Source organism: Streptomyces sp. NPDC030862, assembly GCF_055571835.1.
Map to the genome: position 1 here is coordinate 783586 of NZ_JBVIEN010000001.1, position 52943 is coordinate 836528.

Consider the following 52943-nt stretch of genomic DNA (forward strand, 5'->3'; position numbering starts at 1 on the left):
ATGGAGCGCAGCATCCGGAACACGTCCTCCCACGGCACGTCCCCGTGCCCGGCCGACACGAAGTCCCAGCCGCGCCGCGGGTCCCCCCACGGCAGGTGCGAGCCGAGGCGGCCGTTGCGGCCGTCCAGCCGCCGCCGCGCCTCCTTGCAGTCCACGTGGTAGATCCGGTCCCGGAAGTCGTAGAGGAAGCCGACGGGGTCGATGTCCTGCCAGACGAAGTGGCTGGGGTCGAAGTTCAGTCCGAAGGCCGGGCGCCGGTCCACCGCCTCCAGGGCGCGGTGCGTGGTCCAGTAGTCGTACGCGATCTCGCTCGGGTGGACCTCGTGGGCGAAGCGCACGCCCTCCGCGTCGAAGACGTCCAGGATCGGGTTCCAGCGCGCGGCGAAGTCCTCGTACCCGCGCTCGATCATCCGCTCCGGGACCGGCGGGAACATCGCCACCAGGTGCCAGATCGACGAGCCGGTGAAGCCGATGACGGTCCGTACGCCGAAGGCGGCCGCCGCCCGCGCGGTGTCGGCGATCTCGCGCGCCGCCCGCCGGCGTACGCCCTCGGGGTCGCCGTCGCCCCAGATCCTGGGCGGCACGATGGCCTGGTGGCGCTCGTCGATGGGGTGGTCGCAGACCGCCTGGCCCACCAGGTGGTTGGAGATCGCCCAGCACGTGAGCCCGTACTTGTCGAGCAGGGCCCGCCGCCCGGCCAGGTAGGAGGGGTCGGCGAGGGCCTTGTCGACCTCGAAGTGGTCGCCCCAGCAAGCGAGTTCCAGGCCGTCGTAGCCGAAGTCGCGGGCGAGCCGGCAGACCTCCTCCAGCGGCAGGTCGGCCCACTGGCCGGTGAAGAGGGTGAAGGGACGGGGCACAGCGGACCTCCTACAGCGGTACGGGGGTGTAGACGGCGTTCTTCTCCGCGCTCTCCTCCACGGCCGCCAGCACCCGCTGCACCTGCAGCCCGTCGGCGAAGGACGGGACCGGGCCGGTGCCCGCGGCGATGGCGTGCACCAGGTCGCGCGCCTGGTGCGTGAAGGTGTGCTCGTAGCCGAGGGCGTGGCCCGGCGGCCACCACGCCTCCAGGTACGGGTGGTCCCGCTCGGTGACGAGGATCCGGCGGAATCCGGCCGACTCGGCGGGATCGGCCCCGTCGTAGAAGGAGAGTTCGTTCAGCCGCTCCAGGTCGAAGGCGAGCGAGCCGCGCTCGCCGTTGAGCTCCAGGCGCAGGGCGTTCTTGCGGCCCGCCGCCATCCGGGTCGCCTCGAAGGTGGCCAGCCCCCCGGAGGCCAGGCGCCCGGTGAACACGGCCGCGTCGTCCACCGTGACCGCCCCGCGCCCGGTGCCCCCCGACGCCGAGAGCCCGGCCGACGCCCCGGCGAGCAGGGGCCGCTCCCGTACGAAGGTCTCCGTGAGCGCCGAGACCCCCACCAGCCTCTCCCCCGCCAGGTACTGCGCCAGGTCCACGATGTGGGCGCCCAGGTCGCCGAGTGCGCCCGATCCGGCGTGCTCGCGCCGCAGCCGCCAGGTGAGCGGGAAGTCCGGGTCGACGAGCCAGTCCTGGAGGTACGTCACCCGGATGTGCCGCAGGGCGCCGAGGCGGCCCTCCGCGACGAGCCGCCGCGCGTACGCCAGGGCGGGCACGCGCCGGTAGTTGAAGCCGACCATCGCCACCTGGCCGCGCCCGCGCGCCCGCTCGGCGGCCGCGGCCATGGCCTCGGCCTCGGTGACCGAGTTGGCGAGGGGTTTCTCGCACAGCACGTGCTTGCCCGCCTCCAGCGCGGCGATGGCGATCTCGGCGTGGCTGTCGCCGGGGGTGCAGACGTCCACCACCTGTACGTCGTCGCGCGCGACGAGGTCCCGCCAGTCGGTCTCGGCGGCGGCCCAGCCGTGTCTGTCCGCGGCCGCCCGCACGGCCGCGGCGTCGCGCCCGCAGACCGCGGCGAGGACCGGTCGCAGCGGCAGGTCGAAGACCCGGCCCACGGTGCGCCAGCCCTGGGAGTGGGCGGCGCCCATGAACGCGTACCCGACCATGCCGATGCCGATGGTCCGTTTCCGCTGTGCCTCCGGCGGTGCCTCCTGCTGTGCCATACGGGGTTCCTCCTCGTCGTGTGCGCGGTGGGGGCGGGCGGACCAGGGGTCAGCTGAAGCCCGTGGGCAGGTACTCGTCGACGTTCTCCTTGGTCACCACCGCCGAGTACAGGGTGATCGAGGCGGGGATCTCCAGCTCGGACATGCCGCCGATGCCCTTCTTCTGGCCCAGTGCGCGGGCCAGGTCGATGGCGGACGCGGCCATGGTCGGCGGGTACAGGACGGTCGCCTTGAGCACGCTGTTCCCCGCCTTGATGGCGTCCATCGCCGACTTGGCCCCGGCCCCGCCGACCATCAGGAAGTCGTCGCGGCCCGCCTGCTGTATGGCGCGCAGCGCGCCCACACCCTGGTCGTCGTCGTGGTTCCACAGCGCGTCGAACTTCTGCTGGGCCTGGAGCAGCTGGGCCATCTTGGCCTGGCCGGACTCGACGGTGAACTCGGCGGCCTGCCGCGCCACCTTCCGGATGTTGGGGTAGTTCTTCAGGGCGTCGTCGAAGCCCTGGGTGCGCTGCTTGGTGAGCTCCAGGTTGTCGAGCCCGGCGAGCTCGACGACCGTGGCGTCCGGCTTGTCCTTGAGCTGTTCGCCGATGTACCGGCCGGCGTTGAGGCCCATGCCGTAGTTGTCGCCGCCGATCCAGCAGCGGTACGCCTGCGGGGACGCGAAGATCCGGTCGAGGTTGATCACGGGGATGCCGGCCTTCATGGCCTGGAGGCCCACCTGGGTGAGGGCCTTGCCGTCGGCCGGCAGGATCACCAGCACGTCGACCTTCTTGTTGATCAGGGTCTGGATCTGTCCGATCTGGGTGGCGGTGTCGTTCGACCCTTCGGTGATCTCCAGCGTCACCTCGGAGTACTTCTTCGCCCGCTCCTTGGCGTTGACGTTGATGGCGTTGAGCCAGCCGTGGTCCGCCTGCGGCCCGGCGAAGCCGATGGTGACGGGCTCGCCCGGCTTGTCGTCGGCGGCGGGGGCGTTGTTGGTGGCGGGCGTGGAGTTCTTGGGTTCGTTGCTGGTGCAGGCGGTGAGGAGGGCGCCGGCGGAGACGGCGGCGGTGCCGAACAGCAGCCCTCTGCGGCTGGTTTGTGGCATGGCGGTGGGACCCTTCCGGTAGGGCGGTGTCACACGGGGCGGAGGACGGGGCAAGGGGGGGTGGCGGGGCGTCAGGCCTCGCCGGGGCCGCGCGCGGTGCGGCGCTGGACCAGGACGGCGGCGACGATGATCGCGCCCTTGGCGATCTGCTGGACGTCGCTCTGGAGGTTGTTCAGGGCGAAGATGTTGGTGATCGTGGTGAAGACGAGGACGCCGAGCACGGAGCCGACGATCGTGCCGCGCCCGCCGCTCAGCAGCGTGCCGCCGATGATCGCGGCGGCGATGGCGTCGAGTTCGTACAGGTTGCCGTTGGTGTTCTGGCCGGAGCCGGAGAGGACGATCAGCAGGAAGGCCGCGATGCCGCAGCACAGCCCGGACAGCAGGTAGAGGTAGAGGCGCTGGCGGCGTACGTCGATGCCGGCGAGCCGGGCCGCCTCGGCGTTGCCGCCGACGGCGACCGTGCGCCGCCCGAAGGTGGTCCGGTTGAGCACCAGCCAGCCGATGACGGTGACGGCGGCGAAGACCAGCACCAGCGGCGGCACACCGAGGAGGTACGCGTCCGGGACGCCCAGGTCGAGGACCGACTGGACGGTGACGATCTGGGTCCTGCCGTCGGTGATCTGGAGCGCGAGGCCCCGGGCCGAGGCGAGCATGGCGAGGGTGGCGATGAAGGGCACCATCCCGCCGTACGCGATGAGCAGGCCGTTCACCAGGCCGCAGCCGAGCCCCACGACCACCGCGGTGAAGAGGATGCCGGCGAAGCCGTACTCCTGGGTGGCGACGGTGGTGGCCCAGACGGAGGCGAGGGCGACGATCGCGCCGACCGACAGGTCGATGCCGCCGCTGGTGATGACGAAGGTCATGCCGACGGTGACGACGCCGATGACGGACGCCTGGGTCAGGACCAGCTGGAGGTTGGAGCCGGCGAGGAACTGGTCCGGCCTGGTGATGCCACCGACCGCGACGAGGACGGCGAGGACGCCCAGCAGGGAGAGGTTGCGGACGTCGGCCCGCAGGCCGAGGGACGGTCGGCCACCGGCTTTGCCGACGGGTGGTTCGGCGGTCGTGACGGGCGCGGACTGCGTCATGACGTCGGGCTCCCTTCCAGGACGAGGTCGAGTACGCGGTGCTCGTCGAGCTCCCGGGCCGGTGCGGTGTGGACGACGTGGCCTTCGCGGAGCACCAGCACCCGGTCGGCGAGGCCCAGCACTTCGGGGACCTCGCTGGAGACGAGGAGGACGGCGAGCCCGTCGTCGGCGAGGCGCCGGATGACGGCGTACAGCTCGGCGCGGGCGCCGACGTCGACCCCGCGCGTCGGCTCGTCGAGGAGCAGGATGCGGCAGCCGCGCAGCAGCCAGCGGGCGAGCACGGCTTTCTGCTGGTTGCCGCCGGAGAGGGTGCGGACCGGGGCGTCGGGGTTGTCGGGGCGCAGCGACAGCTCGCGGGTGGCGCGGCGGGCGGCCGCGCGTTCGGCGGTGCGGTCGAGCCAGCCGGCGCGGGCGAAGCGGGGCAGGGAGGAGACGGAGACGTTCCGGGTGACCGACTCCAGCATGAGCAGGCCCTGAGCCTTGCGCTCCTCGGGCGCGAGGCCGAGCCCGGCCCGGACGGCGGCGCGGACGCTGCCGGGGCGCAGCGGCCTGCCGTCGACGAGGACGCGCCCGGCGGTCGGGCGGCGGGCGCCGTAGACGGTCTCCAGGATCTCGGAGCGCCCGGAGCCGACCAGTCCGGCGAGGCCGACGATCTCCCCGGGGCGCAGTTCGAGGTCGACCGGCGCGAACTCGCCCGTACGGGCCAGCCCTTCGACCTTCAGGACGGGCAGCCCGGTGAGGGCGCGGGCTGCGGGGGGCCGCTCGGGGAAGACGTACGCGACGTCGCGGCCGGTCATCATGGCGACGATGTCCCGGGTCGGGGTGTCCTCGGCGGGCAGTCCCCCGGCCACGGCACGCCCGTCCTTGAGGACGGTCACCCGGTCGCCGATGCGCCGGATCTCCTCCAGGCGGTGGGAGATGTAGACGACGGCGACGCCGTCGGCGGTGAGGTCGGCGACGATCCGGAAGAGGTTGGCGGTCTCGTCGGGGTCGAGGGCGGCCGACGGCTCGTCCATCACGATGAGCCGTACGTCGTGGGAGAGGGCGCGGGCCATGGAGACGATCTGCCGCTGGGCGGCGGAGAGTTCGCCGACCGGGCGGGCCGGGTCGATCTCGGGGTGGCCGAGGCGGCGCAGCAGGGCGGCGGTGTCGGCGCGGGCGCTCCTGCCCCGGACGACGCATCCGGCGATGGTCGGCTCGTGGCCGAGGAAGACGTTCTCGGCGACCGACAGGCCCTCGACCAGGTCGAGTTCCTGGTAGATGGTGGCGATGCCGAGGCGCATGGCGGCGATAGGCGACCTGAGGGTGACGGGGGTGCCGCGCCAGGTGATCTCGCCGCCGTCGGGCTGGTGAGCGCCGGCGAGCACCTTGATGAGGGTGGACTTGCCGGCACCGTTCTGGCCGAGCAGGCAGTGGACCTCGCCGGCGCGGACCTCCAGGTCGACGCCGTCGAGGGCCCGGACGCCGGGGAACGCCTTGGTGATGCCGGACATGGTGAGGAGCGGTGGTTCTGGTGTTGCCATGACGAATCCCCTCGGCGGGCGGGTGCGGTGCCGGTGAGCGGACAGGGCGGGGTACCAGGTGCGCGTGGGTCCGTACGTACGAGGTGGTGCGCGTTCCGGCCGGTGGGGCGGTGGCTCAGGCCGGGGAGAACAGGTGGTCGCTGATGAGCCGGGCGGCGCCGATGACTCCGGCGGCCGCGCCGAGCTCGCCCAGCACGATGGGCAGGTTGCCGGTGGCCAGGGGCAGGGAGGTGCGGTAGACCTGGGTGCGGACGCTGGCGAGGAGGGTGTGGCCGAGGCCGGTCACCCCGCCGCCGATCACCACCAGGCCCGGGTTGAAGAAGGAGACGAGCCCGGCGATGACCTGGCCCACGCGGTTGCCGCCCTCCCGGATGAGGGCGAGTGAGGTGGCGTCCCCGGCGGCCGCGGCCGCGGCGACGTCCACGGCGGTGAGCCGTCCCGCCGCCTCCAGGCGCCGGGCGAGCTCCTCGGACTGGCCGGCGCGCGCCGCGTCCTCGGCGTCGCGGGCCAGGGCCGCGCCGCTGAAGTGGGCCTCCAGGCAGCCCCGGTTGCCGCAGGCGCAGGCGCGGCCGTCCGGGACGACCTGGATGTGGCCGATGTCGCCGGCGCTGCCGGTCGTACCGCGGTAGACCTGGCCGCCGACGACGATGCCGCAGCCGATGCCGGTGCCGATCTTGACGCAGAGGAAGTCGCCCACGGAGCGCGCGACGCCCGCGTGCTGCTCCCCCATCGCCATCAGGTTCACGTCGTTGTCGACCATGACCGGGCAGCCGAGTTCCTGGCTGAGCGCCTCGCGGACCGGGAAGCCGTCCCAGCCGGGCATGATCGGCGGCGCGACCGGTACGCCCTCGGGGAAGCGGACCGGTCCGGGCACGCCGATCCCGGCGCCGTCGAAACCCTCGGCGAGGCCGGACGCCCGGAGCTTGGCCGCCATGGCGAGCACCTGCTCGAAGACGGCGACCGGGCCCTCGCGCACGTCCATGGGGTGGTTCAGGTGGCCGAGGACCTCCAGCTCGGCGTTGGTGACGGCCACGTCGACCGAGGTCGCGCCGATGTCGACGCCGAGGAAGCGCAGTTGGGGCGCGAGGCGGATATTGTGCGAGCGCCGTCCGCCGCGCGAGGCGGCGAGGCCGTCGGCGACCACGAGGCCGGTCTCCAGGAGCCGGTCCACCTCGACGGCGAGCTTCGAGCGCGACAGGTCCACCTGGTCGCCCAGCTGGGCGCGGGAGTTGGGGCCGCCGTCACGCAACAGCCGCAGCAGCCGCGCCTGGTGCGCGTTGGCGGGTCGAGCCGTCATCCGTCTCACGCGCCCCTCCCCGCCGTGTGGCCGGCCTCCGTCGGCTTTCGGTGGGGAACGTAGCAGCGCTTTGCCGCAGGGGGAAGAAGTTGCGCGGCAATCCGCGCGAACTTTCTCCACACCGAGGACAAAGCCGCCGCGCAGCCCGGGTCCGGGCCCGCTCAGGGGATCCGGACGACCTGGCCCGCGTACGAGAGGTTCCCGCCGAAGCCGAAGAGCAGCGCGGGCGCCCCGGAGGGCAGGTCGCCGCGCTCGACGAGCTTGGCGAAGGCCATCGGGATGGAGGCGGCCGAGGTGTTGCCGGACTCGGTCACATCGCGGGCGATCACGGCGTTGACCGCGCCGATCTTCCGGGCGACCGGTTCGATGATGCGCAGGTTCGCCTGGTGGAGCACGACCGCGGCGAGCTCCTCGGGCGCGACACCCGCCCGCTCGCACACCCGGCGGGCGATCGGCGGCAGCTGGGTGGTGGCCCACCGGTAGACCGTCTGCCCCTCCTGGGCGAAGCGCGGCGGGGTGCCCTCGATCCGGACGGCGTGACCCATCTCGGGGACCGAGCCCCACAGGACGGGGCCGATTCCGGCGTCCGGCGCCGCCTCGACGACGGCCGCGCCCGCTCCGTCGCCCACCAGGACGCAGGTGGTGCGGTCGGTCCAGTCGGTGACCTCGGTCATCTTGTCGGCGCCGATGACGAGCGCGCGGGTCGCCGAGCCCGCCCGTATGGCGTGGTCGGCGGTGGCGAGGGCGTGGGTGAAGCCCGCGCACACCACATTGAGGTCCATGGTGGCGGGCGAGCCCATACCGAGCCGGGCGGCGACCCGGGCGGCGGTGTTCGGGGAGCGGTCGATCGCCGTGGAGGTGGCGACGAGGACCAGGTCGACGTCGGCGGGGGTGAGCCCGGCGGAGGCGAGCGCCTTGGCGCCGGCGTGCGCGGCCATCTCGTCGACCGGCTCCTCGGGGCCGGCGACGTGCCGGGTGCGGATGCCGACCCGGCTGGTGATCCACTCGTCGCTGGTGTCGACCAGCGCGGTCAGGTCGTGGTTCGTCAGTACCTTGGCGGGCTGGTAGTGCCCGAGCGCGGCGATACGAGTGCCCGTCATGCCCGGGACCCCCTTGGTTGTGCGATGCGTGGCCCCCAGTCTCGCCAGCGACTCGTGAGTAACCGGGCAGCCTTTCCGACAGGAATTACGGCCGCACCTTGGAGATTCCGCAACATCGTTCGGCCAGGGCGGCCGGGGCCGCCGGCCCGGGAGGCCCGCGGGTGCAGGAGAATGAGATCGTCGAGGCCGCGCCAGAACCGAGGCCACCAGAACCACGGACAGAACCGGGGCTGATCAGCAATGGGACGAGTCACCGAGCGCCGCCGCGTCATCCGCATCCGCGACGGGGCCGTCTCGACGCGTCCGGACACCCTGGTCGCCGAGGAGCCGCTGGAGATCCGGCTGAACGGCAAGCCCCTCGCCATCACCATGCGTACGCCGGGTGACGACTTCGCGCTCGCAGCCGGTTTCCTGGTCAGCGAGGGGGTGCTCGGCTCGGCGGCGGACGTGCGCGCCATCGTGTACTGCGCCGGAGCCCAGGACGACGGGACGAACACGTACAACGTGGTGGACGTGCAGCTCGCGCCGGGGGTCCAGGTGCCGGACATCACGCTGGAGCGGAACGTCTACACGACGTCGTCGTGCGGGCTGTGCGGCAAGGCGAGCCTCGACGCCGTCCGCACCACGGCCCGCTTCCCGATCTCCGACACTCCCCCGCTGCGGATCGAGCCCGCGCTGCTGGCGGAGCTGCCCGACCGGCTGCGGGCGGCGCAGCGGGTCTTCGACCGGACGGGCGGGCTGCACGCGGCCGCCCTCTTCTCGGAGACCGGTGAGCTGCTCGACGTACGGGAGGACGTGGGGCGCCACAACGCCGTGGACAAGCTCGTCGGCCGCGCGCTGCGCGAGGACCGGCTGCCGCTGGACCGGGCGGTCCTGCTGGTGTCGGGCCGGGCGTCGTTCGAGCTGGCACAGAAGGCGGTGATGGCCGGGATCCCGGTGCTGGCCGCGGTGTCGGCGCCGTCGTCGCTCGCCGTGGACCTGGCCGCCGAGACGGGCCTGACGCTGGTCGGCTTCCTGCGCGGCCCGAACATGAACGTGTACGCGGGCGAGGAGCGCATCGCCCTCACGACGGAGGCCTCCCGGGGCTGACGGCCGGGACTGACGGCCGGCGCCGGCCCCTAGTTCCGGGGCGGGTCGATCATCTGGAGCGCGAGTGTCTCCGGGGGCGCGGCGAGGCCGGGGCCGCCCGCCGCGACCCAGGCCAGGATGTCGTCCAGGCAGTCGTCGTCCAGCGCCCAGCCCACCCACGCGGCGCGGGCGCCGCGCCGCCGGCCCTCGGTCGAGGGCTGGACGACCACGACGTTGGCCTGGCCGCAGGGACCAAGGCAGTCGCTGGTGCGGACGGCGAGGCGCCCGCCGGACGCGGCCGCGGCCTCGCGCAGCCGCCGCAGCTGGCCCGCGTGGTCGGTGCCGGGGTTCTTGCGGGCGTCACCGCAGCAGCAGCCCCGGCAGACGACGAGGGAACAGGGGCGGGAGGCGCCGGGGCGTATCCAGGTGCGGCCGGAGTGGGGTGCGGGCATGGCCCTCACGGTAGCGGCCTTCGTGATCATCATGCCGCGGCGGGGTGCGCGTGGGCACGCCCGCGGTCGCCGCCCTGGCCCCGGGCGGCCGGCTCGTCGCGTACGCCTCCGGCAGATCGAGGCCCGCGCGAACCGGGGCAAGGTGGTCCTGGTGCCGTGACCGTGGCCCGCGACCCGCGCAGCCCGTGGCCCGCGACCCGCGACCCGCGACCCGCGACCCGCGACCGTACGCGGTCAGCGGCGCGCGGTCTCCGGGGCGGACGGGTGGCGCGCCGGGTCGGGCTGCGCGCCCGGCTCCGGCGCCGGGTCCCCGTGGTCCGCGTACCGCTTGGCGATCGCGGCGCAGACCATCAGCTGCATCTGGTGGAAGAGCATCAGCGGCAGCACCGCCAGCGAGGCGTGCGCGCCGAAGAGCACGCTCGCCATCGGAAGCCCGGCCGCCAGGCTCTTCTTCGAGCCGGCGAACTGGATCGCGATGCGGTCCGCCCTGGCGAAGCCGAGCCGGCCCGCCCCGTACCACGTCAGCGTCAGCATCACGGCGAGGAGCACCGCCTCCACGCCCAGCAGCGCCGCCAGGCGCGGCGGGGTGACCTGGTGCCAGACGCCCTGGACCATGCCCTGGCTGAAGGCCGTGTAGACGACGAGCAGGATCGAGCCCCGGTCGACGTACCCGAGCACCTTCTTGTGGCGGGTCAGGAACCCGGCCACCCAGCGCCGCAGCACCTGCCCCGCCAGGAACGGCACCAGCAGCTGCGCGACGATCCGCAGCAGCGAGTCCGCCGAGAAGCCGCCGCCGCTCGCTCCCAGGAGCACCGCCACCAGCACCGGCGTGAGGACCATCCCGGCGAGCGACGAGAAGGACCCGGCGCAGATCGCGGCGGGCACGTTGCCGCGCGCGATCGAGGTGAACGCGATCGACGACTGGATCGTCGACGGCACCAGGCACAGGAAGAGCAGGCCGCCGTACAGCTCGGGCGTCAGCACGGCGGGCACCAGGCCCCGCGCGGCCAGCCCCAGCAGCGGGAAGACCGCGAACGTCGCCGCCAGCACGGTCGCGTGCAGCCGCCAGTGCCGCAGTCCGTCCAGGGCCTCGCGGGTCGACAGCCGCGCCCCGTAGAGGAAGAACAGCAGGGCCACCGCCCCGGTCGACGCCCCGCCGACGACGTCGGCGGCACCGCCCGAGGCGGGCAGCAGGACCGCCAGGACCACGGTGCCGAGCAGCGCCAGGACGTACGGGTCGATCAGCGGCCTGAGGATGGCGATGGCTCGGCGGCCCACGTACTTCCGGCCCGTGTACTTCCCGTTCATGTACTCCCGTGCTCTCCGATCAGGTCGCGCCCCGCCATCGTCCCCCCGGGCCGGGCGATCGGGAAACCCGCACACCACGCTGACTGTCATCACGTTGCGCGATGAGCGGCGGTAGGCTGGCCGTGTGTACGACCCGGCCCAGCTGCGTACCTTCCTCGCCGTCACGCAGACGCTCAGCTTCACCCAGGCCGCCCGCCGGCTGGGCCTGCGCCAGTCGACGGTCAGCCAGCACGTGCGGCGCCTGGAGGAGGCGACCGGGCGCCGGCTCTTCACCCGGGACACGCACAGCGTGGAACTCACCGAGGACGGCGAGGCCATGCTCGGCTTCGCCCGGACGATCCTGGCGGCGCACGAGCGGGCGTCGGCGTATTTCACCGGCACACGGCTGCGCGGGCGCCTGCGCTTCGGGGTCTCGGAGGACTTCGTGCTGACGCGGCTGCCGGAGGTCCTGGAGGCGTTCCGCCGCGACCACCCCGAGGTGGACCTGGAGCTCACGGTCGGGCTCTCCGGCACGCTGCACGAGAAGCTGGCGGCGGGCCGCCTCGACCTGGTCCTGGCCAAGCGGCGCGGCGGCGACACCCACGGCCGGCTGGTCTGGCACTCCACGCTGACGTGGATCGGTGCGCCCCGGTACCGGCTGGACCCCGGGCGCCCGGTTCCGCTGATCGTCTTCCCGCCGCCGGGCATCACGCGGGCCCGCGCCCTGGAGGCCCTGGAGGCGCACGGCCGCCCCTGGCGTGTCGTCTGTACGAGTACGAGCCTGAGCGGCCTGATCGCCGCGGCCCGCGCGGGGCTGGGCGTGATGGCCCACACCCGTGGCCTGATCCCGCCGGGTCTGGCCCCTCTTCCGTCGTGGGGGGGGCTGCCGGACCTCGGCGACGTGGACTTCGTCCTGCTCACCGGCCATCCGCGGGGCCCGGCCAAGGAGGCGGCGGACGCCCTCGCCTCGGCGATCCTGGCGGGCGGGGACCGGCTGCACGGGCAGAGCGCGGCGTAGTCGGCGGCGGCCGGTTCGGCACCGGCGTACGCGCCCCGGCGTGAGCGGCTCGTACAGATTCCGTGGAGATTCACGCACCGCGACCTGACTGTGGAGTCAGGTCGGGTCCGGGGCGCGTCTGACCTGTAGCGATGCCGGGGTTCCGGTACGCAGAAGCCCTCCCGTCGCACCGGTCCGTGGGGTACCGTCACCCTCCGCTGTGCGGAGCGCCACAAGGAGCAGCCATTGCGCGAGTTCACTGTCCCCCCCATGGTGACGGCTCCCCTGGTCGGCGGGCTCGCCGACGCCGTGTTCGACCACGCCCTGGACGATCCGCACCGCGTCGCGCTCGGCCGCAAGGGCGCCGACGGGCGCTGGGGCGACGTCACCTCGCTGGAGTTCCGCGACGAGGTGCTGGCGCTGGCCAAGGGGCTGATCGCGCACGGCGTACGGTTCGGCGACCGGGTCGCGATCATGTCCCGCACGCGCTACGAGTGGACGCTCTTCGACTTCGCGCTGTGGACGCTCGGCGCGCAGTCCGTGCCGGTCTATCCGACTGCCTCCGCCGAGCAGGTGCACTGGATGCTGCACGACGCCGGGGTGACGGCGTGTGTGGTCGAGCACGAGGACCACGCCATGACCGTGGGTTCGGTGGTCGACCGGCTCCCCCGGCTGCAGCGGCTGTGGCAGCTGGACGCGGGCGCGGTGGCCGAGCTGGTGGCGGCGGGCGCCGGCATCGACGAGGAGGTGGTGCAGCGCCACCGGCGGGCGGTGACGCCCGAGTCGATCGCGACGGTCATCTACACCTCCGGGACGACGGGCCGCCCCAAGGGCTGCGTGCTCACCCACGCCAATTTCATGTTCGAGACCGACACGCTGGTCGACCGGTGGGAGAAGGTGTTCCGCTCCCGGCCGGGCGACGAGGCCTCGACGCTGCTGTTCCTGCCGCTGGCGCACGTCTTCGGGCGGATGGTGGAGGTGGCGGCGGTCCGCAGACGCGTCAAGCTCGGCCACCAGCCGGTGCTGACGGCGAGCGCGCTGCTGCCGGACCTGGCGGCGTTCCGCCCGACGTTCGTCCTGGCCGTGCCGTACGTCTTCGAGAAGGTGTTCCACGCGGCGCGCCGGTCGGCCGAGGCGGCCGGGAAGGCGGCACCGTTCGACAGGGCCGTCGAGGTGGCGGTGCGCTACGCCGAGGCGCTGGAGCACAAGGCCTTCGGCCTGGGCCCCGGTCCGTCTGCGGCCCTGCGCGTACAGCACCAGTTCTTCGAGAAGCTCGTGTACGGCAAGGTCCGCGAGGCCCTCGGAGGCCGGATGCGGCACGCGATGTCGGGCGGCTCGGCCATGTCCCGGCGCCTCGGCCTGTTCTTCGAGGGCGCGGGCGTGACCGTGTACGAGGGGTACGGGCTGACCGAGACCACGTCGGCGGCCACCGCGAACCCTCCCGAGCGCGCCCGGTACGGCACCGTCGGGCAGCCCGTCCCCGGGACGACGGTGCACATCGCCGACGACGGCGAGATCTGGCTGCGCGGCCCGCACGTCTTCTCGGGGTACTTGGGCGACCCCGTCGCCACCGACGCCGTGCTGAAGGACGGCTGGCTGGCCACCGGCGACCTGGGCAGGCTCGACGAGGACGGGTATCTGACCATCACCGGGCGGAAGAAGGAGATCCTGGTGACCTCCGGCGGCAAGAGCGTCTCGCCGGCCGCCCTGGAGCAGCGGGTGGGCGCCCATCCGCTGGTCGCGCAGTGCGTCGTGGTCGGCAACGACCGCCCCTACATCGCGGCGCTGGTCACCCTCGACCGGGAGGCGGTGGAGCACTGGCTCGCCATGCAGAACCGGCCGCCCCTGCCCCCGGCGGAGCTCGTGCGCGACTCGTCGCTGGAGGCGGAGATCCGGCGGGCGGTGGTGGCCGCCAACACGGCGGTGTCGCAGGCCGAGTCGATCCGTACGTTCCGGATACTGGCGCACCCGTTCACCGAGGAGCACGGACTGCTGACGCCGTCGCTGAAGCTGAAGCGCCGGGCGATCGAGACGGCGTACGCGGGCGAGATCGACGCCCTGTACCCCTGAGGGGAGACGGCGGCGCGGGGAATAGGTGTGGGGCGGGTGATCGTTGCACTCGCACGTACCCGGAAAGACCACGACGTGAGGAACGACCACTCGTGAGCAAGGCCCCCTCCATCACGCTCAACAACGGCGTCGCCATGCCGCAGCTCGGCTTCGGCGTCTGGCAGGTCCCGGACGACGAGGCGGCGAAGGCGGTGGGCACGGCCCTCGACGCCGGTTACCGCTCCATCGACACGGCCGCGATCTACGAGAACGAGAAGGGCACCGGCCAGGCCATCGCCGCCTCGGACCTCCCCCGCGAGGAGCTCTTCGTCACGACGAAGCTCTGGAACAGCGAGCAGGGGTACGACGCCGCGCTGCGCGCCTTCGACGCCTCGCTGGGCAGGCTGGGCCTGGAGTACGTCGACCTGTATCTGATCCACTGGCCGCTGCCGTCGAAGGACCTGTACGTCGAGACGTACAAGGCGTTCGAGAAGATCCTCGCGGACGGCCGCGCCCGGGCCATCGGTGTCTCCAACTTCCTCCCGGAGCACCTGGAGCGCCTGATCGGTGAGACGTCGATCGTGCCGGCGGTCAACCAGATCGAGCTGCACCCGCGCCTGCAGCAGGCCGAGAGCCGCGCGTTCCACGCCCGGCACGGCATCGCGACCGAGGCGTGGTCGCCGCTGGGCCAGGGCAAGGGTCTGCTGGACTCCCCCGCGCTGGTGGCGATCGCCCGCAAGTACGACCGCACCCCGGCGCAGGTCGTGCTGCGCTGGCACCTCCAGGCCGGCAACGTGGTGATCCCCAAGTCCGTGACGCCGTCGCGGATCCGGGAGAACATCGACGTCTTCGACTTCACGCTCGACGCCGACGACCTGGCGGCCGTCGCGGCCCTCGACGAGGGGCGCCGACTGGGCCCGGACCCGGCGACGTACGGCGTCTGCTGAACCTGCCCTTCGGGGCGACGGCGGCGCGGTCGCGTGTGCGGCCGCGCCGTTCTCCGTCTTTCAGGTGGTGAGCAGGCGGTTGAAGAACGACCGGTACTGACGCAGCGCCTTGCGCAGTTCCTCGGTGTCCACCTCCTCGCCCCGGTTCCACTGGCCCTCCAGGTCCTTCTTGTGGTCGGCGAAGGTCGAGGCCAGCTGCTGCATGACGTCCGCGACGAGCGCGTCCGCCTTGTGCACGGCCTCGCGCGGGTCGTCGACGAACTGCGTCTGGACGTCCTGCCAGCGTTCGCGGAAGCTCTGCTCGTCGTCCGGGGCCAGCAGCCTCGGCGCATCCTCCTCCTCCGCCTCCGCGTGTGCCGAGGCGGCGGTCGTGCCGGTGGCTCCTTCGGTCTGCTCCGCCGGCGCCGGCTCCGGCGCGGTGCTTTCGCCGGGGAAGGCCGGAACCCCGGTCTCCTCCTCCGGGGGCTGTGGCTGCGGCTGTGCCAGGTCCTCGGTGGACAGACCACTCTCGGTGGGTTCCGGCAGGTCCTCGCGTTGCATCTCTCCTCCCTTCACCTCTGCCCGTGGTCGGACAGCAACTCGTCGAAGAGCGCGCGGTAGTGCACCATGGCTCCGCGCAGCTGCTCGGTCGTCGCCTGGTGCTTCATGCTGAGCTGGTTGACTTCGTGGGCGGCGCGGTAGTGCTCGATGGTGCGGCCGTGCTCGACGGAGAGGTCCCTGATCCGTTGGTTCAGGTTCTCGGTCGGGTAGCCGCGCTCGCGCATCAGGGACGCGACCAGGAGGTCCGCGTCCTGCACGGCGTCCTCCGGACGGTCCACGAACTCGCTCTGCACGCGCTGCCAGTCCCGGGAGTAGCGCTCCCGGGCGTCGCCCGTCAGCGGCCTGATGTCCAGCTCGTCGTGGCGTTTCTCGCGCTCACTCAGCTCCCGCTCGGCGGCGAGCCGGCTGCCGGTGTCCTCCACGGTGCGTTCGTACTCCGGACCGAAACGCTCGCGCAGGCGACGGCGGCGCAACACGACGAAGGCTGCTGCGGCAACGACGGCGAGCACCACGATGGGAATGATGATCGCCAGGAGGGTCCCTGTTGACATCGGACCGACCCCCTCGTTGATGGCCGGTATGCCTCTCCAGCGTAGCCCCGCACGCACCGGAGCAGTGAGATGAAACGATTGTCATTGGCCTTGCCTCGCTAAGGTAGGGCCCCATGACCGAAGCCGTCCCCGAGCGCGGGCAGCCGCGCGAGCCTGCGCGTGAGGACGCGCCTGCCCGCGCCCGTGGCGCCGCGCCGTCCGCGATACCGCCGTCCGTCCTCGTCGCGGGCGGCGTTTCGCTGCTTCTGATCGCGGTGCTCGCCCTCCCCGTGCTCTCCCACCCCGGGTTCCGGGCGTGGCAGACCATCTGCGTGGCGCTCACCGTGCAGGCGCTGCCCTTCCTGCTGTTCGGCACCGTGATCTCGGGCGCCGTCAACGCCTTCGTACCCGCGCGGGTCTTCAGCCGGGCCCTGCCGCGCAACCCCGCGCTCGCGGTGCCCGTCGCGGGCGCGGCGGGCGTGGTGCTGCCCGGCTGCGAGTGCGCGTCCGTACCGGTCGCCGGGAGCCTGATCCGGCGCGGGGTGACCCCGGCCGCGGCGTTCGCGTTCCTGCTGTCCGCGCCCGCCGTCAACCCGATCGTGCTGGTCTCGACCGCCGTCGCCTTCCCCGGGCAGCCGCAGATGGTCGCCGCCCGGCTGGTCGCGTCCCTGGTGACGGCGGCCGCCATGGGATGGCTGTGGCTCAAGTGGGGCAAGGCGGAGTGGCTGAAGATGCCCGCGCGCCACACCGGGCACCGGGCCGGGCACAGCCGCTGGGAGGAGTTCCGCCTCGGCTTCCAGCACGACTTCCTGCACGCGGGAGGTTTCCTGGTGGTCGGGGCGATGGCCGCGGCCACCTTCAACGTCCTGGTGCCGCGCTCCGTGCTGGAGCTGTTCGCCGGATCACCGTGGCTGTCGGTGCTGTTCCTCGCGGCGCTCGCCATCGTGCTCGCCGTCTGCTCGGAGGCCGACGCCTTCGTCGCCGCCTCCCTCACGGGCTTCTCCCCCACCGCGCGGCTCACCTTCATGGTGGTGGGCCCCATGGTCGACGTGAAGCTCATCGCCCTCCAGGCCGGGACCTTCGGCCGCGGCTTCGCCGTGCGCTTCTCGGCCGCGACCGCCGTGGTGGCCGTGGCGTGCGCCTGCCTGACGGGGTGGTGGCTGCTGTGAGACGCCACATCCAGGCGGCCCTGCTGCTCCTCGCCGGGTCGGCCGTGCTGCACATCGCGCTGCTCACCCAGCTCTACCTGCGGTACGTGAAGGAGGGCCTGCGGCCGTACCTGATCGCCTCCGGCATGCTGCTGCTGGTCCTGGGCGTGGTCGGCGCCGTACGGGACGGGCTGCCGTTCGCGGCCCGGCGTACGGACGAGGAACCGGCGGAGGAGGTCCAGCCCGGCCATGACCATGGGCACGACCACCGGGGCGGGCCGCGCGTCGCCTGGCTGCTGTTCCCGCCGGTCCTCGCGCTGCTGCTGTACGCCCCGCCCGCCCTCGGCTCGTACACCGCGTCGCGCGAGACGGGCAACGTGATCGCCCCCGTATCGGAGTTCAACCCGCTGCCGGACGCGGACCCGGCGCCGCTCGCCCTGTCCGGGTTCATCGCGCGCGTACAGCAGGACCGCGAGGGCAGCCTCGCCGGGCGCACGGTGATGATGACGGGGTTCGTGACCCCGGTGCCCGGCGCCAAGGACGGCTCGTGGTACCTCAGCCGGCTCATCGTGAGCTGCTGCGCCGCCGACTCGCAGTCCCTGCGCATCCGGATCCACGGCGTCCCGGCCCCGCCCGCCGACACCTGGGTGACGGTGACGGGGACCTGGCATCCGGGCGGCACGCTGGGGACGGCCACGGCGGCGGTGGCGCTGGACGCGACGAGCGTGCGGCGGACACCGGAGCCGATCAGTCCGTACCAGGACACGCCGCCCGTGCCGTGACCGTCCCGCGACCGTGCCGCGGACGGTCAGCCCCGGCGTGCGGTGTGCACCGTGCGCGCGGTGAGCAGGAAGACGTCCGGCCGCTGGTGCAGGCCCTGCGGCTCCGCCGGGTCCAGCAGACGGTCGAGGGCCGCGCGGTCCTCGGGGCCCAGCCGTTCGCCGAGGGTGTGGCGGTGACGGGTGAAGTGGGCGAGGACGTACTCGCGTACGGCGTCGGGGACGGGCGCCGGGACGTCGTGGAGGAACGAGCGCGTGCCGCTCGGTGTGAGACCCGCTCCGGCCAGCAGCGCCCGCCAGTCGTCGGGCTCCTCCTTGGCGCCCGGCAGCGCCGCCCGCATCTCGGCGAACCAGTCGGCGTGCGCGGCCTCCATCCGGGCCTCCAGGCCCGGGCGCCCGATCCCCGTGTGCTGCGGCAGGTGCCGGCCCGCCAGGCCGCCCTCGGCGACCGCGAGGAGGCCGCCGGGGCGGAGCAGGGCCGCCAGCCCGGCGACGGCTGCGCGCTGGTCGCCCAGGTGGTGCAGGGAGCCGGCCGCCCAGACGAGGTCGGCCGGGCCGAGGGCGGCGATGTCGTCGGGGAGCTGCGCGTGGAGCGTGGTGACGCGGTTCAGGCCGAGGCCGGCCGCCCGGTCGCGGGCGCGCTCCAGCAGCTCGGGCGTGGCGTCGACGGCGACGACCTCGGCGTACGGGAACGCCTCGGCGAGCAGGCACGACAGCACGCCGGGGCCGCTGCCGACGTCGAGGACGCGGCGTACACCGGTGGCCGGGGCGAGCTCGCCGAGCCAGGCCGCGGCCTGCCGGTACAGCGGGGTCTGGAGCTCGGCGCCGCGCTCCAGCAGCGGCAGCATCTCGTTCCAGTCGATCTCGGTGTCGTGGTGGTGAGGGCTCATGGGCACAGCCTGCGGTGGGGGCGCCGCGGGGGCGAGCTTTGTTGCCGTTCCGGCAACGCGGCCCGCCGCCGCTCGGACCGCCACCGCTCGGCTCGTGACCCCTCGGCTCGTGGCCGCTCGGCTCAGTTGGCGGCGTGGGAGGGCGCGATGGCCTCGACCCGCGACGCCAGCTCGAAGTCGCGTTCGGTGATGGCGCCGCCCGCCGAGTGGGTGTTCATGGTGAGGCCGACCGTGTTGTAGCCGAGGGTGAGGTCGGAGTGGTGGTCCAGCTCGTCCTGGATCTGCGCGATGTGGACGACCATCGCGGTGGCGGCGAAGTGGGTGGGGAGGCGGTAGGTGCGGGCGATCCGGTCGCCCTCCTGCGACCAGCCGGGAAGCTCGCGCAGCCGGTCCTCGATCTCCTTCTGTGACAGCGGCTCAGTGGGCATGGCCGGCCCTCCGTTTCGTTTCGGTACGGACGCTGACGACGTGCCCGTGACGATACGTTCCGATGCCACCGGCCCGTGGTCAACACGTGGGTTACCGTCTGCGGTATGACAACTCTGGCTACCGGTACCGGAATAGGCCCGTTGCTGCGGGGCTGGCGTGAGCGGAGGCGGTTGAGCCAGCTGGAGCTGGCGCTGCGCGCGGACTCGTCGGCCCGTCACATCTCGTTCATCGAGACGGGGCGCTCGCGGCCCAGCGAGGAGATGGTCCTGCGCCTCGCCGACCATCTGGAGGTACCGGTCCGGGAGCGCAACGCGCTGCTCCTGGCCGCCGGTTACGCCCCCCGGTACGCCGAGACGCCACTGGACGACCCGTCCCTCGGCGCCCTGCGCGAGGGCATCGAGCGGCTGCTCGCCGGGTACGACCCGTACCCGGCGGTCGTCGTGGACGGCTCGTACACGGTGGTGGCGGCCAACCGCGGTATCGCGATGCTGCTGGAAGGGGTTCCGGAGCACCTGCTGGCACCGCCGATGAACGCCATGCGCATCACCCTGCACCCGCAGGGCCTGGCACCGAGGATCCGCAACCTGCGGGAGTGGCGCGGGCACCTGCTGGCGCAGATGGAGCGCCAGATCGCGCTGGCCCGCTCCGAGCCACTGCGGCTGCTGTACGAGGAGGTCGCGGCGTACCCGCTGCCGGAGACGGGCGGCGACCCGGGGGACCGCGAGGACCCGACCCCGTACCCGTACTTCGCGCTGCCCCTGCGCATCGAGCACGACGGGCGGGTGCTGTCCTTCGTGTCGTCGATCTCGACGTTCAACACGCCGATGGACGTGACGGTCGCCGAGCTGGCCATCGAGACGTTCCTCCCGGCCGACCCGGCGACGGTCGCGTACCTCCAAACTCTCTAGCGGCCCGCCATCGCCCGCAGGGCGGACCACTGCAGGGCGGCGAACCCGGCCACGGTGGCCGCCTGCATCGGGATCCACAGGGCCCCGGCGGTGCTGGGCGACAGCCAGACGACGAGCGCGACGACGCTGAGCACCGCCCACAGCACATTGGCGTCGACGACCAGCTTGACGGCCGTGGCGGACGGCTCCGGCCGGGAGGCCAGGTAGCCGACGGCGGCGGCGAACGCGGTGAGGAACAGACCGAGTTCGAGCAGGAGCACCGCGTCGACGCCCAGGAGCCGGCCGAGGGGCCCGGAGGCGAGGGCGTACGCCAGCCCGTTGGCCCCGGTGACGACGGCGTCGAGCGCGAGGAAGCGGCGCAGCATGGTCTGCGGCTCGGTGGTGCGGGAGATGCCGGCGAGCAGGGCCTGGGACATGGCGGGCCTCCATCGAGGTCGGGGTCGGCGTCGGCGTCGGGGCCGTACCGAAGGGACTGGCGCCGGGTCCCGGCCGCAGTGCGGCGGCCGGGCCCCGGTGACCCCAACGATGCCGCGCGGGGTGGGTGGGGGTCGATTACCGCCGAGGTAATGCGGCCCGGCCCCGGGCTGGGCAGGGTCAGCGGCGGCGGCCGCCGTGCAGCTCCAGCCGCTCCCCCGGGAAGCGCCCGCGGAAGCCGCGGTCGTGGGAGACCGCGACCACCGCTCCCGGGTACGCGGCGAGCGCCGCCTCCAGGTCCTCGATCAGGTCGAGCGCGATGTGGTTGGTCGGCTCGTCGAGGACGAGGAGGTCCGCGGGCCGGGTCACCAGCCTCGCGATCTGGAGCCGCCGCTGCTGGCCCGCGGAGAGGGCCGTCACCGGCACGTGCAGGTCCTCCTCGCGGAACAGGCCCAGTGCCAGCAGTTGGTCGGCGGAGTCCTCCGGCAGGCCGGGCCGGCCGGCCGCGAAGGCGGCGAGGAGCGGGAGCCGCGTGGAGCGCGCGGGCAGTTCCTGCGCCAGGTATCCGATGCGCGCGGGGCGGCGTACCGCGCCCGCGTCCGGTTCCAGGTCGCCCGCGAGGACGCGCAGCAGCGTCGTCTTGCCGGCGCCGTTCTCGCCGGTGACCAGCAGCCGCTGACCGGGGGCGATCGCCAGCCGGTCCTCCAGGCGCAGCCGCTCGCCGACGGTGACGCCGTCGAGCTCGGCGAGCGGGCCCTCGGCCGTCGGCTCGGTTGCGGCCAGGGCCGCGGTGAACCGGAGCGGTTCGGGTGGTGCCGGCACGGGGTTGCGGCGCAGGTGGGCGAGGTGTTCCCGGACCGCGCGCACCTGCCCGCCGAGCTTCGCCTCGTGCGAGCGGCGGTGCTTGCCGAAGCCCTGCCGCGGATCCTTGCCGGTGGTGGCGAGCCGCTTCCCGGCGGCCTCCAGCAGCTCCTCCGTACGGGCCACCTCATCGAGCCACTGCGCGTAATCCTGCGCCGCGCGGCGCCGGGCGGCGGCCTTCGCGGCGCGGTAGCCGGCCCAGCCGTCGCCGTACCGGCGCACCGTGCGCGCGTCCCGGTCCACCTCGAGGATCGTGGTGGCGACGCGCTCCAGGAAGCCGCGGTCGTGGGTGACCGCGACGACGGTGCCGCGGTGGGCGCGCAGGTGTTCCTCGAGCCAGCGCACGGCCGCCGCGTCGAGGTGGTTCGTCGGCTCGTCGAGCAGCAGCAGCTCGGGCCCGGCGGCCAGGGCGCAGGCGAGGGCGAGGCGCGACTGCTCACCACCGGAGAGCGAGCCGAGCACGCGGTCGCGGGTGATCCCGGCGAGCCCGAGCCCGTGCAGGGCGGCGTCGACGCGGGCGTCCGCCTCGTAGCCGCCGCGTTCCTGGTACGCGGTCAGCAGCTCGCCGTACGCGGCGAGTTCGCCGTCCGAGGCCTCACCGAGACGCTCCTCCGCCGTACGCAGCCGGTGCTCCATGTCACGCAGGTCGGCGAGGGCCAGGTCGACGGCGTCCTGGACGGTGCGGTCGGGGTCGAGGTCGATGGTCTGGGCGAGGTGGGCGACACCGCCGGGAAAGCTCACGGTGATCTCCCCGGCGTCCGGCGCCTCGGCCGCGGCGAGCAGCCGCAGCAGGGTGGACTTCCCGGAGCCGTTCTCACCGATGACGGCGGCCTTCTCGCCCGGGCGGACGGTGAAGGAGACCTGGTCGAGGACGGTCCGGGTGCCGTAGGTCTTGGTGACGTCCTTGACGGACAGCTGTGCCACGGCAGCGGGTGCGGGCGTGGCGGTATGGGCGCGTGCGCGCATGGTGACTTCCTGTGGGCGTGCGAAGGGTCTACGGGCGCGAAGACGGCGACGGTGGCGTCGGCCGTGCCCGGACTCACAGGAAGAAGAAGAGTGCCATGCCTCCACCATAACAAGACGATTCGTCTCGTCTCAACTTATTGCCGAACCGCGTCTCCCCAGCGCCTGCCCTCCGCCTCCCCAGCGCGTCGCGGCGGTTCAGCCCGCGATCAGCTCCCCGATCCGGCGCTCCGTCCAGTGGCCCGCCACGCCCGGGCAGGAGGCGAGGTAGGCGGTGACGGTGTCCGCGTCCCAGGCGCCCGTCGCCAGGAGGCCGGCGGCGATGTGGCGGAGGTAGTCGGCGGCGGGCGCGTTCCAGGGGACGTCGCGCATGCGCCACGGGGCCGTGAACGTGAGGAGCGGGTGGCCGTCGAGCATCCCCGCGCAGACCAGCGTCTCGTAGCGGCCGTCGCCCAGGACCACCCGGCCGTCGCGCAGCACCCCGGTCAGGTCGAGGTCGGTGTCCGGGCCCGGCTCGCGGTACATCTCCTGGGCGGCGATGTCCGAGAACTGCTGGGCCGTCACCAGGTGCGCCCGGGCCAGGACGCACCCCCCGGCGTCGGGGTCGTAGAAGGCCCGGCCGCCGGTCCACACGGGCGACTCGGTGGCGAAGTAGAGCGCGCCCGCCAGCTCCACGGGCACGGAGGCGGCCGGGAGGCGGCGGTCACGGCAACCGGGGTAGCGGCGGTTCGCGTCCGGCGGGGCGCCGCCCAGGATGTAGTGGGCCAGCCGGTCGACGTGCGTGTTGGATCCGTAGGACGTGTACCAGACCTGCGTCGTCATCCGGCGACGGTAGCGGCGTGGCGCGTGAAGTTCTGCTGTTGGCCCGCTTAAGAAAAGCTCGATGGACGCGCGGGCCCGGTGTGGGCAGATTGGTGCGCGTTCACGATCTCCAGCCGTACCCCACCCGTACCCCCACCCGGGAGCTGCGCCGATGAAGGCACTTGTCAAGCAGAAGGCCGAGCCGGGCCTCTGGCTCATGGACGTGCCGGAGCCCGAGACCGGGCCCGGCGACGTACTGATCCGGGTGCTGCGGACCGGCATCTGCGGTACCGACCTGCACATCCGGTCCTGGGACGGCTGGGCACGGCAGGCGGTGAACACGCCGCTGGTGCTGGGGCACGAGTTCGTCGGGGAGGTCGCGGCCGTCGGCGCCGACGTGAGCGACATCGCGGTCGGCGACCTGGTCAGCGGCGAGGGGCACCTGGTGTGCGGCAAGTGCCGCAACTGCCTGGCGGGGCGGCGGCACCTGTGCCGGGCCACCATCGGGCTGGGCGTCGGGCGGGACGGGGCGTTCGCCGAGTACGTCGCGCTGCCGGCGTCCAACGTGTGGGTGCACCGCACCAAGGTGGACCTGGACGTGGCGGCGATCTTCGACCCGTTCGGGAACGCCGTGCACACGGCGCTGTCCTTCCCGCTCGTCGGCGAGGACGTCCTGATCACGGGCGCCGGCCCCATCGGTGTCATGGCGGCGGCGGTCGCCCGGCACGCGGGGGCGCGCAACGTGGTGATCACCGATGTGAGCGAGCCCCGGCTGGAACTCGCCCGCAAGGTGGGCGCGACGCTCGCCGTCAACGTCGCCGAGACGACCATCGGCGAGGCGCAGCGGCAGCTCGGGCTGCGCGAGGGCTTCGACATCGGCCTGGAGATGTCCGGGCGGCCCGAGGCCATGCGGGACATGGTCGCCAACATGACGCACGGCGGCCGGATCGCGATGCTCGGCCTGCCCGCCGAGGAGTTCGCCGTCGACTGGTCGAAGATCGTCACCTCGATGATCACGGTCAAGGGAATCTACGGCCGGGAGATGTTCGAGACCTGGTACGCCATGACCGTCCTGCTCGAAGGCGGCCTCGATCTCGGCCCCGTGATCACCGGCAGCTACTCCTACCAGGACTTCGACGCGGCCTTCGACGAGGCCGCCACCGCCCGCAGCGGCAAGATCATCCTCGACTGGACTGTTTAGTTTTGTGGCTCGGTTCGCTCGCCGGGCTTTGAGAGCAGGGAGCACCCCTCATGTACGACTCCGTCCGCGACGAGTTGCGCGCCACCCTCGACGAGATCCGCGACGCCGGTCTCTTCAAGCCCGAGCGCGTCATCGCCACCCCCCAGAGCGCCACCGTCTCCGTGGCCTCCGGTGAGGTCCTGAACTTCTGCGCCAACAACTACCTGGGCCTCGCCGACCACCCCGAGGTCGTCGCCGCCGCCAAGGAGGCGCTGGACCGCTGGGGCTACGGCATGGCGTCCGTGCGCTTCATCTGCGGCACGCAGGACGTCCACAAGGAACTGGAGCGGCGGCTGTCGGCGTTCCTGGGCCAGGAGGACACGATCCTGTACTCCTCCTGCTTCGACGCCAACGGCGGCGTCTTCGAAACGCTCCTCGGCCCCGAGGACGCGGTCATCTCCGACGCCCTCAACCACGCCTCCATCATCGACGGCATCCGGCTGTCCAAGGCCCGCCGCCACCGGTACGCCAACCGCGACCTGGCCGACCTGGAGCAGCAGCTGAAGGACACCCAGGACGCGCGGCGCCGGCTCATCGTCACCGACGGCGTCTTCTCGATGGACGGCTACGTGGCGCCGCTGCGGGAGATCTGCGACCTCGCCGACCGGTACGACGCGATGGTCATGGTCGACGACTCGCACGCCGTCGGGTTCGTCGGCCCCGAGGGGCGCGGCACCCCCGAGCTGCACGGCGTGATGGACCGCGTCGACATCATCACCGGCACGCTCGGCAAGGCCCTGGGCGGCGCGTCCGGCGGTTACGTCGCGGCGCGCGCCGAGATCGTCGCGCTGCTGCGCCAGCGCTCGCGCCCGTACCTCTTCTCCAACTCCCTCGCCCCGGTGATCGCGGCCGCGTCGCTGAAGGTCCTGGACCTGCTGGAGTCCGCCGGCGACCTGCGGGAGCGGCTGGACGCCAACACCAAGCTGTTCCGTACGCGCATGGCGGAGGAGGGCTTCGAGATCCTGCCCGGCGACCACCCGATCGCCCCCGTGATGATCGGGGACGCGGCCGAGGCGGCGCGCATGGCCGAGCTGCTGCTGGAGCGGGGCGTGTACGTGATCGGCTTCTCGTACCCCGTGGTGCCGATGGGGCAGGCGCGCATCCGGGTGCAGCTGTCGGCGGCGCACTCCACGGAGGACGTGGAGCGGGCGGTGGCCGCGTTCACCGACGCACGCGCGACAATGGCGGGGTGATCGACCCCCGGCGGCTGCGCATCCTGCGGGCCGCGGCGGACCACCGTACGGTGACCGCCGCGGCGGCGGCGCTGTACCTGACCCCGTCCGCCGTCTCGCAGCAGCTCGCCGCGCTGGAGCAGGAGACCGGGCACACGCTGCTCACTCGGAGCGGCAAGGGCGTACGGCTCACGGCGGCCGGCGAGATCCTGCTGGAACACGCCAACGAGGTGCTCGCACAGCTGGAGCGGGCGGAGGCGGAGCTCGCGGCGTACGCGGGCGGCGCGGCCGGCGAGGTGACGGTGGCCGCCTTCGCGACCGGGATCGCCGAGGTGCTGGCCCCGGCGATCGGGCGGCTGGCCGAGACGCACCCCGGCATCCGGGTGCGGGTGCGGGACGCGGAGGGCGACGAGTCGCTGCCGCTGGTCCTGGACGGCGAGGCGGACGTGGCGCTCGCGGTGGAGTACCGGGGCGCGCCGCGGGAGGGCGACCGGCGCCTCGCGCGGGTGGCGCTGTACGCGGAGCCGTTCGACGCGGTGCTGCACGCCGGTCATCCGCTGGCGCAGGGGCCCGAGGTGGCGCTCGCCGCGCTGGCGGACGCCGACTGGATCGGCCCGTACCCCGGCAACCCCTGCCACGACATGGTGCTCCTCGCCTGCGAGCTGGCGGGCTTCGACCCGCGGCTGGTGCACTCCTCCGACGACTTCCGCGCGGTGGTGGCCCTCGCGGGCGCGGGCGCGGGCGTGGCCCTGGTCCCGCGCTCGGCGCTGCGGGGCATGGAGCTCAAGGACGTGGTGGTCCGCCCGGTGGCGGGTCCGGCGGCGTTCCGCCGGGTCTTCGCCGCGGTACGGCGGGGGGCGGAGGGCCACCCGCTGATCCGGCCGGTGCTGGGAGCGCTGGCGGACGCGGCGGAAGGGCTGTCCGCGGCGGACGTAAACGGCGTGGCGTAAACGGCGTGGCCCGTTCCCGGCGGTACGCCGGGAACGGGCCACCCCCCGTCCCGCTAGCGGTCGGGGCCGTCGATCAGCCGGCCCAGGCCTCCACGCGGGTGTTCTTCGAGCCCTCGAGGATGAGCTTCACCGTCTCGCCGCGCTTGTAGGCGACGGTCGCGTAGTGCTTCTTGCCGTTGCAGCGGTGCTTCTTCGTGGTGGACTTGCCGGTGTCCAGGACCAGCACCTTCAGCTTGGCGTTGCCGCCGCCCCAGCAGGTGAAGACGCCGCGCGCCATGCTGGAGCCGCCCGGCAACTTGTAGCCCTGGGAGACCCACTTCTTGTTGTGGCTCTTGAGGTAGTCACCGCTGATGTTGGCGTTCCACAGGTTCTTCCAGCCCGCCTTGGTGACGACGGGGCCCGGGGCCGCCTCCGCCGCGACGGGGGCCGGGGCGGTGGGCGTCGCGGCGATGGCCGGGGCGGCGCCCATGGCCAGGCCGCCACCGAGCATCACGGTCGCCGTGGACAGGGCGAGGCTCCTGCGCAGGTTCATGGTCGTGCTTCCCTCCGTTGGTGGGCCGGGGGCGGTGCCGCCCGGCGGTTGCGAGAACGACTTTTCCGCGTCAATTCGGGCCGGGCCAGAGCCGGCCGGAAGGATGGGGCGGCGTGGGACGTCCCACGTTGCGACCTGCTGGGACGCGCCGTCCCACGCGGCGTCGGCGGGACGCCGCCGCTGTCCGGAACGCACCGGGGGACGCGGGGGACGGGAACTCTTGGCCTTCCCTGGATGTCACCGCGTGGTGGAGATAGGGGGAACAGCACATGGCTCGATGGAAGGAACTGCCGCCCGGCCTCGGGGAGCGCGAGCGGCAACTGCTCGTCCAGCTGCGCCGCTTGAAGGACCACAGCGGGCTCAGCCTCGCCGCGCTCGCGGGCCGGACCGGTTACAGCCGCTCCTCCTGGGAGCGGTACCTCAACGGGAAGAAGCCCGTGCCGCGCCAGGCCGTCGAGGAGCTGGCCCGGGTGTGCGGGGCCGATCCGACACGGCTGGTCGTGCTGCACGAGGTGGCGCTCGGCGACCGGGAGGCGCCGTCATCCGAGGGACGCGAGGCGGACGACACCGGGGGCACGGCGAGCGCCCCCGCCGCGGTGGACCGGCCGGGCGGGGCAGCGGAGCACGGCACGCCGGAGGGCGTTTCGGACGCGCGCGACGCCGGCCTGCCGGAGGGCCGGGCCGGCCACGGGGCCGCCGGCGGGGAGACCGCCGACCGGAAGGTCACCGACGGGGAGGTCTCCGACGGGGAGGCGGCCGTTACGGAGGACCGGGACCTCGGCCGGTCCGGGCGGCGGGCGGCGCGCGTGATGCCGCTGGGGAGCGGGCTCGTCGTGGTCGCGCTCGTCGCGGCCGCCGCCTTCGTCGCCGGTCTGCTGACCGCCAGCGCGTGGCGGGAGACCGGGCCCGCCATGGAGGGCGCGTCCGCGTCGGCGTCCGGGTACCGCCGGGGGCAGACGTACGACTGCGAGATCCGGCGCGAGAAGGGCGAGCTCCGGGCGGGGCACAGCACCACGCGCGAGATGCTGCTGGACATCAACAGCACGGGCTTCGACGTGGTGGAGACCCAGTGCCTGCTGCGGGAGCACGGCGTCGACCCGCAGGCGACGGACGGCCTGTACGACGAGCGGACCAAGGAGGCCGTCAAGCGGTTCCAGAAGGAACGCGGGCTCGTCGTCGACGGCATCGTCGGCCCCGACACCTGGAGGGAGTTGCGGCGGTGAGCGCGGGCACCGGGATCGCCACCGAATGCAGCCGGCTCGCCGCCGCGCTGCGCGAGATGCGGGAGGCCACCGGCCTGAGCCTCGCCGCACTCGCCGCCCGTACGCCGTACAGCAAGTCCTCCTGGGAGCGGTACCTCAACGGCAAGGCGCCGGTGCCGCGCCAGGCCGTGGAGGCGCTGTGCGCGATGGTCGGGGAGCCGCCCGGTCGGGTGCTGGCGCTGTGGGAGCTGGCCGACGCCGCCTGGAGCGGCCGCGCCGCGCCACCCGAGCCGGCCGGGTCAGCCGGGTCGGCCGGGTCGGCCCGCCGCGGAGCGGGCCCGGGGCAGGGCGGCCCGACGGCGCCCCGGGGCGCCGGGGAGGTACGGCTCCGCCGGTCGCCCCGGCGCCCGCGGCGGTGGGCCGCCCTGGCGGCGGGAGCCGTGGTGACGGGCATCGCCCTCGGCCTCGGCGGCCTGAGCGGCCCGGGGCCACTGGTCCTGCCCCGCGGGGACGGCACCCCGACGTCGCCCGAGCCGAGCCCCCTGGAGTCCGGCATCCGCAACCCCGGCTGCGCCGGGGTGTCCTGCGAGGGCGAGGACCCGAAGGACATGGGGTGCGGCGGCACCGGGATGGTGTCCACCGTCGCGGCCCGTACCGCCTCGGACGGGCAGCGCCTGGAGCTGCGGCGGGGCGAGGACTGCCGTGCGGTGTGGGTACGGGCCACCGGGCTCCGGGCGGGCGACGGCGTGGAGCTGACGATGCCGGGCGGCCGGACCCAGCGGATCGTCGCGCCCGGGGGCCGGGCCGTCGAGGGGTACGTCGCCACCCCGATGGCGGCGGCCGACGCGCCCGGGACGGCCGGCGCTCAGGTCTGCCTCCTGCCCGCGCGCGGTGACCGGGAGTGCTTCGGCTGAGGCGGCCGCCGTGGGGCGCCGCGCGCTGTGACGCCTCGCGCCGGGGCGCGGTCAGCGGCGCGCGGCGCGCTCCTTGCGGGCCGACATCCACGCGTACACCGGCACGCCCGCGAAGAGGAACAGCACGCCCTGGTAGACGGCCGCGTAGCCGGAGCCGGCGACCAGCCACAGGGAGAAGCCGAAGGCGAGGGCGGCGAGGAGCGCGTCGCGGACGAGGCGGCCGCGGTGGACGCGGTCGGTCTGTCCGGAGGCGAGGAAGTGGATCTGCGCGGCCGTGGACAGCAGGTAGGGGACGGTCGCGGTGAAGGTGGTGACGAGGACCAGGACCTCGAAGACGCCGTCGGAGCCGGCCGTGTAGTTGTACACGGTCAGCAGCGAGGCGAGGACGACGGTGACGAGGACGCCGACGGTCGGCACGCCGCGCTTCTTGCGGGCGAAGGCCTTCGGGAAGAGCCCGTCCCGGGCGGCGGCGTACGGCGTCTGGGCGCTGAGCAGCGTCCAGCCGTTCAGCGCGCCGACCATCGAGACCAGTGCCATGCACGCCACGGCGGTGCCGCCCCAGGAGCCGCCGAACATGGTGTTGACGGCGTCGGAGAAGGGGGCGTCGGAGGCGACGAGCTTGTCGTGGGCGACGGTGCCGAAGACGGAGAGGGTGCCGAGCAGGTAGAGCGCGGCGGCGCCGAGCGTGCCGAGGATGGTGGCGCGACCGACGTTGCGCTCGGGGTCGCGGACCTCACCGGCGCTGACGGCGGCCGACTCGACGCCGAGGTAGCTGAAGAGCAGGATCGCGGCGGAGGCGGAGATCGCGCCGAGGGCGCCGGAGTCGCTGCCCTGGAAGGGGCCGAGGTTGCCGGAGTCGAAGAAGAACAGCCCGCCGACGGCGACGAGGAGCAGCGGCACGAACTTCAGCACGGTGGCGGTGAGCTGGACGGCGCCGACGTACCGCGTCCCGGCCAGGTTGGCGAGGGCGGGCAGCCACTGGAGGCAGAGGGCCGCCGCGATGGTCGCGGCCGTGGAGTGGTGGACGGGGATCAGGACGTCGAGGTAGCCGACGGCGGCGACGGCGAGTGCCGCGTTGGAGACCCAGGTGGTGATCCAGTACGACCAGGCGGCGAGGAACCCGGCGAAGTCGCCGAAGGCCTCGCGGGCGTAGACGTAGGGGCCGCCGGTGTGCGGGTGGCGCCGGGCGAGGCGGCCGAAGACGAGCGCGAGGGCGATCGCGCCGACGGTGAGGACGGCGAAGGCGACCAGGCTGATGGTGCCGTACGGGGCGACGGACGCGGGGAGGAGGAAGATCCCGCCGCCGATGATGTTGCCCATGACCAGGGCGGTGGCGATCGGGAGACCGAAGCGCCGGGCGTGCTTGTTCTCCTGCGTGCCCGGCTGGTGGTCGGGGTGGTGCTGGTCGCGAGGGTGCTGGGGTGGGGTGAGGACCGTGGCCATGGGGGGTGCGGTGCGCCTTTCTCCGTATAAACCTCAGATATGGTCGAGGAGGGAGGGCGTCGCTCCAAATCACCCGTTTTTGTCCGGCGCGAGACCATCCGGAACCGGAAAAACTTCTTCCACTTGTGGCTGTGGCGGCGATTCCTGCACGGCCCGTACGGTCTCCCCGAGCCCCTGCGACTCGCGCAGCCAGCGGCGCAGCACCCGGTGCACCTGCTCCGCGCCCACCAGATCGCCGCCCCCCTCCACCGGCGCCGACAGGGTCAGCGGGGACAGCAGGAACGGCCGCCCCTGCTCACCGCCGAGCCCGCCGTGGGAGCCGATCTGCTCCTCGAAGGCGTGCACCTCACCCGTCGACGGCTCGTACATCGAGTTGACCATGATGTCCGCGGCGTGCGCGAACGAGTCCGTACGCCGGACGGCGTCGGCCGCACCGGGGCCGAAGACGGCGAGCGGGCCGGCGTCGCCGTCGGCGAGTTCGTCGACCGGCACCTCGCGGCCGTCCGGGCCGATCACCACCGAGCCGTGCTCCTCGCTGCGCACCAGCACGAAGCCGATGCCGGGGTGGCGGGCCAGGGTGGGCAGCAGAGCGGGGTGGCGGCGGTCGATCTCCTCGCGCGACAGGCGGTAGGGCACGTCCGGGAAGGAGATGAGCCCGAGGTTCCCGGAGGCGAGCACCACCGGGTCCGAGCCGCGCGGCGGACGGACCTCGGCCGGCTCCTCCACCGGGCGGTGCAGGGCGCTGCGCAGCGCGCCGCGCGCCTCCGCGCCGGTCTGCGTGCGCCGGGCGCGGCGCGGGACGGGCAGCCCGCACGCGACGCGGACCAGGTCCTTCAGCGTCAGCCCGTACCGGCTCCGGAAGGTCTCGCCGGGGCTCTGGCCGTGGTCGGAGAGGAGCACGATCCGGTACGGGCGCGGCGCGTGCTCGGCGACCTCGGCGATGAGCGCGAGGGACCGGTCCAGCCGCTGGAGCACCTTGGCGGCGTCGCGGCTGTACGGCCCCGAGTGGTGGGCGACCTCGTCGTAGGCGACGAGGTCGGCGTAGACGGCGGGGCGGCCGGCGAGCACGTCGCCCATGACCGCCGCGACGACGACGTCCCGTTCGACGACGGTGGCGAAGGCGCGGATGAAGGGGTAGAGCCCGCCGCGGCGGACCCGCGGTGTCTCGCGGCGGAGGCGGGCCCGGGTGGACTGGCCGATCTCGCGCGCCACCTCGGCGACGAAGGAGACGGCGGTGCGGACGGCGTTGGCCGGGTCGCTGAAGTAGGCGAAGTAGCCCGCCCTGGAGCGGTTTCCGCGACCCCGGCGCGCCGTGACCGAGAGGACCAGGGCGAGTTGGCCGGCGCCTCCGCTGAAGAGGTTGCCGCGGCTCGCGCCGCCCCCGGCCAGCAGCCCGGGGTCACCGGTGCGCGCGACGGCGCGGCGCTGGAGTTCGGCGGCGCTGGCGGGCCGGTTGCTCACCATCAGCTGGCCGGTGTCCTTCTCGTACCAGCGGAAGGCGGGGACGTCGTGGTTGGAGCCGTGCAGCAGGGCGAGCTGGCTGGCGCCCGTCTGGCTGGACCAGTCGGTGCGCCACGGGGTGAGGCGGTGGCCGGCGCCCGGGCCGTGGAGCCAGGACGCCACGGTCGGCATCAGGCCGTCCTCGGTCGCGCGCAGCAGGAGGTCGTGGCCGACGCCGTCCAGCTGCAGGAAGACCACGCCCGGCACGGACGCGTCGGGCCCGCGTGCGGAGCGGGGGCGGCGCCGGTCGGTGAGCCGGTAGAGCCTGCGGCGGTAGGCGTCGTCGTCGCGTACGGCGACGGCGGTGGAGGTCGCGGAGGCGACGGCGGACATCACGGCGGCCACCACGACGGCGTTCTCCGGGTCGGCCTGGCCGCGGCCGTCGGGGATCAGCCGGAGCGCGACGAGCAGCAGGGAGCCGTTGAGGAAGAAGACGAGCAGCCCGAGGACGAGGGCCGGGACGAGCAGCAGGGCGCGTACGACCAGGGGCCACACGAGCGCGCTCAGCAGACCGAAGACCCCGGCGCCCCAGGCGGCGGTGACGGCGGTCCGGGTGATGGTGTCGCCGTCGTCGGACTGCAGCCGGAAGTCGGGGAGCAGCGCGGCGAGCGCCAGCATGGTGAGGCTCGACACCGCCCAGACCGCGACCACCCGCAGCACGGCGCTGCCGGTCCTCCGCCATCGCCTCTCCGCCACGCCGCCAGCCTTCCGCCGAGCCTGGCTCCAGCGTGGCACACGGAACGTCAACGCCGTCCGTCGAACGAGGTCAGCGGCCGTCGTAGCCGGCGGTCGGCATGGAGAGCCTGCGGTGCACGTGGGCCTTCATGGCCGCGTCGTACGCCGGCTCGTCGAGCCCGGCCGTCTCCAGGCGTACGCCCCGGCGTTCGCACTCCGCGGAGAAGGCCCGCGCCGAGGTGACGGCCCGCTCCAGCACCCGCTCGTTGGGGGCGACGAACAGGTCCACGGCGCCCGCCTCGATGTCCGCCCACAGCATCCGGTGGTCGGGGCGCAGCCCGTAGAGCAGCAGCTGCCGGCTGACGACATAGCCCTTGTCGGCGGCCCAGCGCTCGCACATCGCGTGCTGGCTGCGGGTATCGACCAGGAACGGGTCGCGCTCGAGCTCCTCGAGCGGCGTCAGGCTGGCGATCGCCGCCACGCGTACGTCCTCCATGGGCCGACCCTACTCCGATCGGCTCCGCGTGAGGAGGCGCGGAACTACGCTCTAGGGAGCGTAGTTCCGCTGAGCGGGCACGGGCGACGAGGAGGGTGGCGGGCCGGTGGAGGTCACCTGGTGGGGTCATGCCACCTGCACGGTCGAGGACTCCGGAGTGCGGGTGCTCACCGATCCCCTCTTCGCGCGCCGGCTGGCCCATCTGCGCCGGCGGCGGGGCGCGTTGCCGCCGCCCGAGGCCGCGCGCGCCGACGCGGTGGTGGTCTCGCATCTGCACGGCGACCACCTGCACCTGCCGTCGCTGGCCCGGCTCGCGCCCGGCACCTCGCTGATCGTGCCGCGCGGCGCGACCCGCTCCGTGCCGGGGCTGCGCAGGCTGGACGGGCTGCGGATCACCGAGGTGGGCCCCGGTGACGAGGTGGCGGTGGAGCACCTGGTCGTACGGGCGGTGCCGGCGCTGCACGACGGGCGGCGGCTGCCGGTGGGGCCGCACCGCTCCCCCGCGCTGGGGTACGTGGTGACCGGTGAGGCGCGCACGTACTTCGCCGGGGACACCGGGCTGTTCGACGGGATGGCGGACGCGGTGGGCGAGGTGGACGTGGCGCTGCTGCCGGTCGGCGGCTGGGGGCCCTACCTGGGCCACGGGCACCTGGACGCGCGACGGGCCGCGCAGGCGCTCGCCGCGCTGGGGCCGCGCGCGGCGGTGCCGGTGCACTACGGCACGTACTGGCCGATCGGGATGGACGCGGTCCGGCCGCACGAGTTCCACGCGCCGGGCGACGAGTTCGTACGGCACGCGGCGCGGCTCGCACCGCGGGTGGCGGTGCACCGGCTGGGGCACGGTGAGCGCGTACGGCCGGAGGTCCGGCCATGATCGCCGTGCTGGGTGCCGAGTGGGCGGCCGAGTGGGGGCCGGGGCTGGCGGCGGGGCTGCCGCCGGAGCCGACGCAGCAGGCGATCGGCTATCCGTCGCTGTTCCTGCTGGTGGCGCTGGGGGCGCTGGTCCCGGTGGTGCCGACGGGGGCGCTCGTCAGTTCGGCGACCGTGGTGGCGATCCACCAGACGGCGCCGTTCTCGCTGGCGGCGGTGTTCGCGCTGGCGGCCGGCGCGGCGTTCGCCGGGGACGTGGCGCTGTACTGGCTGGGCCAGCGGGGTGTGCGTTCGAAGAACGGCTCGCGCCTGCTGGAGGCGTTGCGCGACCGGGCGGCGCCGGACCGGCTCGAACAGGCCAGGGCCAAGCTGCGTACCCACGGGGTGTCGGTGCTGGTGCTGTCCCGGCTGCTGCCCGCGGGCCGGATCCCGGTGATGCTGGCGTGCCTGCTCTCCGGGATGCGGCTGGGAGGGTTCGTGCGCGGCGACATCCCGGCGTGCCTGGCGTGGGCGGCGACCTACCAGCTGATCGGCGTGCTGGGCGGCTCGCTGTTCGCCCGCCCCTGGGAGGGCGTGGCGGCGGCGGTGGGCCTGGCGCTCCTGATCAGCGCGGTGCCGGGGATCTGGCGGCGGCTACGGCGCCACAACCCGTGACCCACCGACCGGCAGGTCCCAGAGGCGGTCGCGGGGCAGGCCGGCGGCGGCCCAGGCGGCGTGCAGGCGGGTGAGGGGTTCCAGGACCGGCTCGGAGGAGAGGACGAAGGTGGCCCAGTGCATGGGCGCCATCACCCGGGCCCCGAGGTCCTGGAAGGCCTGGACCGCCTCCTCCGGGTCGGTGTGGACGTCGCGGAGCCACCAGCGCGGGGCGTAGGCGCCGATGGGGAGGAGCGCCAGGTCGATGCCGGGGTGGCGGCGGCCGATCTCCGCGAACCAGTGGCCGTAACCGGTGTCGCCCGCGAAGTAGACGCGCCGGCCGGTGGGGTCGGTCAGCACCCAGCCGCCCCACAGGGAGCGGCAGGTGTCGGTGAGGGTGCGCTTGGACCAGTGGTGGGACGGTACGAAGTCGAAGCGGACCCCGCCCAGTTCGGCCGCCTCCCACCAGTCGAGCTCGGTGACGCGGGTGAAGCGGCGGCGGCGGAACCAGCGGCCGAGCCCCGCGGGGACGAAGACCGGTGTGTCGCGCGGCAGGCGCTTGAGGGTGGGGGCGTCGAGGTGGTCGTAGTGGTTGTGGCTGATGACGACGGCGTCGACGGGCGGCAGGTCCTCCCAGCGCACGCCGACGGGGGTGATGCGGGCGGGGGTGCCGAGGATGCGGCGGGACCAGACGGGGTCGGTGAGCACGGTGAGGCCGCCGAGGCGGACGATCCAGCTGGCGTGGCCGGCCCAGGTGAGGGCGACGGTGCCGGCGTCGGCGGCGGGCAGCGGTTCGGGGGCGTACGGCAGCTTGGGGATGTCGCGCAGCCCGTCGGGGCCGGGCCGGACGGCGCCCTCCCTGGCCAGCCTGGCCATGGCGCGTACGCCCGGGAGGGGCGCGGTGAGCCGGTCGGCGAAGGATCTCGGCCAGGAGCGCACCTCACCGAGCGGGCGGAGGGCGCCGCCCGCCACGGAGCCCGTCCGGCCGGCCGGGGCCGCCGGGGCCGTTTGTACGGTGGCCGTCGCGGCGGTCATCGCCGTCGTGGGGGACGTCGCCGCCGTGGGGGACGTGGGTGACGTCTGTTCCGTCATCTGCGCGCTCCGTTCACCGTGGTCCTTGAAGATCGTGGAAAGCGGCTGCGAACGTCTCCACCGCTCGCGCGATATGCGGCAGTTCCAGTGGCCGCTGCGCCGTGAGGGCCTCCATGCGCTCCTCCGTCGTGGCCCCGAGGAGCGGCCCGGTCGACAGTCGTACGCGCAGTGCGCCCAGCTCGTCGCCGAACCGGTGGCCGCCGGGAGCGGGCGCGCCCAGCCGGCCGGTGAGGTACTCCTCCAGCTCCATCGAGTCGGTGACGCCCCGCTCGGTGAGGCGTCCGCGCAGCGGCCCGAGGTCGGCGTAGAAGTGGCGCCCGGCCTGCGGCGGCAGGGCGAGCGCTCCGGCGGTCAGTACGGCGCGGTGCGCGGCGGCGGCCACGCGCGCGTGGAGCGCGGCCGCGGCGGCCGCCCGGGCGGTGACCGGTTCCGGCTCGCCGAGCGCGTGGGCGGCGGCCGCGGCGACGGGCCCCGCCACATGGGCGCCGAGCGCCGTGAGCAGGTCCAGGACGCGGGCGCGGCGGGCGGCTCCGGCCGGGGTGGGCGGGAAGCGGGCGATCGCGGTGGGCCAGGCCGGCGGGGTCAGGGCGCCGGCGAGGTCGCAGAGGACGGTGACGTCCTCGGGGCACATCTCGGCGGGGCTGACCAGCACGGTGTCGTGCGGCCGGTGCAGGGTGTCGCGCCAGGTCTCGTCGCTGACGATGTGCAGGCCCTCGCCGACCGCCGCCTCGCACGTCTCGCGCACCAGCTCGGGCGGCGGGACGGTGGCGGTCGGGTCGTCGGCCACGCACAGCAGCAGCAGCGCCGGGTGGCCGCCTTCGGCGCGCACCCGCCGCACGGTCTCCAGGAGGGCGTACGGGTCGGGTACGCCGCCGCATTCGGCGGGCGTGGGCACGGAGTACGCGGGTCTGCCGAGGAGCCGGGCCTGCGGGGCCCAGCCGGCGGGGCAGGGCCGAGGCAGCAGGACGTCGCCGCCGTGCGCGGCGATGAGCGCGGCGAGCAGCGGCTGCGCACCGGGGGCGGCGGCCAGGTCCTCGGGGTGGCAGCGCAGTCCGCGCCGCCACCAGTAGCCGCAGGCCGCGTCGCGCAGGACGGGGCCGCCGCCGGGCGGTTCGGCCTCGGTGCGGTCGGCGGCCGCGGCGAAGACGGCGACGAGTTCGGCGGCCGTCGGCAGGCCGGCTTCGGGCGCCCCGGGCGCGTACCGCACGGGTCCCCGCCCCTCGGGGAGCGAGGGCGCCTCGGGGGGCGAGGGGGCCTCGGGGCCGTCCGCTGCCGGTTGCCGCATGCCTCTCTCCGCCCTGGCGTCCCTGCCGATGTCGGTGCTGTTTGTGTGGGGGACCCTGCCCGTGCCCGGAGCCCGCTATCCGTCCCCAAAGCCTTTTATACGGATGTTCCCGGCAAGTCGCCGCTCCGGGTGGGGGCGGTCTTCGCCGGGGCCAGCCGGGCCAGTTCCTTCTCCAGGCCGCGGCCCCGGGTGTGTACGACACCGGCGGCGACGTCCGCGAGCTTGCGGTTGGTGAGCTGGGAGATCCGGCGCAGCACGGTGTGGGCCTCGGCGGCGTCGCAGCCGAGGACGTGCATCACGATGCCGCCGGCCTGGTCGATGACGGGGCGGGAGCGCAGTGCGGTGGACAGCTGGCCGACCTCGGTGAGTGCGGCGCGGTAGCGGCGGTCGCGGGCGAGGCCCGCGGTGATCTCCTCGCCGAGGATGGCGGCGGGTCCGTGGGCGGCGTCCTCCAGGGAGCCGGCCCGGAAGCCGTAGAGGTTCAGGGTGATGTCGATGCCGGCCCGGTGGAACGGGAGGGTGATGCTGGCCCGGACGCCGGAGCCGAGGGCCATGGCCCGGTAGTCGGGCCAGCGGTCGTCGGTGAGGAGGTCCTCGGCGTCGACGGGTTCGCCGGTGTCGAGCGCCGTGTGGATGGGTCCGTCGCCGGAGTCGAGCTGGACGGCGACGAGGGCCGCCAGGTCCGGATGGGTGGCGGCGGTGCGGCGCTCGGACTCGCCGTCGCTGAGGGTGGCGACGGCCCCGCAACACGCCGGGACGGACCGTACGCACTGCTCGGTGAGTTTCTGCAGCCTGCGGACGGTGGAGGCCGGTTCCGGGCCTTCGTACTCGTGCTCGGGCAGCATCGCGGTCCTCCTTCCTCCGTGCGGCTGCCCCGCGCCCGCCGCGCGAAACGGGGCCGCCGCCGCGGCCCGCCGCACGGCCACGGCGGTTACGGTGCTCCTATGACGGAGACCGACGCGTTCGGCGATGACCTCGCGGATTTCGTGCGCCGGGTCGGTGAGCTCCGCACCGCGCGGGCGCTTCCGGCCGACGAGCAGCAGGGCGTGCTGGACGCCGCCCTCTTCGAACTCCAGCATGCGGCAGAGTCGCTCTGGCCGCGCTACGAGCGGCTGGCGGCGCGGGCCCCGGACGGCACGACGGCCGACCGGCACGAGCGGCAGCTGCTGAAGACGCTGTTCCAGCGGCTGCCGCTGCCGGTGGTGCTGGTCGACCGCGACACGGTCGTACGGCGCATGAACTTCGCCGCGACCGGCCTGACCGGGGTGCGCGCCGGTTACGCCACCGGGCGGCCGCTCGCCGGGCTGCTGGTCTCCGCCGACCGGGCTCCGTTCCGTACGCAGGCGGCGGCCGCCGCGCGCGGGGAGGGCGGCCGGAGCCTGAGCGTGCGGCTCCAGCAGCGGCCGCACGACCCGGTGCGGGCCACGCTCGTCTCGCTGCCGCTGCCGGGCGAGCCTCAGCCGGCGGTGGTCGTGGTGCTCCAGCCGGGCGTGTCCGGGGCGGCCTCCCCGGTGGGAATGGACGCGGGCGCCGTGGGGCGGCGGCTGATGCCGCCGGACCTGGCGGTGACGACGCAGCGCGCCGAGATGCTGGACCTGGTCGACGCGATGGCGAGCGCCCTGCTGGGCGGCTCGCCGGGGGACGCCGACGCGGCCGTGGAGGCGGCGGGGCGGGTGCTGCACGGGCGGTTCGCCGACTGGGTGGTGATCGACACCGCGGTGGCCGGCGAAGCCTCCGTCCGGCGGCCGGTGCTGCGTCGCACCGTCGTACTGGGCCCGCCGTCCCCGGACGACGTCTCCGGGGACGGCGGGCCGCTGCTGAAGGCGGTGGCGGAGCAGGAGCCTGCGGACTGCCCCCTGGTGGTGGAGGCGGCCCGCGGCGGGGGGCCGGCGCTTCAGGTGCGGCCCGAGGACGCCCTCGCGTTCGGCGAGGACGCCTCGGGCGCCGCGGTCCTGGCGCGGGCCGGGGTGAGCTCGCTGCTGTGCCTGCCGCTGCCCGGCGACGGGGCGGGCGGCGGCGTGGCGGGGGTGCTGACGCTCTTCCGGACGGGGGCGCGGCGCGCGTTCTCGATGGCCGAGGCGCAGGCGGCGGACGTGATGTCCCGCCATGTGGCGCTGGCTATGCGGCGACGTCCCGCATGATGTCCTCCCGCAGCCGGGTGCAGCAGCGGCTGATCAGCCGGGACACGTGCATCTGGGAGATGCCGAGGTCCTCGGCGATCCTGCTCTGGGTCATGTCGCGGAAGAACCGCATGTAGAGGATCTTCTGTTCGCGTTCGGGCAGCGTGCGCAGCCGCGGCTTGACCGATTCGCGGTCCACCACGACGTCGAGGGCCGGATCGGGGCCGCCGAGCGCGTCGACGAGGGTGTAGCCGTCCTCGGTGCCGGGCAGTTCGGCGTCGAGTGACAGCGCGGTGAAGCTGTCCAGCGCCTCCAGTCCGGCCATGGCCTCCTCCTCGGTCATGCCGGCCTTCTCGGCGATCTCCGCCACGGTGGGGGCGCGGCCCCCCACCGAGTGCGAGAGCTCCTGGTAGGCGGCGCGGACGCGGCCCCGCAGGTCCTGGACGCGGCGCGGCACGTGGAGGGTCCACATGTGGTCGCGGAAGTGGCGCTTGATCTCGCCGGTGATGGTCGGCACGGCGAAGCTCTCGAAGGCGGCGCCGCGCGAGGGGTCGTACCGGTCGACGGCCTTGACCAGGCCGAGGGCGGCGACCTGCTTGAGGTCCTCCAGTGACTCGCCACGGTTGCGGAAGCGGCCGGCGAGCCGGTCCGCCATGGGCAGCCAGGCGCGCACGATGTCCTGCCGGACGGCTTCCCTCTCCTCCCCCTCCGGCAGCGAGGCCAGGCGCTGGAACGCCTCGGCGGTGTCGGGGGCGTCGTCGTGCGGATGCTTCGTGTGGGCGAGGGTAGGCATGATGCTTTTCAGCTCCCTGTACGGTGCTGACGGTTGGTGTCACCCCGAGGAAGAGCTCCCTTTCCGGGCACGCGGACACGCCCGGAGCGGGTGGGCCGCTCCCACGGACGTGCCTCCGGTCCGAAGCACGAGATGCGCATGCCCGGGGCTTGCCCGAGCAAACGCGTCGTTGCACTGATTCCACTGTCCTCGCGTTTCCGCGGATCGGCACCCGGTACCCGGGGGTGTGCTGCCTGAACGGCGGTGAGAGCTACCCAGCGGTTCGCTTCGGGAGGTACGCAGATGAGCAAGGACGTCGCCGACCAGATACTGGCGCGGCTGCGCGACTGGGGCGTCGAGTGCGTGTTCGGCTATCCGGGTGACGGGATCAACGGGCTGATCGCCGCCTGGGGCCGCGCGGAGGACCAGCCGCGGTTCATCCAGGCGCGGCACGAGGAGATGGCCGCGTTCCAGGCGGTCGGCTACGCGAAGTTCGGGCACCGCCTCGGGGTGTGCGTGGCGACCTCGGGGCCGGGCGCGATCCACCTGCTCAACGGGTTGTACGACGCCAAGCTGGACCACGTCCCGGTGGTGGCGATCGTGGGGCAGACGCACCGCAGCGCGATGGGCGGCTCGTACCAGCAGGAGGTCGACCTGCACGCGCTCTTCAAGGACGTCGCGTCGGACTTCCTCGCGGAGGTGAACGTCCCGGAGCAGATCCCGAACGTGCTGGACCGCGCCATCCGCACGGCGTACGGCCGCCGCTGCCCGACCGTGGTCATCGTGCCCGGCGACGTACAGGAGCTGCCGTACACGCCGCCCTCGCACGAGTTCAAGATGGTGCCGTCCAGCCTGGACCGCAGCGCGTGGACGGCGGTGCCGGCCGACGAGGCGGTGGAGCGGGCGGCCGAGGTCCTCAACTCCGGGGAGAAGCCCGCGATCCTCATCGGGCAGGGCGCCGCCTCCGCCCGTGCCGAGGTGCAGCAGGTCGCCGAGCTGCTGGGCGCGGGCGTCGCGAAGGCGCTCCTCGGCAAGGACGCGCTCTCGGACGAACTGCCCTACGTCACGGGGTCGATCGGCCTCCTCGGCACCCGGCCCTCCTGGGAGCTGATGCAGGAGTGCGACACCCTGCTGACGATCGGCTCCTCCTTCCCGTACAGCCAGTTCCTGCCGGAGTACGGGCAGGCGCGGGCCGTGCAGATCGACATCGACCCGCACATGGCGGGGATGCGCTACCCGTACGAGGTGAACCTCATCGGCGACGCGGGCGCCACCCTGCGCCGGCTGATGCCGCTGCTGCGGCGCCGGAAGAAGCGGGCGTGGCGGGAGCAGGTGGAGAAGTCCGTACGCCGGTGGGAGGAGGTCATGGAGCGGCGCGCCGCGCTGAGCGCCGACCCGGTGAACCCCGAGTACGTGGCGCGGGCCCTGTCGCCGCTGCTGCCGGACCGGACGCTGCTGACCTCGGACTCCGGATCGGTCGCCAACTGGTACGCACGGCACATCCGGATGCGCGGCGACATGCGGGGCTCGCTGTCGGGGACGCTCGCCACGATGGGCTGCGGGGTGCCGTACGCGATCGGCGCCAAGTTCGCGCACCCGGACCGGCCGGTGGTGGCGCTCGTCGGCGACGGCGCGATGCAGATGAACGGGCTGGCGGAGCTGATCACGGCCGCGAAGTACCGCCACCGCTGGGAGGACCCGCGGCTGGTCGTCGGCGTCTGGAACAACCGGGACCTCAACCAGGTCACCTGGGAGCTGCGGGCGATGGGCGACGCGCCCTCGTTCCTGCCGTCGCAGGAGCTGCCGGACGTGCCGTACGCGGCGTTCGCCGAGTCCATCGGCCTGACGGGCATCCGGGTGGAGAAGCCGGACGAGGTGGTGGACGCCTGGGAGGAGGCGCTGGCGGCGAACGGCCCGGCGGTCGTCGAGTTCGTCACCGACCCGTCCGTGCCGCCGATTCCGCCGCACGCGACCTGGCAGCAGATGGAGTCGACGGCGGCGGCGCTGCTGAAGGGCGACCCGGAACGGGGCGCGGTGGTGAAGCGGGGCCTGAAGGCGAAGGTGCAGGAGTTCCTGCCGGGCGGCAAGTCGTAGCTCCCGGGCGCCAAGGCATAAAACGGTCTTCGGGCGCGGACCGCCGTCCGCGCCCGAAGACCTGTCACCCCATATTCACCCCGTGGCCGCTCGGCCGTCCCGCGGGTACCCGCGCCGGCGGGTCCAAACCCCGGGTTTGCGACCGCCCCGTCGGGTACCCGCCGGGCGTCCGGAGAGGCACATCGTTCAGACGTGGAGGGTGCAGTGGAGCGAGGGAGCGGCGGGCTCAGCCGTCGACGCGACGACGAGATGAAACACCAGCTCCAGGGGCTGCTGAGGTCGGGGCATCCCACGAGGACCGAGGAGTGGCACGACCCGGAGCCGGTGGCGGAGGACGATCCCGACGTCCCGGCCAGCCGGGTCACCGCCGACCGGTTCGAGGCGCTGCGTCTGGAACTCGGCCGGTATCTCGCGCGCACGCCCTTCCCGGCCCACCGTGGCGACCTGCTCCGGGTGCTGCGCGAGCGGCACGCCCCCGACCGCCTGGTGGAGCTCGTGACCGAGCTGCCCGGTGACCCGACCTACCACAGCGTCCAGGACGTGGCGGTGGCCGTGCGGGGTACGTGACCGAGGGGCATGGGGGTGGCCCGCACGGGTACTCCGGGCGGCGGCACACGCGAGCGGACGGGCAGGGAAGGCGGACAGGGACATGGCACAGCGGGCGCGGCTCGTGCGGGACGTCATGACGCCCGGTGTGGCGACCGTGCGGCCGGACGCCTCGCTCGTCGAAGCGGCGCAGGTCATGCGGGCCCAGGACATCGGAGACGTGCTGGTGGCGGAGGGGGACCGGGTCCTCGGCATGGTCACGGACCGCGACATCGCGGTGCGTGCGGTGGCCGACGGGGCCGATCCGCTCACCGTCAGCGCCCAGTCCGTGTGCACCCCCGACCCCGTGTGCGTGACCCCCGAGGACCACGTCGCGGACGCCGTGGAGCTGATGCGGCGCCACGCCGTCCGGCGGCTGCCGGTCGTGGTGGACGGGCGGCCGCTCGGCATGGTGGCCCTCGGCGATCTGGCGGTGGCGCGGGACCCGGGCTCCGCCCTCGCCGACATCAGCCGGGCCGAGCCGAACACATAGACGACCAGCAAGAACTGCGGAAAGGAGCGGAGAATCGTGCGCGTAGCGTTTCTCGTGGCGCCGGAGGGCGTCGAGCAGGTGGAACTGACCGACCCGTGGCAGGCGGTGGCCGACGCCGGTGACACGCCCGTGCTGGTGTCGACCGAGCCGGGCAAGATCCAGGCGTACAACCACCTGGACAAGGCGGACACGTTCCCGGTCGACGAGACCGTCGCCGACGCGTCCGCCGCGGACTTCGGCGCGCTCGTCCTGCCCGGCGGCGTCGCCAATCCGGACTTCCTGCGGATGGACGAGCGGGCGGTCGCCTTCATCCGCGCGTTCTTCGACGCCGGGAAGCCGGTCGCGGCGATCTGCCACGGTCCGTGGACCCTGGTGGAGGCCGATGTCGTACGGGGCCGGACCCTGACGTCCTGGCCGAGTCTGAAGACCGACATCCGCAACGCCGGCGGCGAGTGGGTGGACGAACAGGTCAAGGTCTGCGAGGCGACGCCCAGCACGCTCGTCACGAGCCGCAAGCCGGACGACCTCAAGGCGTTCTGCGAGGCGTTCACCAAGGTGTTCGCCAAGGTTGCGCGGGGCTGACGCCCACGCCCCGGCCGGCTCCTCGTCCCGCGCGGCGGACGAGGAGCCCCTTACTCGGGCGCGGATGCGGATCCGATCCCATGGATGGAGGTGAGCCCCATGGCGAACACCCTGCTCGCACGGCACGCCGAGGCTCTGGAGGTGTTCGGCGCGCGGGTGCACGCGGTCCGCGACGACCAGTGGGACGCCCCGACGCCCTGCACCGAATGGACGGTGCGCGACCTCGTCAACCACCTGACCGGTGAGCAGCTGTGGGTGGTGCCGCTGGTGCGGGACGGACTGACGATCGAGGAGGTCGGCGACCGGTTCGACGGCGACGTGCTCGGCGACGACCCCGTCGGGGTGTGGGACCGGGCGGCCGCCGAGGCCGTCGAGGCGTTCCGGGCGGAGGGCGCCCTCAGAGGTACGGTCCACCTCTCGTACGGCGAGACACCGGCCGAGGACTACTGCCGCCAGATGGTGGACGACGCCGTCATCCACGCCTGGGACCTGTCCCGGGCGATCGGCGCGGACGAGCAGCTGCCCAAGGCGCTCGTCGACTTCACCACCCGGGACATCGCCCCGCAGGCCGCCGGGCTGTCCAAGAGCGGCCTGTTCGCCCCGCCGGTGACGACACCGCCGGGCGCCGACGCGCAGACGAAGCTGCTGGCGATGGTCGGCCGCAAGGTCTGAGGGTCAGCGCGCAGGGCCCGTAGCCGCAACCTGTCCCCGACGCATATTCCGGTATTCCGGCCTCCGGGAGGGAGCCATGCAACTCTCGTTTCTCGCCGCCCTCTTCGACCGCCCCGGACCGTGGGCGAGTGTCTATCTGGACACCTCGCGGGTGGACGAGTCCACCAAGGAGCGGCGGGCGCTCCAGGCCAAGGAGGTCTGTCACGGACTCCGGTCCCAGGGGTGCGACCCGGCGACCGAGCGGGCCGTGTACGAGGCGCTGACGGACGAGCCGCGCCCGCCGGGTGAGGCCGGGCGGGCGGTGTTCGCCGCGCACGGCGAGGTCGTCCTCGACCCGCCGCTGGGCGTACGGCCCCCGTGGCCGTCCGAGGTCACCTGGTCGGCGCTGCCGCACCTGGGCCCGCTGCTGGACCTGGCGACGCAGGAACCGGTCTGCCTGGTCGCGTACATCGACCGCGCCGGAGCCGACCTGGAGCTGCGCACACCGCTCGGCGGGCGTCCGGCCGGCCATGTGGAGGGCCGCTCCTGGCCGTTGCGCCGCCATGGGACCGCGGACTGGTCCGAGCGGCACTTCCAGCTCAGGGTCGAGAACACCTGGGAGGAGAACGCCGCCGAGATCGCCGAGGCCCTCACCGCATGCGAGCGCGAGACCGGCGCCGATCTGATCGTGCTCGCCGGTGACCCGCGCGAGCGGCGCTCCGTGCACGAGCGGCTGGCCCCGGACATCCGGGCGCTCACCGTGGAGAGCGACCACGGCGGACGCGCGGCCGGCGCGAGCAGGCGGCTGCTGGACGAGGACGTGGAAGCCGCCCGCCAGGAGCACATGCGGCGCCTGGCCGCCCAGGAGCTTGACCGGTTCCGGGCCGCCCGCTCCACCGGCGGCGGCCGCCCGGAGGGCGCGGCCGAGGGCGTGCCCGCGCTGATCGAGGCGGCCCGGGAGCACCGGATCGCCGAGTTGCTGATCCGTACGGAGGGCCCGGACGCGCACCGCGAGGTGTGGGTGGGCGCGGAGCCGGACCAGATCGCGGTGCGCCGCAACGAGACGCAGTACCTGGGTGAGACCGAGCCCATGCCCGCCCGCGCCGACGACGCGCTGATCCGCTCGGCCGTGATGACGGGGGCGGAGGTGCTGCGGGTACGGCCGGAGATCGAGGACGAGGTCCCGGTCGGCGGCCTGGGCGCGCTGCTGCGCTGGCCGTACGAGGAGAGCGAGCGGGAGAGGGAGGCGGAGCCGGCGTAGTCCCGCGGGGTCCCTCCCGCGGCTGGGCGGGGCTCCGAGGGACCCCTCCCGCGGCCGAGCAGGCCGGGTGCCGCCCTCGGGTGGCGGCGCCCGGCCGCCTGCGTGCGCCCGCGTGCGCCTTCGTCGGCTTCGTAGGCCCGGGAAGGGGTAAGCGCCTGCCATGCCCCGTGACCATGCCGCCCACACCACCGCACAGGCCGCCGACCCCGTCCGTTCCCGAGTCACCGCGCTGCTCGGCGCCTGGGACCGGGACGTCTTCCACCGGGTGGCCACCCGCCACTGGCCGGGCGCCGAGCCCCTGCTCCCCCGGCTGAGCCGCAGCGCCAACCACGGGGTGCTGTGGTTCGGCGCGGCGGCCGGGATCGCGGCGCTCGGGCGCGGGGCGCGGGCGCGGCGGGCGGCCGTGCGCGGGGTGGCGTCGCTCGCGGTGGCGTCGGCCACCATCAACACCGTCGGCAAGCGGTCGGTGCGGCGGGCGCGCCCCGTGCTGGACGCCGTGCCGATGGTGCGGCGGCTGAAGCGGCAGCCGATCACCACGTCGTTCCCGTCGGGCCACTCGGCGTCGGCGGCGGCCTTCGCGACGGGCGTGGCGCTGGAGTCGCGGGGCTGGGGGGCGGTCGTGGCGCCGGTGGCCGCCGCCGTGGCGCTCTCCCGGATCTACACGGGCGCGCACTACCCGAGCGATGTGCTGGTGGGCGCGGCCCTCGGGGTGGGCGCCGCCTTCGCCGTACGGGGCCTGGTGCCGACCCGGTCGCAGCTGCCGGCGCCCGGGCGGCCGCACGCCGACGCGCCCGCCCTGCCGGGCGGGGCCGGCCTGGTCGTCGTGGTCAACGAGGAGTCGGGCTCGGACTCCGCGGCGGCCGCCGCGCTGGTCCGGGACGCGCTGCCGCGCGCCGACGTGCGCGCGTGTCCCCCGGAGGCCGTGGAGGAGGAGCTGGAGGCCGCGGCGGGGCGGTGCCGGGCCCTGGGAGTGGTGGGCGGCGACGGCACGGTCAACCGGGCGGCGGCGGTGGCGGCCCGGCACCGGGTGCCGCTGGCGGTCTTCCCCGGAGGGACGCTCAACCACTTCGCGTACGACCTGGGCGTCGAGTCCGTCCACGACACCTGCCGGGCGCTGACCGCGGGTGACGCCGTACGGGTCGACCTGGGGCGGTTCACGCCCGGTCCGCACGGCGCGGCCCACGGGTACTTCGTCAACACCTTCAGCCTGGGCGTGTACCCGGAGCTGGTGCGGCTGCGGGAGCGCTGGGCGCCGCGGATCGGCGGCTGGCCGGCCGGGGTGCTCGGGGCGCTGCGGCTGCTGCGCGGCGAGCACCCGCTGGAGGCGGAGCTGGGCGGCGAACGGCACGCGCTGTGGCTGCTGTTCGCCGGCAACTGCCTGTACCGGCGGATGGGCCCGACCCCCGGGCACCGCGCCGAGCTGGCGGACGGCCTGCTGGACGTGCGGGTGGTACGGGCCGGCCGGCTGCCGGGGCTGCGGCTCCTGGCGGCGGTCCTGGCGGGGCCGCTGAGCCGCTCCCCCGTGCACGCGGCGGTGTCGCTGCGGCGGCTGCGGATCGCGGGGCTCGCCCCCGGGACCGTCCTGGCGTACGACGGCGAGGTGACCGAGGCGCCGACGGAGCTGCTGGTCGACAAGGAGGACGAGGCGCTCACCGTCTACCGGCCGCAGGTACGGGCCTGAGCACGCCCCCTCACCGGGCCAGCGCGGCCGCGTCCCCCATCACGATCACGGGCTCCTTCGCCGGGTCCAGGGCGAGCAGCAGCTCCCGCATGCGCTCCAGCGGCAGGGAGACGCAGGCCCGGGTGGGGCCGCCGTGGTCGACGTGGATCCACACGCCGCCGCCCTTGGCGAGGCCGAGGGGGCGGGTCTTGTTCAGGGGCGTGGTGCCGGGGACGCGGTTGTAGTCGATGGCCACGACGTGGTCGAAGGAGCCTTCGAGCGGCTCGCCGAGGAACCCGGTGCCGGACATGTTGAACTCCTCGTCCTGGTCGTAGGGCAGCCGGGTGCCGGGGTCGGGCAGGCGGCCGCCGGCGTCGCCGATCCGGAAAACGCCGATGGGTGTGCGCAGGTCGTCGGCGTGATGGTCGTCGGTCCAGCCGCGCAGGGCGTTGTGGGCCTGCCACGGTTCGGTGACCGGGTGCCAGCCGCGCACCGGGTCGTGCGCGTACAGGACGGCGGTGGAGCGGGAGGCGTCGGGGCCCTCGCCCGTGACGACGAGCGCCTGCCGGGTGGTGGCCGGGATCCGCGCGCGGGTGAGCGGCCCGATGCCGGGGAGCTCGGCGGGCCGGGGGGCGAGCGCGGGCGCCGGCTTGGCGGGGGGTCCGGGCGCGGGGGCGGTCGCGGCCTGCGCCGGGCGGGCCGTGGGGGCGGAGGACGGCTCGGCGCATCCGGTGAGCAGGAGGCCGGCGCAGAGGGGGGTCAGCAGGGCGGCGAGGAGGGGCATGTCCGATCTTGTGGCCATGAAACACGATGATCGGCGGATCATCCCGCTCCCGCACGGCGGTGACGGCAGACGGGCGGTACCCCACCCTGGGCCGTGTACACGTTCGAATCGGGGGCACTCGAAGGATGGAGGTGCATTATGGTTCCCATCCTTCTGGTGCTGCTACTCATCCTGATCCTCTTCGGCGCCGGGTTCGCGGTGGAGGCGCTGTGGTGGATCGCGGTGGCGGTCCTGGTGATCTGGTTGCTCGGGTTCCTGTTCAGGACGACGTCGGGCGGCACGCGGTCCCGCTGGTACCGCTGGTAGGGGGTGACGGTTCGGGGATCACAGCAAGGGGCCGAGCGGTCCCAGATCGATGTTCAAGTCCTCCGGCGCGAGTCCGAACCTCGTCCGGAGGACTTCCATGCGGTCCTCCAGCAGCATCAGGGTCAGGCCGATCCGCTCCTCCTGCTCCTCGGTCAGCTCCCCGCCCTCCACGCGGCGCAGCGCCTGCCGCTCCATGAGCTGACGCAGGAGCTCGACGACGGTGAGGACCAGCCGGGCGAGGTCGCGCTCGACGGTGTCGGGGTCCAGCTCGACGCGGCGGCGCGGCTCGCTCATACCCGCTCCCCCACGATCTCCCCCGCGATCTCCCTCGCGCCCTTCCCGGTGGTCCGCCCGGCCGGCTCCCACGGCGAGGGCACCTGGGCGCTCACCGAGCTGACCAGCGCCTTGAGGTCGACGCGTACGAGGTCGACGTCGGCGATGCTCAGCGTGAGGTCGCCGCTGATGACCACGCCTCCGGCGAGCAGCCGGTCGAGCAGGTCCACGAGGGCGATCCGCCGCTCTTCGACGCTCATGCGGCCTCCTCCTCCGCGATCCCCGCGAAGGAGTACGGCGCCCAGGGCCCGGTCAGCTCCACCCTGACGCCCTCCTCGGACGTCCCCCGCACCAACTGGACGAAGCCCTCGCCGCGCTCCCGGTCGATGAGGTAGGCGGCGTTGAGGACGTTGACGCCCCCGGCGCCGGACAGTTTGGCGTCCTGCGGCGGGTGGACCGTGGCGGCCTCCGCGTGCCGGGAGAGCTCGTCGTGCAGGCGGCGCGCCAGGTCCTCCGCGCGCCGCAGCCCGGCCTCGTGGCCGCGCCGCTGCTGGAGCCGGCGGCGCAGGTAGTCGCGTCCGCCACCGGCGGCGGGCGCCGCCGCGGGCTGCCGGGGCTCCTGCCGCGGTTCCGGCTCCGGTTCCGGTTCCGCGTACACCTTCACCCCCCACTCCACCCGGCCGTCCAGCCGCTCCAGGGCGCGGACGAACCGGTCGTGGCCCTCCTCCAGCAGCCGCCGCACGCCGCTGTCGTCGCGGCACACCGTGGCGAGCCGCAGCGGGAGCGGGCAGGTCACGGTGGTCAGGGCGGCGATGACCGCGTCGTGGGCGCGCGCGGTGGCGGCCAGCCAGTCCAGGTCCTCCAGGCGCGCGCGCAGCGGGGCCTCGTCGAAGTCCTCGGCGGGGACGGCGCCCACCACGGCGACGAGGTCACCATGGCGGAGCAGCCGCGGCGGCTGGTCCCCGATGGCGCGGAGCCCCTCGGGCAGGACGCCGTCGAAGGGCCGGCACACGGCGTAGACGTACCGCAGCCGCGGGGTGCGGGGGGCGGCGGGGGTGACGGTCATGCGGTGCGCTCCTCCAGCTCGGCGATCCGGCGCTGCAACTCCTCGTTCTCGCGGGCCAGTTCGCGCTGGCGGGCGCCCGAGGAGAGAGCGGGGTCGCTCTCCCACCAGTCGATGCCCATCTCCTTGGCGCGGTCGACGGACGCGACGACGAGACGCAGCTTGATGGTCAGCAGCTCGATGTCGAGCAGGTTGATCTTGATGTCGCCGGCGATGACCACGCCCTTGTCGAGGACGCGTTCGAGGATGTCGGCGAGGTTGGCGCTGCTGCCCTCGGCGGCGTACGGGCTGGGAAGGCCCCGGCTGGGCGTGGTCATGTCGGTCTCGCACCCTTCTCCAGGCGGTCGAGGAGCTCGTCCTCCCGGCGGTCGAATTCCGCCTCGTCGATCTCGCCCGCCTCCAGCAACTCGGCGAGGCGGGCGAGTTCGCGCTGTACGGCGGCGGGGTCGTAGTACTGCCGCTCCGCCTCCGCCACCACCTGGCGCAGCACCCAGGCGGTGCCGCGCAAGGGGGCGGCGGGCAGCAGGAGCAGCTCACCCAGCAGGCCCATACCGGAGCCTCTCCCCTCTACTCCACGAAGCTGTAGGGCGGCAGTGGCCCGTTCAGGTGCAGCTGGAGGTGGCCGTGGTGCTTGGCGAGGGCCTCGCAGGCCGCGACGAAGCCGTCGGCGGCGTCCCGGTCCACGAGGAAGGAGATGTTCGCCAGCCAGCCGGTGGACTCGGGTCCGGGCCGGATGTCCGCGGCCTCGCCCTGCAAGGCTTCCTGGACGAGTACCGCGTCGCGCGCCTCGCGCTGCTTGACGGCGGCCGCCACCCGCTCGCCGAGGGCGATCTTCTGCTCGTAGGTGCCGCCGCCCGCCGCGCGGTTGGCCTCGCTGAGCGCCCGCAGGTCGGGGTCGTCGGCGAGCACCTGGTGCAGGACGGCGTCCTGGTCGTGCGAGGCCTTGACGTTGTACTCGACCTTGTTGTCGAGGGCGTCGAGCCGCTCCAGATAGTGGTCCTGGCGTTCGGCGAGGACCGCGACGACCGTGTCGTCGTCGGGCGAGACGCCGCCGAAGCGCATGGGCAGCACCGGGCCGTCCACGCCGGCCCCGGCGAGCACGTTCTGGTGGGCGAGCAGGTCGCGCCGCTTGGGGCGCAGCTCCTCGGGCGCGTCGCTCACGAGCGCCGTCAGGCCGCCCTCCGTGAGGACCCGGACGGGCTTGGGCGGGTCGCCGATGCCGCAGGTCCCCTTGGGGAGTCCGGGGTGTGAGCTCCGTGTGATGCCGTAGACGTACGTGCTCACTTCTCCTCTTCCTCCTTCTTCCGCGACGACGAGCGGCTGGACGAACGGCTGAGCGTGTCGGACAGGGTCTCGGCGGCGCCCTGGAGGGCGCCCTTCGACTTGCCGCGCGCTCCGGACTCGGTCATGTCGTTGACCAGCTCGGGCAGGCCCGGGTTCTTGCGGGGGCCGGCCTCCAGGTCGAGGCGGTTACACGCCTCGGCGAAGCGCAGGTAGGTGTCGACGCTGGCGACGACGACACGGACGTCGATCTTCAGGATCTCGATGCCGACGAGCGAGACGCGGACGAACGCGTCGATCACGAGCCCGCGGTCCAGGACGAGTTCCAGGACGTCGTACAGGCCACTGGTGCCGCCGGAACCGCCTCCGGCCGGACCGCCTGTCTGTGTGGCTACGGTCATGGTGTGGCTCCCTCCCTGAGGGGTTGTCAGTTGGCGCCTCAGCGCTGCCGGTCGGCTCGGCCGCGTTCGTAGCGGCGCACGCGCCGGTATCCGGTGAGCTCGCCGTCCTGGTCGAGTTCGACGTCGTAGGACGCGAGCAGGCTCATCGTCTCGGGGACGCGGGTCAGTTCGACCACTTCGACGGTCAATCTCCAGCCGTCGTCGGTGCGCTGGAAGGACGACACCGATTCGGCGGTCAGCCCGGTGAGTTCGGCGAGCTGTTCGCACGCGCGGCGCAGGGTCTCTGATGTGTTGGCCATGACTTCATGCGGGTTGCCGCCACAGGAGCCCGCAAACACGGGAACGCGGATTCCGCAAGTCCAGGCGGCGTCAATCCCCTCGGCGCAGGGCGTCCAGCCGCCCGCGGACCGTCGGTCCGAGGACGCGCGGCCGGGCCGCGTCGGCGTCCCAGGGCCGGGTGTGGGCCTGCTCCAGCGCGGTGCGCAGGGTCCAGCGGCGGGCGTGCGTGGCGGGCTCGTCGAGCTGCTCCCACGTCAGCGGCGCGGCGACGGGTGCGCCCGGCAGGGCGCGTGCGGACCAGGGCGCGACGGCGGTCTGGGCGTAGCCGTTGCGCTGCACGTCGAGGTGGAGGCGGCCGCCGCGGGCCTGTTTGCGGGCGGCCTTGGTCAGCCCGTCGTCGGGGAAGAGGACCTTGTCGGGCCGGTGGACCTCCACGGTCCTGCGCCCGGCCCGCAGGGCGGTGCGGGTCTGGGTCTGTGCGCTCATCGGGGCCCCGTACCCGGCGTGCCGCCGGGTACACGGAACGCCCCGGCCGGCTGCCCGCGGAGCGGGACCGGTCGGGGCGTCACGGGGAGCGCGTCGGGGCGTTCCGGGGAGCGTGTCAGGGCGTCACGCCGCTCTCCACCGCCAGCTTCACCGCCGCGGCGATCGAGTCGGCGTCGATGCCCACCGCGTGCAGCTGCTCCTCCGGTGTCGCCGAGGTCGGCATGGCGCGGACGCCGAGGCGGACCAGGCGCGGGGCCGGGCGGCCGTCGGAGAAGGCCTCGGCGACCGCGTCGCCCAGGCCGCCCTCGGGATGGTGGTCCTCGACCGTGATGAGGCAGCCCGTGGCGGTCGCGGCGGCGGTCAGCGTCTCGGTGTCGACGGGCTTGACCGAGTACAGGTCGATGACGCGCACCGGGATGCCGTGCTCGGCCAGCAGGTCGGCCGCCTTGAGGGCCTCGTGGACGGTGACCCCGGCCGCCACGAGGGTGGCGCGGTCGTCGTCGCCGCCCCCGCGCAGGACCTTGCTGCCGCCGACCGGGAACTCCTCGTCGGGCCCGTACAGGACCGGTGCGTCGCCGCGCGAGGTGCGCAGGTAGCGGATGCCGGACAGGTCGGCC

The 52943-nt window shown here is 74.0% G+C and carries 57 protein-coding genes and 1 pseudogene (2 of these 58 only partly in view); 23 read left to right on the forward strand and 35 right to left on the reverse strand.

Translation table 11 applies throughout. From position 1 onward, the window contains the following. The 7 genes from ACZ42X_RS03520 to ACZ42X_RS03550 all read right to left on the reverse strand — a co-directional run. A protein-coding gene (locus ACZ42X_RS03520) for a sugar phosphate isomerase/epimerase family protein (RefSeq protein WP_468283806.1) crosses the window boundary here: on the reverse strand, positions 1–857 show its 5' portion. 148 nt of this gene lie to the left of the window's left edge; only the first 857 of its 1005 coding nucleotides appear in the window; its start codon is at positions 855–857; the stop codon falls past the left edge of the window. Between the two features lie 10 nt (positions 858–867). Then, the gene (locus ACZ42X_RS03525) at positions 868–2073 is read right to left on the reverse strand and encodes a Gfo/Idh/MocA family protein (RefSeq protein ID WP_468283808.1); all 1206 of its coding nucleotides are present in this window, start codon (positions 2071–2073) and stop codon (positions 868–870) included. Positions 2074–2122: 49 nt separating this feature from the next. Continuing rightward, positions 2123–3160, reverse strand: a complete 1038-nt coding sequence (locus tag ACZ42X_RS03530; protein WP_361415631.1) for a substrate-binding domain-containing protein — start codon at positions 3158–3160, stop codon at positions 2123–2125. Positions 3161–3231: 71 nt separating this feature from the next. Further along, positions 3232–4248, reverse strand: a complete 1017-nt coding sequence (locus ACZ42X_RS03535; RefSeq protein WP_468283811.1) for an ABC transporter permease — start codon at positions 4246–4248, stop codon at positions 3232–3234. Beyond that, the gene (locus tag ACZ42X_RS03540) at positions 4245–5771 is read right to left on the reverse strand and encodes a sugar ABC transporter ATP-binding protein (protein ID WP_468283813.1); all 1527 of its coding nucleotides are present in this window, start codon (positions 5769–5771) and stop codon (positions 4245–4247) included. The genes ACZ42X_RS03535 and ACZ42X_RS03540 overlap by 4 nt, the downstream gene beginning before the upstream one ends. A 115-nt stretch (positions 5772–5886) precedes the next feature. Beyond that, positions 5887–7068 carry an ROK family transcriptional regulator gene (locus tag ACZ42X_RS03545; RefSeq protein WP_468283815.1) on the reverse strand — a complete coding sequence of 394 codons (1182 nt, stop codon included), beginning with the start codon at positions 7066–7068 and terminating at the stop codon, positions 5887–5889. Between the two features lie 161 nt (positions 7069–7229). Beyond that, positions 7230–8168, reverse strand: a complete 939-nt coding sequence (locus ACZ42X_RS03550) for a beta-ketoacyl-ACP synthase III (protein ID WP_468283818.1) — start codon at positions 8166–8168, stop codon at positions 7230–7232. A gap of 240 nt (positions 8169–8408) precedes the next feature. On the opposite strand from ACZ42X_RS03550, the gene fdhD reads away from it, so the two are divergent. Continuing rightward, complete coding sequence (gene fdhD / locus ACZ42X_RS03555; RefSeq protein WP_468283820.1) at positions 8409–9257, forward strand: formate dehydrogenase accessory sulfurtransferase FdhD; 849 nt, start codon at positions 8409–8411, stop codon at positions 9255–9257. Between the two features lie 29 nt (positions 9258–9286). Here fdhD and ACZ42X_RS03560 read toward each other — a convergent pair whose 3' ends face one another. Together ACZ42X_RS03560 and ACZ42X_RS03565 are read right to left on the reverse strand one after the other, a co-directional pair. Beyond that, positions 9287–9688 (reverse strand): (2Fe-2S) ferredoxin domain-containing protein, encoded by a 402-nt coding sequence (locus ACZ42X_RS03560; RefSeq protein ID WP_361415643.1) that lies wholly within the window; start codon positions 9686–9688, stop codon positions 9287–9289. Positions 9689–9922: 234 nt separating this feature from the next. Beyond that, complete coding sequence (locus ACZ42X_RS03565; RefSeq protein WP_468283823.1) at positions 9923–10996, reverse strand: bile acid:sodium symporter family protein; 1074 nt, start codon at positions 10994–10996, stop codon at positions 9923–9925. Between the two features lie 124 nt (positions 10997–11120). Here ACZ42X_RS03565 and ACZ42X_RS03570 point away from each other — a divergent pair, with 124 nt between their 5' ends. The 3 genes from ACZ42X_RS03570 (at position 11121) to ACZ42X_RS03580 (ending at position 14968) form a co-directional block, all read left to right on the forward strand. Continuing rightward, positions 11121–11993 carry a LysR substrate-binding domain-containing protein gene (locus ACZ42X_RS03570; protein ID WP_468283825.1) on the forward strand — a complete coding sequence of 291 codons (873 nt, stop codon included), beginning with the start codon at positions 11121–11123 and terminating at the stop codon, positions 11991–11993. A 249-nt stretch (positions 11994–12242) separates the two neighbouring features. Next, complete coding sequence (locus tag ACZ42X_RS03575) at positions 12243–14042, forward strand: AMP-dependent synthetase/ligase (protein WP_468283827.1); 1800 nt, start codon at positions 12243–12245, stop codon at positions 14040–14042. 92 nt (positions 14043–14134) lie between these two features. After that, positions 14135–14968, forward strand: coding sequence for an aldo/keto reductase (locus ACZ42X_RS03580; RefSeq protein ID WP_468283829.1), 834 nt, complete (start codon positions 14135–14137; stop codon positions 14966–14968). A 60-nt stretch (positions 14969–15028) separates the two neighbouring features. On the opposite strand, the gene ACZ42X_RS03585 is transcribed toward ACZ42X_RS03580, so the two are convergent. Then, positions 15029–15508, reverse strand: coding sequence for a hypothetical protein (locus ACZ42X_RS03585; protein ID WP_468283831.1), 480 nt, complete (start codon positions 15506–15508; stop codon positions 15029–15031). Between the two features lie 11 nt (positions 15509–15519). Next, the gene (locus ACZ42X_RS03590) at positions 15520–16059 is read right to left on the reverse strand and encodes a hypothetical protein (RefSeq protein WP_468283833.1); all 540 of its coding nucleotides are present in this window, start codon (positions 16057–16059) and stop codon (positions 15520–15522) included. A gap of 113 nt (positions 16060–16172) precedes the next feature. Between ACZ42X_RS03590 and ACZ42X_RS03595 the strand changes: the two genes are divergently transcribed. Together ACZ42X_RS03595 and ACZ42X_RS03600 are read left to right on the forward strand one after the other, a co-directional pair. Further along, on the forward strand, positions 16173–17207 hold the full coding sequence (locus ACZ42X_RS03595) for a permease (protein ID WP_468283835.1): 1035 nt from the start codon (positions 16173–16175) through the stop codon (positions 17205–17207). Continuing rightward, positions 17204–17968 (forward strand): TIGR03943 family putative permease subunit, encoded by a 765-nt coding sequence (locus ACZ42X_RS03600; RefSeq protein ID WP_468283837.1) that lies wholly within the window; start codon positions 17204–17206, stop codon positions 17966–17968. The genes ACZ42X_RS03595 and ACZ42X_RS03600 overlap by 4 nt, the downstream gene beginning before the upstream one ends. Before the next feature lie 26 nt (positions 17969–17994). Here the strand turns inward: ACZ42X_RS03600 and ACZ42X_RS03605 are convergent, their stop codons facing one another. Further along, positions 17995–18855, reverse strand: a complete 861-nt coding sequence (locus tag ACZ42X_RS03605; protein WP_468283839.1) for a class I SAM-dependent methyltransferase — start codon at positions 18853–18855, stop codon at positions 17995–17997. 122 nt (positions 18856–18977) lie between these two features. Continuing rightward, positions 18978–19283 carry a 4a-hydroxytetrahydrobiopterin dehydratase gene (locus ACZ42X_RS03610; RefSeq protein WP_468283841.1) on the reverse strand — a complete coding sequence of 102 codons (306 nt, stop codon included), beginning with the start codon at positions 19281–19283 and terminating at the stop codon, positions 18978–18980. Positions 19284–19388: 105 nt separating this feature from the next. Between ACZ42X_RS03610 and ACZ42X_RS03615 the strand changes: the two genes are divergently transcribed. Continuing rightward, a complete protein-coding gene (locus ACZ42X_RS03615) occupies positions 19389–20192 on the forward strand; it encodes a helix-turn-helix domain-containing protein (RefSeq protein WP_468283843.1) in 804 nt (267 codons plus the stop codon). Here ACZ42X_RS03615 and ACZ42X_RS03620 read toward each other — a convergent pair. From ACZ42X_RS03620 to ACZ42X_RS03630, 3 genes are all read right to left on the reverse strand, one after another. Then, the gene (locus ACZ42X_RS03620; protein WP_468283845.1) at positions 20189–20608 is read right to left on the reverse strand and encodes a hypothetical protein; all 420 of its coding nucleotides are present in this window, start codon (positions 20606–20608) and stop codon (positions 20189–20191) included. The genes ACZ42X_RS03615 and ACZ42X_RS03620 overlap by 4 nt on opposite strands. Positions 20609–20786: 178 nt before the next feature. Next, positions 20787–22433 carry a ribosomal protection-like ABC-F family protein gene (gene abc-f, locus ACZ42X_RS03625; RefSeq protein ID WP_468283847.1) on the reverse strand — a complete coding sequence of 549 codons (1647 nt, stop codon included), beginning with the start codon at positions 22431–22433 and terminating at the stop codon, positions 20787–20789. A 195-nt stretch (positions 22434–22628) separates the two neighbouring features. Continuing rightward, a complete protein-coding gene (locus tag ACZ42X_RS03630; RefSeq protein ID WP_468283849.1) occupies positions 22629–23252 on the reverse strand; it encodes a histone deacetylase in 624 nt (207 codons plus the stop codon). 151 nt (positions 23253–23403) lie between these two features. Here ACZ42X_RS03630 and tdh point away from each other — a divergent pair, with 151 nt between their 5' ends. Genes tdh through ACZ42X_RS03645 form a run of 3 tightly spaced genes read left to right on the forward strand, consistent with a single transcriptional unit; the run spans position 23404 to position 26593 of the window. Continuing rightward, positions 23404–24432, forward strand: coding sequence for an L-threonine 3-dehydrogenase (gene tdh, locus ACZ42X_RS03635; protein WP_468283851.1), 1029 nt, complete (start codon positions 23404–23406; stop codon positions 24430–24432). A gap of 50 nt (positions 24433–24482) precedes the next feature. Next, positions 24483–25664 (forward strand): glycine C-acetyltransferase, encoded by a 1182-nt coding sequence (locus ACZ42X_RS03640; protein WP_468283853.1) that lies wholly within the window; start codon positions 24483–24485, stop codon positions 25662–25664. Continuing rightward, positions 25661–26593: a LysR family transcriptional regulator gene (locus ACZ42X_RS03645; protein WP_468283855.1), complete on the forward strand. Its 933-nt coding sequence runs from the start codon at positions 25661–25663 to the stop codon at positions 26591–26593. The genes ACZ42X_RS03640 and ACZ42X_RS03645 overlap by 4 nt, the downstream gene beginning before the upstream one ends. Before the next feature lie 73 nt (positions 26594–26666). Here ACZ42X_RS03645 and ACZ42X_RS03650 read toward each other — a convergent pair whose 3' ends face one another. After that, positions 26667–27125, reverse strand: coding sequence for a hypothetical protein (locus ACZ42X_RS03650; RefSeq protein WP_468283857.1), 459 nt, complete (start codon positions 27123–27125; stop codon positions 26667–26669). A 269-nt stretch (positions 27126–27394) separates the two neighbouring features. On the opposite strand from ACZ42X_RS03650, the gene ACZ42X_RS03655 reads away from it, so the two are divergent. Then, complete coding sequence (locus ACZ42X_RS03655) at positions 27395–28348, forward strand: helix-turn-helix domain-containing protein (protein WP_468283859.1); 954 nt, start codon at positions 27395–27397, stop codon at positions 28346–28348. After that, entirely contained in the window at positions 28345–29241 is an 897-nt protein-coding gene (locus ACZ42X_RS03660) for a helix-turn-helix domain-containing protein (protein ID WP_468283861.1), read from the forward strand. The genes ACZ42X_RS03655 and ACZ42X_RS03660 overlap by 4 nt, the downstream gene beginning before the upstream one ends. A gap of 51 nt (positions 29242–29292) precedes the next feature. Here ACZ42X_RS03660 and ACZ42X_RS03665 read toward each other — a convergent pair whose 3' ends face one another. The 3 genes from ACZ42X_RS03665 to ACZ42X_RS03675 all read right to left on the reverse strand — a co-directional run bounded on the left by ACZ42X_RS03665 (position 29293) and on the right by ACZ42X_RS03675 (position 33355). After that, on the reverse strand, positions 29293–30684 hold the full coding sequence (locus ACZ42X_RS03665; RefSeq protein WP_468283863.1) for an amino acid permease: 1392 nt from the start codon (positions 30682–30684) through the stop codon (positions 29293–29295). Between the two features lie 69 nt (positions 30685–30753). Further along, positions 30754–32880: a phage holin family protein gene (locus tag ACZ42X_RS03670; RefSeq protein WP_468283865.1), complete on the reverse strand. Its 2127-nt coding sequence runs from the start codon at positions 32878–32880 to the stop codon at positions 30754–30756. A gap of 70 nt (positions 32881–32950) precedes the next feature. Beyond that, on the reverse strand, positions 32951–33355 hold the full coding sequence (locus ACZ42X_RS03675; protein ID WP_468283867.1) for a hypothetical protein: 405 nt from the start codon (positions 33353–33355) through the stop codon (positions 32951–32953). Positions 33356–33461: 106 nt separating this feature from the next. On the opposite strand from ACZ42X_RS03675, the gene ACZ42X_RS03680 reads away from it, so the two are divergent. Together ACZ42X_RS03680 and ACZ42X_RS03685 are read left to right on the forward strand one after the other, a co-directional pair. After that, positions 33462–34229: an MBL fold metallo-hydrolase gene (locus ACZ42X_RS03680; protein WP_468283869.1), complete on the forward strand. Its 768-nt coding sequence runs from the start codon at positions 33462–33464 to the stop codon at positions 34227–34229. Continuing rightward, a complete protein-coding gene (locus tag ACZ42X_RS03685; protein ID WP_468283871.1) occupies positions 34226–34879 on the forward strand; it encodes a DedA family protein in 654 nt (217 codons plus the stop codon). The genes ACZ42X_RS03680 and ACZ42X_RS03685 overlap by 4 nt, the downstream gene beginning before the upstream one ends. On the opposite strand, the gene ACZ42X_RS03690 is transcribed toward ACZ42X_RS03685, so the two are convergent. The 3 genes from ACZ42X_RS03690 to ACZ42X_RS03700 all read right to left on the reverse strand — a co-directional run bounded on the left by ACZ42X_RS03690 (position 34859) and on the right by ACZ42X_RS03700 (position 38080). Continuing rightward, on the reverse strand, positions 34859–35950 hold the full coding sequence (locus ACZ42X_RS03690) for an MBL fold metallo-hydrolase (protein ID WP_468283873.1): 1092 nt from the start codon (positions 35948–35950) through the stop codon (positions 34859–34861). The two genes, ACZ42X_RS03685 and ACZ42X_RS03690, sit on opposite strands and share 21 nt — an antisense overlap. A 13-nt stretch (positions 35951–35963) precedes the next feature. Next, positions 35964–37235, reverse strand: a complete 1272-nt coding sequence (locus ACZ42X_RS03695; protein ID WP_468283875.1) for an aminotransferase class I/II-fold pyridoxal phosphate-dependent enzyme — start codon at positions 37233–37235, stop codon at positions 35964–35966. A gap of 95 nt (positions 37236–37330) precedes the next feature. Next, positions 37331–38080 carry an ANTAR domain-containing response regulator gene (locus ACZ42X_RS03700; protein ID WP_468283877.1) on the reverse strand — a complete coding sequence of 250 codons (750 nt, stop codon included), beginning with the start codon at positions 38078–38080 and terminating at the stop codon, positions 37331–37333. Between the two features lie 99 nt (positions 38081–38179). On the opposite strand from ACZ42X_RS03700, the gene ACZ42X_RS03705 reads away from it, so the two are divergent. Beyond that, positions 38180–39376: a PAS domain-containing protein gene (locus ACZ42X_RS03705; protein WP_468283880.1), complete on the forward strand. Its 1197-nt coding sequence runs from the start codon at positions 38180–38182 to the stop codon at positions 39374–39376. On the opposite strand, the gene ACZ42X_RS03710 is transcribed toward ACZ42X_RS03705, so the two are convergent. Beyond that, positions 39354–40148 carry an RNA polymerase sigma factor SigF gene (locus ACZ42X_RS03710; protein ID WP_355367782.1) on the reverse strand — a complete coding sequence of 265 codons (795 nt, stop codon included), beginning with the start codon at positions 40146–40148 and terminating at the stop codon, positions 39354–39356. The two genes, ACZ42X_RS03705 and ACZ42X_RS03710, sit on opposite strands and share 23 nt — an antisense overlap. 282 nt (positions 40149–40430) lie before the next feature. Between ACZ42X_RS03710 and ACZ42X_RS03715 the strand changes: the two genes are divergently transcribed. From ACZ42X_RS03715 to ACZ42X_RS03745, 7 genes are all read left to right on the forward strand, one after another. Next, a complete protein-coding gene (locus ACZ42X_RS03715; protein ID WP_468283882.1) occupies positions 40431–42221 on the forward strand; it encodes a thiamine pyrophosphate-requiring protein in 1791 nt (596 codons plus the stop codon). 192 nt (positions 42222–42413) lie between these two features. Then, positions 42414–42788 carry a DUF2795 domain-containing protein gene (locus ACZ42X_RS03720; RefSeq protein WP_468283884.1) on the forward strand — a complete coding sequence of 125 codons (375 nt, stop codon included), beginning with the start codon at positions 42414–42416 and terminating at the stop codon, positions 42786–42788. An 82-nt stretch (positions 42789–42870) separates the two neighbouring features. Beyond that, entirely contained in the window at positions 42871–43299 is a 429-nt protein-coding gene (locus ACZ42X_RS03725; RefSeq protein WP_468283886.1) for a CBS domain-containing protein, read from the forward strand. A 36-nt stretch (positions 43300–43335) separates the two neighbouring features. Next, positions 43336–43881 carry a type 1 glutamine amidotransferase domain-containing protein gene (locus ACZ42X_RS03730; protein WP_468283888.1) on the forward strand — a complete coding sequence of 182 codons (546 nt, stop codon included), beginning with the start codon at positions 43336–43338 and terminating at the stop codon, positions 43879–43881. A 99-nt stretch (positions 43882–43980) separates the two neighbouring features. Next, positions 43981–44553: a TIGR03086 family metal-binding protein gene (locus ACZ42X_RS03735; protein WP_468283890.1), complete on the forward strand. Its 573-nt coding sequence runs from the start codon at positions 43981–43983 to the stop codon at positions 44551–44553. Between the two features lie 76 nt (positions 44554–44629). Continuing rightward, the gene (locus ACZ42X_RS03740; protein ID WP_468283892.1) at positions 44630–45793 is read left to right on the forward strand and encodes a baeRF2 domain-containing protein; all 1164 of its coding nucleotides are present in this window, start codon (positions 44630–44632) and stop codon (positions 45791–45793) included. Between the two features lie 160 nt (positions 45794–45953). Continuing rightward, positions 45954–47474: a phosphatase PAP2 family protein gene (locus ACZ42X_RS03745; RefSeq protein ID WP_468283894.1), complete on the forward strand. Its 1521-nt coding sequence runs from the start codon at positions 45954–45956 to the stop codon at positions 47472–47474. A 10-nt stretch (positions 47475–47484) separates the two neighbouring features. Here the strand turns inward: ACZ42X_RS03745 and ACZ42X_RS03750 are convergent, their stop codons facing one another. Continuing rightward, positions 47485–48255: a hypothetical protein gene (locus ACZ42X_RS03750; RefSeq protein ID WP_468283896.1), complete on the reverse strand. Its 771-nt coding sequence runs from the start codon at positions 48253–48255 to the stop codon at positions 47485–47487. Between the two features lie 120 nt (positions 48256–48375). On the opposite strand from ACZ42X_RS03750, the gene ACZ42X_RS03755 reads away from it, so the two are divergent. Next, entirely contained in the window at positions 48376–48543 is a 168-nt protein-coding gene (locus tag ACZ42X_RS03755) for a hydrophobic protein (protein ID WP_468283898.1), read from the forward strand. Positions 48544–48561: 18 nt separating this feature from the next. On the opposite strand, the gene ACZ42X_RS03760 is transcribed toward ACZ42X_RS03755, so the two are convergent. From ACZ42X_RS03760 to ACZ42X_RS03805, 10 genes and pseudogenes are all read right to left on the reverse strand, one after another. Continuing rightward, on the reverse strand, positions 48562–48837 hold the full coding sequence (locus ACZ42X_RS03760) for a gas vesicle protein K (protein WP_355363134.1): 276 nt from the start codon (positions 48835–48837) through the stop codon (positions 48562–48564). Further along, a complete protein-coding gene (locus tag ACZ42X_RS03765; RefSeq protein ID WP_468283900.1) occupies positions 48834–49076 on the reverse strand; it encodes a gas vesicle protein in 243 nt (80 codons plus the stop codon). The genes ACZ42X_RS03760 and ACZ42X_RS03765 overlap by 4 nt, the downstream gene beginning before the upstream one ends. Further along, positions 49073–49882 carry a GvpL/GvpF family gas vesicle protein gene (locus ACZ42X_RS03770; protein WP_468283902.1) on the reverse strand — a complete coding sequence of 270 codons (810 nt, stop codon included), beginning with the start codon at positions 49880–49882 and terminating at the stop codon, positions 49073–49075. Before ACZ42X_RS03770 ends, ACZ42X_RS03765 begins: the two co-directional genes overlap by 4 nt. Further along, positions 49879–50196: a gas vesicle protein gene (locus tag ACZ42X_RS03775; RefSeq protein ID WP_361415731.1), complete on the reverse strand. Its 318-nt coding sequence runs from the start codon at positions 50194–50196 to the stop codon at positions 49879–49881. The genes ACZ42X_RS03770 and ACZ42X_RS03775 overlap by 4 nt, the downstream gene beginning before the upstream one ends. Then, a complete protein-coding gene (locus tag ACZ42X_RS03780) occupies positions 50193–50429 on the reverse strand; it encodes a gas vesicle protein GvpG (protein ID WP_468283904.1) in 237 nt (78 codons plus the stop codon). The genes ACZ42X_RS03775 and ACZ42X_RS03780 overlap by 4 nt, the downstream gene beginning before the upstream one ends. Positions 50430–50446: 17 nt before the next feature. Next, positions 50447–51163 (reverse strand): GvpL/GvpF family gas vesicle protein, encoded by a 717-nt coding sequence (locus tag ACZ42X_RS03785; RefSeq protein ID WP_468283906.1) that lies wholly within the window; start codon positions 51161–51163, stop codon positions 50447–50449. Then, positions 51160–51561 carry a gas vesicle structural protein GvpA gene (locus tag ACZ42X_RS03790; RefSeq protein ID WP_468283908.1) on the reverse strand — a complete coding sequence of 134 codons (402 nt, stop codon included), beginning with the start codon at positions 51559–51561 and terminating at the stop codon, positions 51160–51162. Before ACZ42X_RS03790 ends, ACZ42X_RS03785 begins: the two co-directional genes overlap by 4 nt. 38 nt (positions 51562–51599) lie before the next feature. After that, positions 51600–51860 carry a gas vesicle protein GvpO gene (locus ACZ42X_RS03795; RefSeq protein ID WP_468283910.1) on the reverse strand — a complete coding sequence of 87 codons (261 nt, stop codon included), beginning with the start codon at positions 51858–51860 and terminating at the stop codon, positions 51600–51602. A gap of 70 nt (positions 51861–51930) precedes the next feature. Then, positions 51931–52236 (reverse strand): annotated as a pseudogene (ligD, locus tag ACZ42X_RS03800) (non-homologous end-joining DNA ligase LigD); the annotation flags it as partial. A 205-nt stretch (positions 52237–52441) separates the two neighbouring features. Beyond that, positions 52442–52943, reverse strand: the end of a protein-coding gene (locus ACZ42X_RS03805) for a transketolase (RefSeq protein ID WP_468283912.1). Its footprint extends 1346 nt past the window's final position; 502 of the gene's 1848 nt are visible here — the last part of the coding sequence; its start codon lies off the right edge, out of view; its stop codon occupies positions 52442–52444.

Bases quoted from the DNA above. Each gene is read 5' to 3' on its own strand.
- ACZ42X_RS03525 (WP_468283808.1), bottom strand. From the start codon at position 2,073: ATGGCACAGCAGGAGGCACCGCCGGAGGCACAGCGGAAACGGACCATC.
- ACZ42X_RS03530 (WP_361415631.1), bottom strand. From the start codon at position 3,160: ATGCCACAAACCAGCCGCAGAGGGCTGCTGTTCGGCACCGCCGCCGTC.
- ACZ42X_RS03535 (WP_468283811.1), bottom strand. From the start codon at position 4,248: ATGACGCAGTCCGCGCCCGTCACGACCGCCGAACCACCCGTCGGCAAA.
- ACZ42X_RS03540 (WP_468283813.1), bottom strand. From the start codon at position 5,771: ATGGCAACACCAGAACCACCGCTCCTCACCATGTCCGGCATCACCAAG.
- ACZ42X_RS03545 (WP_468283815.1), bottom strand. From the start codon at position 7,068: ATGACGGCTCGACCCGCCAACGCGCACCAGGCGCGGCTGCTGCGGCTG.
- ACZ42X_RS03550 (WP_468283818.1), bottom strand. From the start codon at position 8,168: ATGACGGGCACTCGTATCGCCGCGCTCGGGCACTACCAGCCCGCCAAG.
- fdhD (WP_468283820.1), top strand. From the start codon at position 8,409: ATGGGACGAGTCACCGAGCGCCGCCGCGTCATCCGCATCCGCGACGGG.
- ACZ42X_RS03560 (WP_361415643.1), bottom strand. From the start codon at position 9,688: ATGCCCGCACCCCACTCCGGCCGCACCTGGATACGCCCCGGCGCCTCC.
- ACZ42X_RS03565 (WP_468283823.1), bottom strand. From the start codon at position 10,996: ATGAACGGGAAGTACACGGGCCGGAAGTACGTGGGCCGCCGAGCCATC.
- ACZ42X_RS03575 (WP_468283827.1), top strand. From the start codon at position 12,243: ATGGTGACGGCTCCCCTGGTCGGCGGGCTCGCCGACGCCGTGTTCGAC.
- ACZ42X_RS03585 (WP_468283831.1), bottom strand. From the start codon at position 15,508: ATGCAACGCGAGGACCTGCCGGAACCCACCGAGAGTGGTCTGTCCACC.
- ACZ42X_RS03590 (WP_468283833.1), bottom strand. From the start codon at position 16,059: ATGTCAACAGGGACCCTCCTGGCGATCATCATTCCCATCGTGGTGCTC.
- ACZ42X_RS03595 (WP_468283835.1), top strand. From the start codon at position 16,173: ATGACCGAAGCCGTCCCCGAGCGCGGGCAGCCGCGCGAGCCTGCGCGT.
- ACZ42X_RS03605 (WP_468283839.1), bottom strand. From the start codon at position 18,855: ATGAGCCCTCACCACCACGACACCGAGATCGACTGGAACGAGATGCTG.
- ACZ42X_RS03610 (WP_468283841.1), bottom strand. From the start codon at position 19,283: ATGCCCACTGAGCCGCTGTCACAGAAGGAGATCGAGGACCGGCTGCGC.
- ACZ42X_RS03615 (WP_468283843.1), top strand. From the start codon at position 19,389: ATGACAACTCTGGCTACCGGTACCGGAATAGGCCCGTTGCTGCGGGGC.
- ACZ42X_RS03620 (WP_468283845.1), bottom strand. From the start codon at position 20,608: ATGTCCCAGGCCCTGCTCGCCGGCATCTCCCGCACCACCGAGCCGCAG.
- abc-f (WP_468283847.1), bottom strand. From the start codon at position 22,433: ATGCGCGCACGCGCCCATACCGCCACGCCCGCACCCGCTGCCGTGGCA.
- ACZ42X_RS03630 (WP_468283849.1), bottom strand. From the start codon at position 23,252: ATGACGACGCAGGTCTGGTACACGTCCTACGGATCCAACACGCACGTC.
- tdh (WP_468283851.1), top strand. From the start codon at position 23,404: ATGAAGGCACTTGTCAAGCAGAAGGCCGAGCCGGGCCTCTGGCTCATG.
- ACZ42X_RS03640 (WP_468283853.1), top strand. From the start codon at position 24,483: ATGTACGACTCCGTCCGCGACGAGTTGCGCGCCACCCTCGACGAGATC.
- ACZ42X_RS03650 (WP_468283857.1), bottom strand. From the start codon at position 27,125: ATGAACCTGCGCAGGAGCCTCGCCCTGTCCACGGCGACCGTGATGCTC.
- ACZ42X_RS03655 (WP_468283859.1), top strand. From the start codon at position 27,395: ATGGCTCGATGGAAGGAACTGCCGCCCGGCCTCGGGGAGCGCGAGCGG.
- ACZ42X_RS03665 (WP_468283863.1), bottom strand. From the start codon at position 30,684: ATGGCCACGGTCCTCACCCCACCCCAGCACCCTCGCGACCAGCACCAC.
- ACZ42X_RS03675 (WP_468283867.1), bottom strand. From the start codon at position 33,355: ATGGAGGACGTACGCGTGGCGGCGATCGCCAGCCTGACGCCGCTCGAG.
- ACZ42X_RS03685 (WP_468283871.1), top strand. From the start codon at position 34,226: ATGATCGCCGTGCTGGGTGCCGAGTGGGCGGCCGAGTGGGGGCCGGGG.
- ACZ42X_RS03690 (WP_468283873.1), bottom strand. From the start codon at position 35,950: ATGACGGAACAGACGTCACCCACGTCCCCCACGGCGGCGACGTCCCCC.
- ACZ42X_RS03695 (WP_468283875.1), bottom strand. From the start codon at position 37,235: ATGCGGCAACCGGCAGCGGACGGCCCCGAGGCCCCCTCGCCCCCCGAG.
- ACZ42X_RS03700 (WP_468283877.1), bottom strand. From the start codon at position 38,080: ATGCTGCCCGAGCACGAGTACGAAGGCCCGGAACCGGCCTCCACCGTC.
- ACZ42X_RS03705 (WP_468283880.1), top strand. From the start codon at position 38,180: ATGACGGAGACCGACGCGTTCGGCGATGACCTCGCGGATTTCGTGCGC.
- ACZ42X_RS03710 (WP_355367782.1), bottom strand. From the start codon at position 40,148: ATGCCTACCCTCGCCCACACGAAGCATCCGCACGACGACGCCCCCGAC.
- ACZ42X_RS03715 (WP_468283882.1), top strand. From the start codon at position 40,431: ATGAGCAAGGACGTCGCCGACCAGATACTGGCGCGGCTGCGCGACTGG.
- ACZ42X_RS03725 (WP_468283886.1), top strand. From the start codon at position 42,871: ATGGCACAGCGGGCGCGGCTCGTGCGGGACGTCATGACGCCCGGTGTG.
- ACZ42X_RS03735 (WP_468283890.1), top strand. From the start codon at position 43,981: ATGGCGAACACCCTGCTCGCACGGCACGCCGAGGCTCTGGAGGTGTTC.
- ACZ42X_RS03740 (WP_468283892.1), top strand. From the start codon at position 44,630: ATGCAACTCTCGTTTCTCGCCGCCCTCTTCGACCGCCCCGGACCGTGG.
- ACZ42X_RS03745 (WP_468283894.1), top strand. From the start codon at position 45,954: ATGCCCCGTGACCATGCCGCCCACACCACCGCACAGGCCGCCGACCCC.
- ACZ42X_RS03750 (WP_468283896.1), bottom strand. From the start codon at position 48,255: ATGGCCACAAGATCGGACATGCCCCTCCTCGCCGCCCTGCTGACCCCC.
- ACZ42X_RS03755 (WP_468283898.1), top strand. From the start codon at position 48,376: ATGGTTCCCATCCTTCTGGTGCTGCTACTCATCCTGATCCTCTTCGGC.
- ACZ42X_RS03760 (WP_355363134.1), bottom strand. From the start codon at position 48,837: ATGAGCGAGCCGCGCCGCCGCGTCGAGCTGGACCCCGACACCGTCGAG.
- ACZ42X_RS03765 (WP_468283900.1), bottom strand. From the start codon at position 49,076: ATGAGCGTCGAAGAGCGGCGGATCGCCCTCGTGGACCTGCTCGACCGG.
- ACZ42X_RS03770 (WP_468283902.1), bottom strand. From the start codon at position 49,882: ATGACCGTCACCCCCGCCGCCCCCCGCACCCCGCGGCTGCGGTACGTC.
- ACZ42X_RS03775 (WP_361415731.1), bottom strand. From the start codon at position 50,196: ATGACCACGCCCAGCCGGGGCCTTCCCAGCCCGTACGCCGCCGAGGGC.
- ACZ42X_RS03780 (WP_468283904.1), bottom strand. From the start codon at position 50,429: ATGGGCCTGCTGGGTGAGCTGCTCCTGCTGCCCGCCGCCCCCTTGCGC.
- ACZ42X_RS03790 (WP_468283908.1), bottom strand. From the start codon at position 51,561: ATGACCGTAGCCACACAGACAGGCGGTCCGGCCGGAGGCGGTTCCGGC.
- ACZ42X_RS03795 (WP_468283910.1), bottom strand. From the start codon at position 51,860: ATGGCCAACACATCAGAGACCCTGCGCCGCGCGTGCGAACAGCTCGCC.